The organism is Kurthia sp. FSL E2-0154 (genome assembly GCF_038003625.1).
GTDB classification, from domain to species: Bacteria; Bacillota; Bacilli; order Bacillales_A; family Planococcaceae; genus Kurthia; species Kurthia gibsonii.
Map to the genome: position 1 here is coordinate 519,042 of NZ_JBBOPO010000001.1, position 57,671 is coordinate 576,712.

The window sequence follows — 57,671 nt, forward strand, 5'->3', positions numbered from 1 at the left end:
ATACGGTAATACATATACCTCTCCCTTTTTCTTCACAAGTTCAATTAATGCATTCACTTCTTCTTCTGAAATAGATGTGCCATCATGATGTGTTATGATTTTTTGTAGTTCACCCTCATCTCGTTCATCGAGTGCCTGTTCAAAGTGTTCAACCATTTTATTCTTTGAATGATTCGCACGATTCGCAGAAACGATTAAAAAAGTACTCGATAGTGCAAGACATAGACCTGTAAAAATCATTGTAAAAAGTAAAATTCTTTTAGTATAAGGAGAATATACTTTTTCACCACATACGTTACATCGCAATGTATTATTTGGTAGTTCATGTAGACATTTAGGACAATGTGTAGGCTTATTCTTTAACAATTTCAGCTACCTCCCAGCTATAGTCTCTTTTTTTAAGGTTAACTTTTAATTGTAAATTATATGAAGATAGGCGCAAGATGACGTGATTTTCATTTTTTACGTCAATGGATTTAATTTTTTGTTGTGGATAGTTGAACAAATAAGCATATTCGGATGAAATTTCGGTAAATAACGCGTTTTGTAGATGCATGTTAAAAAGTGCTTTTAAATCTTCTTGCGATAAGTAAAGTGGGTTTAAAGTTAAATAACGCATCCACTTATTTGCTTTTTCATCACTTTCAAATACAGCGTGATTGTTTTGATAATAGGATAAATTGTGTAATTCAAAATGATGTTTAGATGACTTAAATAAGAAATGTGCTGTTAGATGCGTTTTTTTTGCATCATTTACATAATACTGTGCAATTACACCATTCAGTTCATTTTTCTTATTCAGAGCAGGTATGACGGAAATAAGAGAAAATTTTTCGTTTATAATTGGAATCCTATTCACCTTCTTTTTGAAAGGCATGGTCGTAAATGCCTGTTCATCTTTTAACAAAGCTTTTTTTAGCGTTGCCTCTAGTTGTTTTTGTTGTTTCACGGTTAAAAATCTAAGGTTTATAAAATCAGTAAATTGCTCTATACTCGTCTCCTTTTGACGTAAATCTCCCCAAGGTGCATGAAAAGTATATTCCACTTGGAACGGTTCTTGTGCATAAACTGAAATGGGGCTATTCACCATTAAATGAGAAAGTGATGTTTGTACGTTTTGCTTTTTGACAGTTATAAACGGTAAAATCGATTCAAAAACAGAATTAAATTTGAATGAAACAGTTGTTTCTGTGATTTCAGGTATCATATCTGGACTTGATAGAGGTGCATTGACAACAGTGCTTGAAGGAAAAGAATCAGGTAGCATTGTTACTAGAACCGGATAGACTCCTGGGATTAAAGGTTCTTTTACTTGATGAAAAGCATAGCTCATGTTATGCCTCTTTTTGATTAATGAAACAGAAGGAGCCGTTACGCGATAGGGTTTTATATATGAATTTGTTTTAATAGGGCGAAATAAAGCGACTGTTTGTACTTCACCAAGCGTTGAAATTAATTGGATGAGTGCTTTTGCTTCATGTGCTTGAACTTTTGTTTGATCTTCATGAATTAATACTTTTTGTAAAGCACGTTCATCTCGTTCGCTAATCGCTTTTTCAAACTGCGACATGACATTTTCTTTTGAATAATTCGCTCGTTGTAATGAGAAAAATAAAAAAGAAGTAGAGCATAGTAAACATAAACAAATCAAAGCGGTTGTAATACGAATGATTTTCTTTTTATTTATGGGTTGTTTCGTATGACAAATCGGGCATGTTTTTTTATTTTTTTGAAGTATATGTAAACATTTCACACAAACTTTTTCCATAATCATCCACTCCCTCTAATTAGAAGTATAGCGAATTCAAATTTCCTTTACAATCAATGTTTTACAAAAATCGGTTACGAGAAAAGTGAAAAGACATAAATGAAATAGTAGGAGGAGATAACTTTTAAACAATTAATAAAATTATATGTAATTGAAGTAATTGGAAGTACAAAGCGTGTCATTGTAGATGATGCCTCAGTTAATTATCATCAAACAGGAATGTACACAATTCGTTTTTTAATTGAAGAAATTCATCGATCAGGGGAGCATAAAATCCAACTAATCGGACGTGACAGAAGTGGAAATGAAACCTTTATCCCTGTTCAAGTCGATGTATTAGAACATGCATGGATTATTTCGGGACAACGTGGAGATTCGAAAAATACATACAAATTATTTAAAACAAAAATGATTACAGCTGAAGTGAATCATCATACAACAACGGTGAAAACGACTGATACGCCTATTCTGCCCATTAAAAAGTGGCTACCCATTGGAGTTTTTCTTCTATTAATTGGTATGCTCGTATTTCTTCGTATGCAGCGAGTATTTCGAAAAAATACGTTCTTTCATCGTCGCACTTTAAAATGAGAAACCTGCTTTTTTCAAGTTTCCACATATGATACTATATGAAAGGAAATAAAGAACGGAGATGAAGCAAATATGGCGTTTATGTCAACATTACACACCGATACAATGGAGTTTGCTAAAAAAGTAGAAGCGAAAATCAAACCACAATTTGAACGAGTAGAAGAATTATCTTTTTATAATCAACAAAAAGTACTACATGCATTTGCTAAAAATCACGTGAGTGAAAACCACTTTGCAGGAACAACAGGTTATGGTTACGATGACGAAGGGCGCGATAATTTAGAACGTGTTTATGCAGATGTTTTTGGTGCAGAAGCAGCGCTCGTACGCCAACAAATTATTTCAGGTACACATGCCATTACATTAAGTTTATTTGGCGTATTACGTCCAGGAGATGAATTAATGTATGTTACAGGGCAACCGTATGATACATTACAATCCATTGTAGATGGCGGTGAACAAGATACAGGGTCATTAAAAGACTTTGGAATTGATTATCAACATATTGATTTAACAGCAGATAACAAAGTAGACTGGACAGCTGTAGAACAAGCTGTATCAAGTAAAACACGCGTTATGGCGATTCAGCGCTCAAAAGGTTATGCAGAACGTCCTTCATTTACAATTGATGAGGTAGGAGAAATCATTCGAAAAATGCGTGCGATTAAAGAAGATGTCATTATTTTCGTCGATAATTGCTACGGTGAATTTGTAGAAGCGATAGAACCAACAGAGTTAGGTGCCGATTTAATGGCGGGTTCATTAATTAAAAATCCTGGCGGTGGCTTAGCAAAAGTGGGTGGCTATATTGCAGGGAAAGCGAAATACGTCGAGCAATGTGCCTATCGTATGACAACACCAGGGATTGGTGCAGAAGCAGGTCCATCATTGAATACATTGACAGATATGTATCAAGGCTTCTTCTTAGCTCCACATGTCGTATCGCAAGCAGTAAAGGGTGCTATTTTTGCAGCAGCTGCATTAGAAGAGATTGGGATGGTAGCGGAACCGAAGTTTGATGCAAAACGTACAGATTTAATTCAATCTGTGCAATTCCAAACACCAGAGCAAATGATTCAGTTCTGTCAAACAGTTCAAAAGAACTCACCTGTCAATGCACAGTTCGCACCAGAGCCAGCATTATTACCAGGTTATACGGATGATGTGATTATGGCGGCAGGAACATTTGTACAAGGTGCCAGTATTGAGTTTTCAGCAGATGGACCGATTCGTGCACCTTATACGGTGTATATGCAAGGTGGATTAACATATGAACATGTAAAATTTGCAATTTTAAGTGCGGTACAGGAATTACAAGCATAAAATAGTGCGTTGAGAGGCTGGGACAGAACAAATCTTGCATGATTTTTTCGATCATACGGGATTTGCTATGTTGAAAATACTTTTGTCTCAGGCTCTGCATATTCACTATTTTGAAAGCAAACAAGAAAGATACGCTATATCTATAAAATATAAAGTATAAAGTATGCACATTAACAACTGATAACCAAAAAATGGAGCGATTATATAGGTTTAAAGCCGTCATCTAAATATTGAAAAATTATTATTCAAGTACCTCAAATGAATATTCAAGAAATAAGTTTATCTTCAAATGGTGGTGATCTTTTATTTGAAAAACTTAATCTAGAAAATAAAAATGGTACTGTAAAAAGAAGGATTATTGGTAATGAATCTGATTTTTCTATTCATTCCAAAGTTAAGAAGGGTAAGAGTAATATAAAAAGTAATAATGAAGATAAAGAAAAGCAGCTTCATTTAATAGGAAATAATAGTGAAGTAAATGTTGAATTTACTAAAGAATAAAATAGCTATTTGATAATTCAAATTTAAAAAAGACTAAGGTGCAAATAAATATAGCCTTAGCCTTTTTTTATAAGAACTTATATTCGAGTTAATTTCATAATTCCAATCCCTTTGTTATCAAGGGGTAAAATTAAATAAAAATGAGGCACCTCCCCAAATTCGGTATAATGGTAGCGACTAAACAACCCACCCGAAAGGAATGATGCCTCATGACTATTGTAAAACAAATTAGCCTGTTTGACATCCAAGAATTATTCGAAATGGAAAGTTCGCACCGATTTGATGCCATTTTCTCCACTTTCGATGTACAACCTATCTTTCATCTCTTTTCTAAAAAGACAATGCGTGGTGCTCCACGCGAATGTAATTACGGGGCCATGATTCAATCATTAATAGTACGTATCGTCGAACGTATTCCAACAATAAAGGACTTAGTCAAACGTTTAGTCAACGACCCTTTATTCCGTTTGGATTGCGGATTTCTTGTTTCGGATTCAGTTCCGTCAGAAGCGTCATATTCTCGTATGATTGATGTCATTAGTCAATCTGATGTACTAGATTTCATGCAGGATCAACTTATCCTAGCCGCTTTGACGGAAGGATTTCTCGAAGACGAGTGTCTCGGTTTTGATGCAACACACTTCGAATCACGTGATGCCTCAAAGCCTTCAGAGAAAAAAGAAGCAGCTCCACCAAAAAAACGTGGTCGAAAAACGTCTGAAGAACAAGCGATTTGGTTAGCTGAACAATCTGAGATTGAGGTCAATCAAACAACCTATGAAAAGAAGCTAGAAGCTCAGTTGACGATTCCGACGAACACACTTTGGCAAGATATCCCCATTGAACCGAAGTGGGGAATTAAGAAAAATAGTAATGGCAAAAATACGTTCTGGTATGGCTTTAAGGGACATTTAGCTGTTTCAACTAAAAGTCAATACATTGTCGCTCGCATCATGTCCTCAGGGAATTTAAGCGATAGTAAAGCAGCTATACCCTTGTTGAAAAAAATCGCAGACTTCTTGCCAAATCATTTCGCTACCGCAATTTTTGATGCAGGATATGATTACGAGCCAATTTACCGTCAAATATTAAATCAAACAATGCGTGCTGTTATTCCGTATAATGTCCGACGAGAGAGCGAAGTAATTGGATTTGACCAACATTTCCGCCCAACCTGTGTGCGCGAACATAGTTATCGTTATGACAGCTTTGATGAAAAATATCAGACACTCAAATTCACAAGACCAAAGGAATGTGAAACTTGTCCATTACGCGATGATTCCCTATGTCAAAAGGTTTTCAAAATAAAATGCGAAACAGATATTCGTAAGTATACGTCTCCAGCACGTGGCTCAGATTTATGGAAGAAACTCTATAAAGAACGTACGGCAGTAGAACGTGTAAATGCTTATTTAAAGCAATATTTCCAGTTAAATAACATCCGTCACAGAACAGGTCGCAAAGCAAAATTGCATTTCAATCTAGTGACGTTTATTTATAATGCCTGTAAGTTAGCAGTTGACCGCATCAATTCGCAATTAAGTCATGCAAAAGTACCTGCATAAATTTTAAAAACGATAGTTTTTACATCGGAGCAATCTAAGCTCTTGAAAAAATCGAATTATGAAATTGATTCATTCATCTATATAAAAGAATAAATTGTTCGAAAAAAGTTATGTTAGTTTTTCTAACATGTAATTGACAACGAAGCTAACATCTAATAAAATAAAAGACATGGAAGGCGTGGTGAAGTACATGAATCGCGAAATCAGACGAACAATGCCGCTGTTGCCAATTAGTATTGTCATGCAATTAACTGATTTAACAGCACGTCAAATTCGTTACTATGAAGAGCATGAATTGGTTCAGCCTGCCCGCACTGAAGGTAATCGCCGTATGTTCTCATTGAATGACGTCGATATACTTTTAGAGATTAAAGATTTATTAGATCAAGGTATTAACATGGCAGGTATTAAAAAAGTATTTGCAATGAAGAATCAGCCTTTAGAACAACAGAAAAAAGATATTACGGATGCCGATTTAAGAAGAATCTTACGAGAAGAAATGCAACAAGCACAGCGTATGCAACGAACATCCATTAGACAAGGTGATTTATCTCGATTCTTCCAATAAGTAAGTCGAGTTTGTCAATAAAAATGAAAACAATTAGGAGTGTGGAGAAACATGGGGAAATATACGAAAGATGATATTCGTCGATTAGTACAAGAAAAAGAAGTGAAATTTATTCGTTTACAATTCACAGACATTTTAGGAACAATCAAAAACGTTGAAATTCCTGTATCGCAATTAGAAAAAGCATTAGACAATAAAATGATGTTTGATGGTTCTTCAATTGAAGGGTTTGTACGTATTGAAGAATCAGATATGTATCTATTCCCAGATTTAGATACATTCATGATTTTCCCTTGGACAGTGGACAAAGGTGCTGTATGTCGTTTTATCTGTGATGTTTATAATCCAGATGGTACACCGTTTGCAGGAGACCCACGTAATAACTTACGCCGCATTATTAAACGCATGAAAGACATGGGCTTCACCGATTTCAACTTAGGACCAGAACCAGAATTCTTCCTATTTAAATTAGATGAAAAAGGCGAACCAACTCTAGAGTTAAATGACCACGGCGGTTATTTCGACTTAGCACCAACAGATCTTGGTGAAAACTGTCGTCGTGATATCGTATTAGAATTAGAAGAGATGGGCTTTGAAATTGAAGCTTCTCACCATGAAGTGGCACCAGGGCAACATGAGATTGACTTCAAATATGCGGATGTATTAACAGCTTGTGATAACATTCAAACATTCAAATTAGTGGTAAAAACAATTGCACGTAAACATGGCTTACACGCAACATTCATGCCAAAACCAATCTTTGGTTTAAGTGGTTCAGGTATGCACTGTAACGTTTCACTATTTACAGATGGTAAAAACATGTTCGTAGACGAAGAAGCACCAATGCAATTATCAGAAACAGCAATGCAATTCATGGCTGGCGTATTAAAACACGTTGAAGGTTTTACAGCGGTGACAAACCCAACAGTAAACTCTTACAAACGTCTTGTACCAGGTTATGAAGCACCTTGCTATATCGCATGGTCAGGTCGAAACCGTTCACCATTAGTTCGTATTCCAGCTTCACGCGGTTTATCTACACGTATCGAAGTGCGTTCAGTAGACCCTGCAGCAAACCCATATTTAGCACTTGCTGTTATTTTAGAATCAGGTCTAAACGGAATCGAAAACAAATTAACACCACCACCAGCAGTAGACCGTAACATCTATGTGATGAGTGCAGAAGAGCGCGAAGAAGCAGGTATTGGTAACTTACCAGTTAACTTAGATGATGCATTGCAAGCACTTGCTAAAGACCCAGTTGTACAAGGGGCTCTAGGTTCTCACATTTATGAAAACTTTAGAGAAGCAAAAGAAATCGAGTTCGATATGTTCCGTACACAAGTTCACCAATGGGAACGCGATCAATATTTAAAAACATATTAATCAGGTAGAATCCAACTCTATTTAACTATAATAAAAACCGGAATTACGCTGTGACGTGATTCCGGCTTTTTGCTTTGACCTAAAAGAATCCAATTTTTTACCTAAATCATTTACTACTCGCTGTAGAGGTAGGTGCTGGAATATCAAAATGAATTTCTGTTTGGGCTGCTGTAAAATTTGGTTTATATACGAGTTCATATGAATCGGCTGGCTTCACATCAAAATATAGTTTTCCATCTGCTTGTTCCCCACGATTGACTTCTTCTGATAAGGGCAATTCTTCATAACCATGATAACCAATTGCTTTTTCACCTTTTGAAACGAGGGCGAAATCATGTCGATCGATAAAAATAGAATCCTTACTATTATTTCGTACGTCGACATCAATCGTCACGATTTTTCCATTTTTCGATTTTGTAAATTGTATGGGGTCTGTCTGTTTTGCTTTTGTAATGTTGACAATGACATCATCAATTTTTAATGTATCACCTAATTGATAGGTCTCATCTGTTTTTGTTGAACTGCTTCGCTCCTCACCGCCCACTTTTTCAACAGAAGTCTGGCTGCAAGCTGGTAATAGTAAAAGAACTGTAATCGGTAATGTATAAAATGCTTTTTTCATGCCAAGTCCCCTTTCGCTCAATTATCGTCATTAACCATACCCGAATGCGTTTTAATCTATGCACAAGACGGGTATGGAGATTTGAAAAAGGACTGTGGAAATGTCGATGAAAAAAGTTTTATTCTATTATTTGTATGTATTTTAGGATTTACGTCATTTCAAATAGAAGGAAGCGCTACGAAAACTAAAAATAGTCCACGAAAAAACTAGGTGGTATTCATCAATCAACCAACTCCTTACTATGAAAAATGAATCAATACGAAATAGGCAAAAGTCCATTTTTAAAAAACATTAAATGGAAAAAAGAGTACAGCCTATATTCCAACTAAGTATATACGTGCAAATACATTTTCATTAGAGTATGGAATTATTAAAAATTCTAGAACGGCATTGAAAGCAAGTATTCTAAAAAAATCAAAAACCATTCATATCATTCCATACGGAACACGGTTATCCATTATACAAGTATGCACATTAAAAATGCGATCTAACATATTATAAAAATGGAAAATCATACAGAGGGTATATAACGGAAAAATCCATCCAATTATAAGGAGGGGGAAGGAGATATTGAATGTATCTGTTCAATACTCCTTTTATTTTTTAAAAATAGCAATTGACAATCAACTAAGATAATCTATAATAAAACAGTAATGATTATCATTCTCATTTGAAAGGAGGCGCACATATGCGATTACAAGTAAATCAAATTCGTGTGGGGTATGACGAAAAAACAATCGTTCATGATTTAACGATTACGATTCCAGATGGAAAAGTAACCACAATTATTGGTGCCAATGGTTGCGGAAAGTCAACTCTTTTAAAAGCGATTACACGTATCATCCCCTATCAATCTGGTGCAGTGATTTTAGACGGTGAAAATATTCAAAAGACGAATACAAAAAAGCTAGCACAAGAGCTAGCGATTTTACCGCAAAGTCCTGAAAGTGCTAGTGGATTATTAGTTGAAGAGCTCGTATCCTATGGACGTTATCCATATCAAAAAGGATTTGGAAATCTAACAGAAAAAGATCGTAGCGTGATTGAATGGGCACTTCAAGCAACTAATACAGCGATGTTTCGAAAACAGACTGTGGACGCACTCTCTGGTGGGCAAAGACAACGTGTATGGATTGCGATGGCACTCGCACAAGAAACCGACATCATCTTTTTAGATGAGCCAACTACCTACTTAGATATGGCATATCAGTTAGAAGTACTTGAATTGCTTCAGGAATTAAATGAAAAAGAAGGACGTACAATCGTCATGGTATTACATGATCTCAATCAAGCTGCACGCTTTTCAGATTATATGATTGCCTTGAATCAAGGACACTTAATCAAAGAAGGAACGCCTGAAGAAGTCATGACGCACGATACATTAGAGCGTGTATTCCAAATTGATGCTGTTATTGGTGAAGATCCACGTACGAAAAAGCCAATGTGTGTCACTTATAATCTAATTGAAACGACAGTGGACGAAAAAATCCCATCTATTCAACGATAAAAAAGGAGCTTATTTATGAAAAAATTAATAATTGCATTCATCGCATTAATGGTTTTAGCATTAGCTGCATGTGGTGGAAAAGAAGAAACAAAAGATAAAAAAGAAGATTCAGGTACATTCACGTATAAAGCTGTAAATGGGGATATTAAAGTACCAAAAAATCCGAAGCGTGTAGTAGTTCTAGCAGGCTTTACAGGTGATTTAATTAAATTAGGTATTCCAGTTGTAGGAGCAGATCAATGGTCAATGGATAACCCACAATTTAAAGATGCTTTAAAAGATGCAAAATTAATTTCTGATGAGGACGTTGAAAAAATTGCAGAATTAAAACCAGACTTAATCATCGGGTATGATACAGTTAAAAATAAAGAGAAAATCGAAAAAATCGCGCCAACTGTATTATTCACATATAATGCACACGATTATTTACAACAAGCTGTGGAAATTGGTAAAGTAGTCAACAAAGAAAAAGAAGCACAAGCATGGGTGGATGACTTTAAAACACGCGCAGCAGATACTGGAAAAGAAATTAAAGCAAAAATTGGTGAAGATGCTACAGTATCGGTCATCGAATCATTCGGTAAAGAAATCTACGTTTACGGTAATAACTGGGGACGTGGTACAGAAATTTTATACCAAGCAATGAAATTAAACATGCCAGAAGCTGTTAAAAAAGATGCGTTAAAACAAGGGTATTATGCTGTATCAAGTGAAGTATTAAAAAAATATGCAGGCGATTACATGATTTTATCTGTATTCGGTGATCAAGATCCAGCATTCACAAAAACAAAATACTATAAAGAAATTCCAGCCGTTAAAAATAATCGCGTATTTCGTGTCAATGCAAATGAATTTTATTTCAATGACATGATGACACTTGATTTCCAATTAGATTTCTTTAAAAAGTCATTTTTAGGAAAGTAAAATGATGATAATAAAAAGAGGTTATCCATAGCTGGGTAACCTTTTTTACATAGAAAGGACGGAGGAAAATATGCTGAAATTATTTCGATCATGGTCACTTTGGCTCCAATTGCTTATCGCCTTCGTACTCTTACTTATTACTATATTTTTTGCGATTTCACTCGGAGCGGCCGTCATACCACTTCAAGATGTATGGCATGCAATTTGGTCGAGTGAGGGTGGCGAGAAAATTGATATTTTACGAGAAATACGATTCCCTCGTGTGGTTGCAGCAGTCTTTGTAGGGGCGGCTTTAGCAGTAGCAGGTGCAATTATGCAAGGTGTAACACGTAATCCATTAGCAGACCCAGGTTTACTGGGGCTTACTTCAGGAGCAAATGCCGCATTAGCCATTGGTCTCGTTCTTGTTCCAAAACTCGATTATATGGGTTCTGTTATTGCCTGTTTAATCGGCGCTGCTGTTGGTATGGGGATTGTGTACGGTATTAGTGCCACAAGTAGAAAAGGAATGTCTCCTTTAAAATTAGTATTAGCAGGGGCTGCTGTTTCGATGTTTTTACAAGCAGTAGCAGATGGTACAGGTCTATTATTCAAAATTTCAAAGAATGTTTCGATGTGGACATCAGGTGGTTTACAAGGTATTACATGGAGTGCTTATATCGTTATGCCACTTATCATCATTGCATTAATCGGTAGTATTCTTATTAGTCGACAACTAACGATTCTAAGTTTAAATGAAGAACTAGCTGTAGGACTTGGACAAAAAACGATGCAAATTAAGACGATTATGTTCATCATTGTCGTGTTACTAGCTGGGAGTGCGGTTGCGTTAATCGGTAACTTAGCCTTCGTTGGTTTAATGATTCCGCATATTGTTCGTACATTCGTTGGTGGTGATTACCGAGCGGTTATTCCAATGTCGATGATTGCAGGCGGTATATTTATGGTCATCGTTGATTTGATTGGACGCACGATGAACGCACCATATGAAACACCTGTTGTGGCACTCGTTGCTGTGATTGGTCTACCATTCTTCTTAATTTTAGTGAAGAGGGGAGGGCGTTTCTTTGCTTAAAAAGAGTACGTATACATTTTATTTAGCAATGGGTGTCTTTTTAGTTATTTGTTGTGCTTTTTTAGGGTTATCTGTTGGTTATTCTTCAATGGGTTTTCGAAGTGTGATTGCTACATTTTTCGGTTACGGTGAAGTGTCAGATGAATTTATTTTATTCTCTATTCGTTTACCACGTATTTTAATTTTAATTTTAGCAGGTATTGCGCTAGCTGTAGCAGGTGCAGTACTTCAAACACTGACAAAGAATGACCTAGCAGACCCTGGGATTATCGGGATTAATGCAGGTGCAGGTGTTGGAATTACGGTACTTTACTTATTTGCAAAAGGAGAACTAACGAATTTTTCATATGCATTACCGATTGTTGGGTTCATCAGTGCGATTATAACAGCTCTCCTCATCTATAGTTTTTCTTACGAACGAAATCGCGGGATTCAACCATTCCGATTAATTCTTGTCGGTGTTGGATTTGCAGCCGCTTTATCGGGCATCATGGTCATGCTGATTTCTTCAGCAAATCGCTCAGATGTCGACTTTATTGCAGGGTGGTTAGCAGGGAATGTTTGGGGAGCCGATTGGCCGTTTGTATGGGCTCTACTTCCATGGGTACTCATTCTCGTCCCATTTATTATAATGCGTTCGAACCATTTGAACATTTTAGGACTAAGTGAGCCGATGGCAGTAGGGTTAGGTGCTTCATTGAACAAACAGCGTATGTACTTCTTATTATTAGCAGTTGGTCTAGCAGCAGCTGCAGTATCTGTGACAGGCGGAATTGGCTTTATCGGTTTAATGGCCCCTCATATTGCCCGTTCACTTGTTGGACCACGCCATCAACGTTTTTTACCGATGGCGATTGTCATTGGCCCGATTCTCTTATTAGTGGCAGATGCGATTGGTCGCTCGATTTTAACAGAATCGAGTATTCCAGTTGGGATTGTTGTCGCTATTATTGGTGCACCATACTTCTTATATTTATTAAAAAAACAAGTATAATAGATAGTAGAAGTAAGGAAACATCAGGAGGATTTTTATGAAAAAGTGGCTATTTGGTTTATCTCTTTGTATGCTTATAAGCTTAACAGGGTGTAGTGAACAAAATGTAGCACAGGCGCATGATAAAAAATATGGCATTAATTTAGACGTAGCACGTCGACCTTATACAGTTGATGTTTTAAAAAAATATATAGATGATGTGAAAAAATCAGGCGGGAACTATGTACATCTTCATTTAACCGATGATGAAAACTATGCATTAGAGAGTCGACTTTTAGGACAGCAAGCAAAAAAATCATGGCAGCAAAAAGACGGACTTTATCGCAATCCATTAACGAAGCAAACCTTTTTATCGATGAAGCAGATGCGCTCTTTAGAAGCGTATGCGGCGAAGAAGAAGATTGAATTAATCCCCGAGATTGATACACCTAGTCATATGGGAGCTGTTTTAAAACTGTATGAAAAAGCGAATCCGAAGGCAGCGAAAAAGTTGGTGCGTGATGAGTGGAATCAAATTGCACCGAATCAGTCGAGTATAAGATTCGTACAAGCATTATGTCGTGAAGTTTTACAAGCTTTACCGAAAACAAAAACGATGCATATTGGGGGAGACGAGATTGCCTATGATGAAGAAGATCATGTGAAATACATCCATTACTTCAATCAAATGAATCGTTATTTGCAAAAGAAGCATGTGCGTACATGGATTTGGAATGATTCTTTATTGAAGGCAGATTTAAAAAAGTTAGATCAAACGATAGCAATTACGTTTTGGAGTTGGACAGGTGAACCCGAAAGTGCAACTGAAAAGAAGTACCGTGAAAAAGTTCGTCCTAGTGCGCCACAGTTAATAAAAGCAGGACACATAGTTTATAATTATAATGATTACTACTTATATGTAGATTTTACATCAAAAGGTTCAATTCGTTCGGATCTGCAGTATATGAAAAGAGATATTAAAAAGAACTGGACGCTGGGGAGGTGGAATTCATCTCATCAGCAAACTACGTCAAAAATTTCTGGTGCAGCCATCTCTATATGGGGAGAAGGTTCAAAGAAATATACAGCTGACCAAGTTTACAACTATACAAAAGAATTGTTTCCGACAATGATGAAAAAGGTAAAGTAGTAGAAATACATTATTTTTGAGGGGTGTTTCGATGTCTATTTATGATTTAGACGTTACATTAGAAGATGGAAAAACGTATTCAATGAAAGAGTACGAAGGAAAAGTATTATTGATTGTGAATACAGCATCAAAATGTGGTTTTACACCGCAATTCAAAGAACTCGAAGAATTGTATCAAAAGTATAAAGATAAAGGATTAGTCGTACTTGGCTTTCCATCGAATCAGTTCAAGCAAGAATTAGATTCAGGTGAAGCAGCAGCAGAACAGTGTCGTTTACAATATGGTGTTACGTTCCCGATGCATGAATTAGTTCATGTAAATGGTAAAGATGAGCATCCATTATTCACGTATTTAAAAGAACATTCAAAAGGGTTTTTAGGTAGTAGCATTAAGTGGAATTTCACAAAGTTCCTTGTAGATCGAGACGGTCATGTCGTGGCGCGCTATGCATCGAAAGATAAGCCAAGTCAGTTTGAGGAAGATATTGTCAAATACTTAGAAATTTGATTGACAATTTAGACATTTTAAGATAATATATAAATTGTAAATCAATAGTGCTTGAATTGGTGTGAGGGAATCCTTGAATTCGCCTCGCTTAAAAGGGAAGCTGGTGTGATTCCAGCGCTGTCCCGCAACTGTAAATGTGAGTGTAGTAAGCATACCCACTGTCTCTAAATAGATGGGAAGGGGCTGTTACACAGTGACCATGAGCCAGGAGACCTGCCAATTCTACTGTGCATCTTTATTTACCTACGAGGATAGGTTGATGTTAGCTACTTATGTTTTTAGTAGATGACAGCTTTCCCGTGGGGAAGCTGTTTTTTTGTGCTCTCGTTACGATTCCCATTCAATGATTCAATACAACTATTTAGAACTCCCCAACTTCCGAATAGTATAATACAAAGCTTGTTTCGTTACGGGACCTAACAGAACTAAACTCTAGAGTAGAAGGAATTGCGTGTTTATACGTGATTCCTTCTTTTTAATACGATAAAGTGTTTCGTTTACTTTAAAAATGTATAAATTATTTGTAAAGATATAGAAAAGCAATGTATTTAGTGCTACTATATGGACTATATATTTTGAGATGGAGAGTGAGGTTTCGGTAAATGACCGAACAGGAGAAAAAAACAAAAATAAAGCAGGCGCGTTATCAAATTATTGCGGCTGACCTTGCCTCTAAAATTGTAGATCGAGAATATGAGGTAGGGCAAAAGCTATATGCACGTTCTTCATTAGCGAGTAAATATGGTGTTTCATCTGAAACAGCGCGCCGTGCCATTGCAGTACTACAAGATTTAGGAATCGTTCAAGCTACAAAGGGGAGTGGCGTCTTCATCAAGTCTTATGAAGAAGCTGCGAAATTTGTACATCAATTAAAAGATGTACAATCAGTCAATGAGATTCAGCATGATGTCTTTCAATCCATTGCCAAACAAAAAGAAGAATTAGAGCGCTTAGAACAACTCTCACAAGAGTTAGTGTCGCGAACAAATCGTTTCCATTCACTTAATCCATTTGCGCCATTCAATGTGACCGTAACATCTGAATGTCTATATTTAGATATGACTATTCAAGAATTGAACTTTTGGCAAAATACGACAGCTACAATTGTTGGAATTCGTCGTGGTGAAACGATTTTATTATCACCAGGGCCATATGCATCGATTAAAGAAAATGATGTCTTATACTTTATCGGAAATGAAGCTTCATTCGATATTGTGAAAAATTTTTTATACAAAGGATAAGTCAATTTTTAAAAGGCGCATAAACCTTATTGTAACAAGGGTTCATAAACATAAAATAATGATGGAAAATGCCATGTTTCTCCCAGGGGAAACATGGCATTTTTAGTACTTTCATTTGACATAAGTAACAACTTTTTGTTAGGGTTAAGTTGTTACTTATTTTGTAACAAACTGATATTGCAATGAATTGAGGTGTAGCTCTTGGCTAAAATAAGAGTAGAAAACGTAAGTAAAATTTTCGGAAAAAAAGTTACGCAAGCAGAAGAGCTTGTGAAGAAGGGAAAGAGTAAATCAACTATTTTAAAAGAAACAGGCGCAACGGTGGGTGTTTATGATGCGAGTTTTGAAGTAGAAGAAGGCGAAATTTTCGTGATTATGGGGTTATCAGGTAGTGGTAAGTCAACACTTGTCCGATTACTTAATCGCTTAATTGAACCAACAACCGGTCAGATTTATATTAACGATGCAGATGTATCAAAAATGAATAAAACACAATTACGACAAGTGCGAAGAAATTCAATTAATATGGTCTTTCAGAATTTTGGGTTATTCCCACATCAAACGATTTTAAAAAACACCGAATATGGATTAAAGGTTCGAGGGGTTCCAAAGGAAGAGCGTAAAATCAAAGCTGAAAAAGCACTTGAGAACGCGGGACTCATTGATTTCAAAGATCAATATCCAAAGCAATTATCCGGTGGTATGCAGCAACGTGTAGGTCTTGCACGAGCACTCGCAAACGATGCCGAAATTGTTTTAATGGATGAAGCCTTTTCAGCCCTCGACCCTTTAATACGGAAAGAGATGCAAGACGAGTTGTTAGAACTTCAACAAAACATGAAGAAGACAATTATCTTTATTACACATGATTTGAATGAAGCGCTGCGTATTGGCGACCGGATCGCGATTATGAAAGATGGACAAATTATTCAAATCGGTACAGGTGAAGAGATTTTAACCAATCCAGCTGATGAATATGTAAGTAGCTTCATTGAAGACATCGACCGTTCTAAAGTATTAACAGCTGAAAACATCATGGTGAAGCCAGTGACGATTAATCCGGCACATGATGGACCCAAAATGGCATTAAAACGTATGAAGGATGAACAAGTGAGTATGGTATTAGCAGTAACACCGCCAAAACAACTAGTTGGCTACATAACTGCAGACGATGCGCTGCGCTGTGCAAAAGAAGGTCAAACGAATTTAATGAATTGTGTGCAACAAGATATTTTAACAGTGCCACATGATTTATTATTAGAAGAAGTGTTGCCAATTATTTCAGATTCAAAAACACCAGTAGCTGTCATGAAAAATAATCAGCTTGTTGGCGTTCTTATACGAGGCGTGGTCATCGAAGCTCTCGCGAAAGAAACATCTGCGGAGGTGACGGCACATGAATAATTTACTCGATCAAATTCCGATGATGCCACTTGCAAAATGGACGAATAATGCAATGGATTATATTACGGAACATGGACAAGGTTTCTTTGATGCAATTCAAGAGAATACAGAAAGCATGATGCTTGCCGTTACAGATTTCTTACTTATGGTTCCAGCAATTGTATTTATTTTATTAGTTGCAGTATTAGCATTTTTTGCAACGAAGAAAAAGCTCGGTTTAACAATTTTTGCAGTACTTGGATTACTATTCATTTATAACCAAGGACTATGGAATGACTTAATGAATACCGTCACACTTGTACTATTTGCGAGTTTAATTTCGATTATTATCGGGATTCCTGTTGGTATTTGTATGTCAAAAAGTAGAGTATTTGAAAGTATTATGAAGCCGGTTTTAGACTTCATGCAAACAATGCCAGGTTTCGTGTACTTAATTCCAGCTGTTGCATTCTTCGGAATCGGTTTAGTACCTGGGGTATTTGCTTCGATTATTTTCTCAATCCCACCAACGATTCGTTTTACGAATTTAGGGATTCAACAAGTACCAAAAGAATTAATTGAGGCATCAGAGTCTTTCGGTAGTACAGGACCACAGAAATTATTCAACGTAGAACTACCATTAGCAAAATCAACAATTATGGCTGGTGTAAACCAAACGGTTATGCTATCGCTATCAATGGTTGTTATTGCATCGATGATTGGTGCAGAAGGTTTAGGGCAAAAAGTATTAACAGCTGTACAAAGAGCAGACGTTGGACCAGGTTTTGTAGCTGGTTTAGCACTTGTTATTTTTGCAATCTTAATTGATCGTTTAACACAAAGTTTCAATACTAAAAAAGGGTAGGGTGAATTAGATGAAATTTTCAAAAACAATGAAAGCAGCAGGACTAGCTTTAGGACTTGGTCTATCAGCAGTCCTTGCTGGATGCGGTAATTCTTCAAGTTCAGATAAGTCAGATCCAACTGTTGAACTTGCATATGTAGAATGGGATACAGAAGTAGCTTCAACAAATGTTATTGCTGAAGTTTTAAAAGAAGAAGGCATTAAAGTCAAAACAACTTCACTTGATAATGCAGTGATGTGGGAAGCTGTCGCAAATAACAAAGCAGATGCAATGGTAGCTGGATGGCTACCACATACACATGGTGCGCAATATGATAAGTATAAAGACCAAGTAGAGGATTTAGGTGTTAACTTAAAAGGTGCTAAAATTGGTTTAGTTGTACCAGATTATATGAAGGTTGATTCAATTGAAGATTTAAAAGACCAAGCGAAAAAAGAAATCACAGGTATTGAGCCAGGAGCAGGCATCATGGGTGCTACAGAAAAGGCTTTAAAAGATTATAAAAACTTAAGTGATTGGAAACTAAAACAATCTTCTTCAGGTGCGATGACTGTAGCACTTGGTCAAGCTATCAAGAAGAAAGAAGATATCGTTATTACAGGATGGGCACCACACTGGATGTTCCAAAAATATGATTTAAAATTCTTAAAAGATCCGAAAAAAGTATATGGTGGCGAAGAACAAATTCATACATTCGCTTCTAAAAAGCTAAAAGAGAAATCACCAGATGCTTATAAAATTTTGAAAAACTTTAACTGGACAACAGATGATATTGAATCAGTTATGTTAGATATTCATGATGGTACACCACCAGAACAAGCTGCAAAAACTTGGATTAAAGAAAACCAAACAAAAGTAGCAGAGTGGACAAAATAATCGTGTAATAAATAAATCCTATGTAGTGAACATATGAAAGTTCACGCATAGGATTTTTTACATTAAAAAACGAGGTCTACGCACGGTAAGGCCTCGTTTTTAATTAATTAACCACGTCCACCCATTGGTTCTGAAGCACGTTGATTAAATATGGAAATATGATCTAATTTTTTTGTTTTTGTTGGACCAACAAATTTCAGCGTATTTTTTCCGACTTTATAATTTAAAATTGTATCTTTACCATTATAGGTTGTTGAAGATGGCTTACCACCAATAGCTATAATATCTGAAAATGTAATATCTGATAGTTTAAATGAACTGTCAGGTGCTACGAAAGTGCGCACATCATAAACACGATCTCCGCGCCCAATGGCAAAAGCATAGGTTACTTTTCCTTTCTTTTTATATTCAATATAATTCGTATTATTAGAGAATGTTGTAGCGGGTTTTCCCCATTTGTTTGTAATGTCTTCATAAACCGATTTTCCACTTTCAAATGGAACACCTTCTGTCATACCATTTTTCGCTGTTTTGAATTGGTTTTGTAAAAAATCACGTAAGATAGGTTTTACCGTGTCTTTTGATTTTGTTTCGATTTTTTTAGAAGAAGTAGATGTTACAGTAGTGTCTTCTTTTTTACTAGCCTCTGTTTGTACACCTTCTGTTTGTACACCCTCTGTTTGTACATCTTCTGTTTTCGCTGTCGTGTTTTCAGCTGCCTGTGTTTTAGGCACTTCCTTTTCAGGAGTTGCTTCTGGCTCTCCGCAAGCAACAAGTAGCAGTGAAGAAGCTGCAAGTAAACTAGCTAGTTTTGTATAAGTTTTCATCGAATCTCCTCCTTTTAATCGTTTATATTCTCTATTAAATTATACCAAATAAAAAGAATACAACTACTACAAATAGCAGCAAAAATTGTTAAGAAGTTTCAATATTTTTTATCTTTTTGTTATATTCATAAAATAAAGAGATGGAATGGTCAAAGTATAAAACCCGAAATTGCACTATATGGTGCAATTTCGGGTTTTAAAATTTATTGTACTTCTTTTAAACGAGGTTCTACAACAGAAGAAGCATCTACTGTTTTTAAGTTTGTAATATATTGAATGAATGCATCTGTATCTAAACCAAGATCATCGATTACTTTTGCTTCTTTAAACGTAGGGAATTGGTCACCGCCACCTACTAAGAAGTCGTTGATTACTGCTTTATATGTTTTCGCTTCATCAATCTTTTCGCCATTTACGAATACATCAACTACTGCTTTATCTTTATATGTGTATGTTAAACCAGAAACTTCTAAACCATATCCACCTGTAAATTGATTATTAATTGCAGATTTAACTTGAGCACCTGTTAATTCAACGATTTTTAAAATGTTACCGAAAGGTTGAACGCCTTGTGCAGCGCCACGTGAAATCACAAATGAATCGCCAGAAGCAGTTGCATCTAAGTCAGAGCGAACGCCACCAGAGTTTGTGAAAGCAAAGTCAACTGAAGCATCTTTTGCTTTTGCAAATGCTAACTGACCATCTGTTACAAGGTTCCCTACAGGTGAGCCACCTAGTGGATAGGCTACACGTTCACGTGAGATTTTTGCTGTATTCATATTTGCGATTGGTTGGTCCATTACTTTCCCAACAATATTTTTTGCTTCTTGAATAATACCATTTACTTTTTTAGATACTTTATTTTTCATAATCGTTGTTTCTGTTTGTGTATAGTTATATTTAATTTTAGCTGCTGGTGTCTTCATAAAGTCTTTTGTTTTTGAACTTAGTGTACCTGTTACAACTGAATAAGCAGATGCATAGTTATATGCTTCAACTACGCGAACACCTTTGTACGTGCCGTTAGCATAGCCATGATTATGACCAGCAAAAACGACGTCAATTGAGTTCGACGGATCGAGTTTATTTGCTGTTTTCAACATATCAATTACATCGCCTGTTAAATGTGAATTTTCTTGTGTTTCAATAGAAGAATTGGCATCTTTATCGACTTCGACAGATGAGTGAGCGACAACGGCGATTGCTTTTACGCCTTGTTTACGTAATTCTTTTGTATATTTTGCAACAGCTTGTCCAGGGTCCACTACATCGATATCTTTTGTATGTTGTGCTAAAACGACTTCTTTAATACGTGGTGTTACAATGCCGATGAAGCCGACTTTTACACCGCCGATTGTTTTAACTGTATAAGGTTTGAAGCCTTTAACTAATTTTTTTGTCTTTTTATCAACTACATTTGCTGAAAGAATCTCCATTTTAGAAGTTGTTTGTTTATAATCTTCTACGAATTCATAGTTTTGTGTTACACCTTTGATGGGTTTTTTACCTTTCCAAATACGTTGGAATTCGTCTAAACCTTCATCGAATTCATGGTTTCCAAGTGCACCAATCGAGAAATTCATTGCATTTAAAATATTCATTGTTGGTTCATCTTGTAAAAGACTTGAGATAGCAGGAGAGCCACCTACTGTATCACCAGCATGAATTGAAAGTGAATTAGAAGTTGTTGATTTCAACTTATTTGCTTTTGCAAAAGCAGCTTTTTCTTGTTCGAAGTTATACGCTAAAGAAGCCATCCCACCGACTGGCGTACCTACATTATCTTTTTTGTTATTCCCATCAATATAACCGTGTAAGTCGTTCATACTTAAAAGTTGTACAGGGATTTTTTTCTCTACTACTTTTTTACTTGTTGTTTTAGCTGTTGCATTGATTCCTGCACCGAAAGAAAATGGTACGGCAGTTAGTAATGCAGCAACGCTTAATGAAGTAATAATCTTCGATTTAAACATCATTTCGCCACCCCTTAAAATAAAATTGTTTCCTCCTAAATATAAGAATTACATCCTGAAATAGCAATATATTATTGAATTATTCGATTTAACAGAAAATATAGTTTTTTTAGATATTGTTATAAAAATACAATTTGTATAAATATAAAATAAGCTAAAAGTAATAAGTCAGACATTAGACGTTAGTCATTTGAACATATGCTAGCAAGTAAGTGATTAAGATGTCTATAGTAAAAAAATAAATCTAAACAAAATAAAAACTAGTAATGAATGTAAAAAAAAACATTCTTTACTAGTTGAAATTTATTTAAAATGAATGAATATTTCTGTATAGACCAACTACTTTACCTAAAATCGATACGTTTTGAACAATAATTGGTTCCATTGAAGAATTCTCAGGTTGCAAACGGTAATAACCGTCTTCTTTATAGAAACGTTTTACCGTTGCTTCGTCGTCTTCAGTCATTGCCACAACGATCTCACCGTTATTTGCAGAAGACTGTTGTTTCACAATGACATAGTCACCATCTAGAATACCTGCTTCAATCATCGACTCACCCATAATTTCTAGCATAAAAATATGGTCATCAGATGTACCATATGTATGTGGAATTGGGAAGTACTCTTCAATATTTTCAATTGCTGTGATGGGCATACCTGCTGTTACTTTACCAAGAAGTGGAACATGCATCACACCTTGTTTTGTAGCCGTAGTCGATTCAAAAGGATTTAAAATTTCAATTGCACGAGGTTTCGTTTTATCGCGACGGATATAACCCTTACTTTCTAAACGTTCTAAATGTCCGTGTACAGTTGAACTAGAAGCTAATCCAACAGCCAACCCAATCTCGCGTACAGAAGGCGGATAACCCTTACTTTGTACTTCCTCTTTAATAAAATTTAAAATCGCTTCTTGACGCTTTGAAAGTTTTGTTTTTTTCAATGCAGTGTTCACAACCTTCACCTCAACTTCCTACTATATTTTGTATTTTGAGTATAACATCGTAGAAAATCAAATGCAAACAATTGTTCTGAAAAAACCGTTGACAAAAACAAGTGTTCGAGTTTATGATGGGAACAAACATTCTAGTAAAAAGTTGGAAGGGGAAATTCAGATGAAGTGGATCAAAAATAATGTGATGGTGATTTGTTTTTCGGTAGTTGTATTATTGTTTGTTGGTAATGTTGTACGTGATACAATAGCGAAGACGCATGTAACTGAAATTCGAATTACAGAAGGTGATACATTATGGTCTTTAGCTCAAAAATATAGCGGAGATATGAAACCACAAAAATGGATGAACCAAGTTATTAATCAAAACAATTTAGTTGATGGGCAAATTATGGCGGGAGAGAAATTAACCGTACCGATTACGAATCATGAATTACAACAAATAGAATTAGCGAGTGATCAATAATGAAATTTAAAAAAGCTGTAGCTTACTGTCGCGTAAGTACAGAAAAAGAAACGCAGAACCAGTCTTTAGAAAGACAAAAAATTGAATTAACTGCCTATGCTAAAGAAAAAGGGTACACATTAGATTGTATTTTTGAAGACCGCCATAGTGGTTATGATATTGAGCGTGAAGGATTATTAGAATTGTTAGATTTCTTAAAACAATATCCGCAATCTGCTCTATTTATTCAAGATGAGACACGTATTGGACGCGGGAATGGTCGAATGGCTGTTTTACATCTTTTACAAAAATACGATACAACGATTTACTCTATGTCATCAGATGGTGAAATGAAACTAAACGATATGGATTCGATGTTACTGGAGATTTTAGCGATTGTAGAGGAGTACCAACGCAAAATACATAATGCAAAAATCAAACGAGGAATGCGTCGTGCTGTTGAAAATGGCTATCGTCCAGAATTAAATATTAGTAATCGTGGTAATCCAGAAGGACGCGAAAGAATTGATGTGCCGCTTGATCAAATTGTTGCATTAAGAAAAAAGGGGCTTACTTATGAAGAAATAGCTGCCACGTTAAAAATTGCTGGTTTTCATGTGAGTAAAGCAACTGTACATCGTCGTTATACAGAGTATGTACAAGAACAACAAAATCAATAGAATTTTTTCTCTAAAATGTCTTTTTAAGTTTTTAAATCGTTATTTTTAAGCTTTTTTCAGGATTTTTGAGCTGAATACTTGCTAAATTGCTGTATTTTTCATACCTTTAATGTAGTGACTAGGTCGAAAGGATGAAAATTATGCTATCAAAAGAAAAACTAGCGCGTATTAGTGAATTATCAAAAAAGAAAAAAGCAGGTACATTGACTGTTGAAGAAGCAAAAGAACAGACGACACTGCGCCAAGAATATTTAGATACATTCCGTAAAACAATGCGTAATACAATCGAAAACGTTCGTATTTTCGATCCAAATGGTGAAGAAGTAACGCCAGAGAAAATTCGTGAAAAGCAAAAAACAAACGGACGTCTAAACTAATAAACTAACAAGTAAAAACGCACACAATTATGACGAAAATCCACAATTGTGTGCGTTTTTTCATGGATAATCGTCTAACGTCAATTATAACCATTGTTTTATAGTCGATTCTTGACTAAACTAGAGATAGTAATACATTTTGTATAGAAGAAAGGATGTCAACTTTAATGACGCAACAAGCAGATCAGTTAGCAATTAATGCGATTCGTACTTTATCAATTGATGCAATTGAAAAAGCAAATTCAGGACACCCAGGTTTACCAATGGGCGCAGCACCAATGGCGTACACGCTATGGACAAAACAACTACAACATAATCCTCAAAATCCATCATGGTTCAACCGTGATCGTTTTATCCTTTCAGCGGGTCATGGCTCAATGCTTTTATATAGTCTACTTCACTTAGGTGGTTACGACTTACCAATGGAAGAAATTAAAAACTTCCGTCAATGGGGTTCTTTAACACCAGGTCACCCTGAATTTGGACATACAGTCGGTGTAGAAGCTACTACAGGTCCATTAGGTCAAGGCATTTCAATGGCAGTAGGCATGGCAATGGCTGAATCTCATTTAGCAGCAGTATACAACAAACCAGAACACAATATTATCGATCACTATACATACGTGTTATGTGGTGATGGTGATTTAATGGAAGGTGTTTCTGCCGAAGCCGCGTCATTAGCAGGTCATCTACAATTAGAAAAATTAATCGTATTATACGATAGTAACGATATTTCATTAGATGGTGATTTAAACAAATCATTCTCAGATGATACAGCTGCACGTTATAAATCATATGGCTGGAATTACTTATTAGTAGAAGACGGTACAGATGTGACAGCAATCAATCAAGCAATCGAAAATGCAAAAACATCAAATAAACCAACATTAATTGAGATTAAAACAATTATTGGTCATGGTTCACCGAATAAATCGGGTAAATCAGATTCTCATGGTGCGCCATTAGGTACAGAAGAAGTTGCTTTAACAAAAGCGAATTACGACTGGACATATGAGCCATTCGAAATTCCAGAAGAAGTATATGAAACATTCAAAGAAGCAGCTGAAACACATGGTGTACAAGCAGAAGCAGCTTGGAATGATGCATTTGCAGCATATAAAGCAGAATTCCCAGAATTAGCAGCTCAATTAGAACAAGCAATCAAAGGTGAATTCCCAGAAAACTTTGATGCAGAATTCCCAGTATATGAAGCAGGTAAATCAGTTGCGACACGTTCATCTTCTGGTGATATGATTAATGCAATTGCTAAAACTGTTCCTTCATTCTTCGGTGGTAGTGCCGATTTAGCTGGATCAAACAAAACAACAATCAAAGGTGCTGGTGATTTCTCAGCACATGACCGCGCTGGTCGTAACATTTGGTTTGGTGTACGTGAATTTGCAATGGGCGCAGCATTAAACGGTATGGCACTTCATGGTGGATTGAATGTCTTCGGTGGTACGTTCTTCGTATTCTCTGATTATGTACGTCCAGCAGTTCGTCTATCTGCATTAATGGGATTACCTGTAACATATGTATTCACACATGACTCAGTAGCTGTTGGTGAAGATGGTCCAACACACGAACCAATCGAGCATTTAGCCGCTTTACGTGCAATGCCGAATTTATCAGTAATTCGTCCAGCAGATGCAAATGAATCGGTAGCAGCTTGGAAGTTAGCGTTAACTTCTAAAAACCGTCCAACTGCACTTGTTTTATCACGTCAAAACCTACCTGTTCTTGATGTAGATCAAACTGTATTACATGCAGGTGTTGAAAAAGGTGCCTACGTTGTAGCAAAAGCTTCAAAAGAAGTAGCAGATGCATTATTAATCGCAACAGGTTCAGAAGTGCAACTAGCAGTAGCTGCAAAAGAAGTATTAGCAAAAGAAGGTATTGAAGTATCTGTTATCTCAATGCCTGATACAGCACGTTTTGATGAGCAAGATGCTGCATACAAAGAATCTGTATTACCAAAAGCAGTAACAAAACGACTTGCAATCGAAATGGCTTCATCATTCGGTTGGCATAAATATACTGGTTTCGAAGGTGATGTTCTTGCAATCGATACATTTGGTGCAAGTGCACCTGGAGATACAGTGATTGAAAAATACGGTTTCACAGTTGAAAATGTTGTTGCGAAAGTGAAAGCATTATTTAATTAATCCGTACACAATAAAATCCCGAAATGTTTGACGTTTCGGGATTTTTTTATTCAACAAACGATTTCTCATATGTAGCATAATTAATTAATTTTTCATGAAATCTACGACAAATGTAGATAGGCTATGTTTTTTATTGTATAATCCTTCATGGAGAGTATTATCTCGTATGTGAAAATAGAGGAGGAACACAAGTGAGTACAGGTCTTGCCATTACATTCATCATCCTTGCGTTAATCGTTGGTCTTGTGGGTGGATTTTTCATCGCACGCCAATACATGATGAAGTATTTAAAAGAAAACCCACCAATCAACGAAGATATGCTTCGTATGATGATGACTCAAATGGGACGCAAACCATCTGAGAAACAGGTTCGCCAAGTGATGAGCCAAATGAGTAAAGCAACAGATAAAATGGATAAAAAGAAGAAATAATTTATTCGTTAAGATAAACCAAAAAAGTGAGGCCTCATTAGTAGGTCTCACTTTTTATATGTTATGCAGGTTGAATAATGTGTGTGCGATGTTTTTTCTGTGGGAATTGATAATCTTGTGGTAAATAACTAATATGAAAGTCTACTAAAAATTTAATAATTTCTTTTTCATAATCAAAAGGTTGTTCATTAAATGATTGCGCATGCTCACCTTTTTCGAATAACACAAGTCGTGTATTTTCAGGTTTTGCCGCATGTAGCGCTTCTGACATCGTATGTGGAATATACGTATCTTCTAAACTATGAATATATAAAATAGGTTTTGAAATCTTTTGAACAGCTTCAATCGGTGCGACTTCACGCAGTGTATAACCATCACGTTTTTGAATAAAGAAGTCAGCTAATTTTACCGCGTAAGCAGTTTTAATCGGTGTATCGCGCATGAGTACATGGTGGAGTTGTTTTTCAAATGTTGAAAATGCACAATCTGCAATAATAAAATCAAATAATGTATCATCTAATCCACCATATTGAAGAGTTGTAGCAGCGCCCATTGATTCACCTTGAATTCCTAACAGTGCACCATGTGTCATCTGTGAACGAACAGCTTCTACAACAGCTTGTAAATCATACTTTTCATAAAAGCCATAGCTTGTCGTTTTGCCACCTGTTTTTCCGTGGCGACGTTGATCGTAAACAATAATATTATAACCGAGACGAGCAAATACTTGTGCGTATTTTAAGGAATTGATATGTGTTTCAGTTACTCCGTGTAAAATAATGATCGTATTAGGACTTGTCGTACTCTGAATCTTGTGGCATGTAATGGGGTAACCATTTAGTGATTGTACAATAAAACTTTCTTTAGCTACATGTGTAAACCAATCTTCATTCAAACGTTTGGATTGTACTTCGCGGTCCCAGATGAATTGTTCATCTTTTTGTTTCATATACATAACACGATTGGAAATGGTATAGCCAAGTGCAGCTATGGAAGCACTTGTAGCTACAGAAGCAAGTAAAGGCCATTTCTTTTTCAAATTCATCACCTCATGTTCATCATAATTAAATATGTTAAAAAAATCCATAGACATTTCAAAACCTTACAAATGATTTACTTTCTGCTAAAATAAATGTAAATCAAATACGAGGTGACAGAAATGGCGAAAAAGAAAAAACAAATGACTCAACCGAAGTCGACTTCAGATGACGGATTGACATTAAAAGATCAATTAAATGCAGATGTCTTAAGTCAATTAAAGTTAGCGAAACAAAGTTTAGTTGCACAAGAAAAAGAACAAGAAGAAGAGCGTCGTGCAAAAGCGTTATTTGAGAAAAAACAACGCGAGAAAAATATGAGTTTTGAAGAATTGTTAGAACAATACGGCGATCAAGGTTCAAAATTTTAATCGTACATTTTTAAAACAGACACTATCAGTGCAGTTCCCATAAATAAGAGAATCTAAACAAAAAACTGAAGCCGCGACACAGCGCGGTTTCAGTTTTTTTAATCTTTATATATTTTTTAGCCATACATTTATTTCATACGATGTTCTTCGTATCGATTTGCTTTTGTCATGTTCATCCATTGTTCTAAAACATCTTGTGAAGCAGGGTGATAATAGGCATCGATAATTTCATATAGTTGTGGCAAGCTACTGACACCTAAAACCGTACTCGCAATGACATCTTGTTTTAAATTATAGCCAATTGCACCGTTTAACATATAATCCGTAGATTGTTCAAGTTGTTTCAGTGTGTGAGCTAATTCTTCTTGTGAGTAGTCTAGAAAACCATTGTCTGTCATTCGTTGTTCCCATTCATTTGTTAAAAGACCTTTCGCAATTGTACCACGTGAAATAACTGATATACGTCGTTCTTTCATCCACTCAAACCATTCCTCAGGACGACGATCTAACGCGCTATATTGCATCATGATAGCGCTTGGACGACCTATTGTTGCCATTTGTTCAATAACATTTGGACGAATGGAAGAAATACCGTATTGGCGAATGACTCCTTCGCGTTTTAAGTCTTCAAAGGCTTCAGCAATTTCTTCAAAGTTGTCTTCTAATGTTCCCCCATGTAGCTGATATAAATCGATATAGTCGGTCCCTAAACGGACGAGGCTTTTCTTAACGGCCTCCATGATATATTTTTTCGATGCATCCCAATGCCAGCTGTCGCCAGAAGCGTCCCATACATTTCCGACCTTTGTTGAAATGATAACATCTTGGCGTTTTTTACGTAAAATATCTCCTACAATAATTTCGTTACGTCCATGATTATATAAGTCTGCTGTATCAAAAAAGTTAATGCCAGCATCTACTGCTGCATCAATAATGTTGCGTGCCTCTTGTAATTCCATCGGTAGTGACATACAACCTAAACTTAATTCTGACACGCGTAAATCACTTGGACCTAAGTTTCTATACTCCATATATAACGCCTCCTCATACTTAATGGTACAATGTAAGTGGAAAAATAATCAATCTTAAAAGCATGGAGTGAATAAGATGAACAAAAAATTTGAAGAAGTAACGATTTCATCTGAAACAATTTATGAAGGACGCATTATTGATGTAAAAAAAGATCAAGTACGTCTGCCAAATGGAAAAACAGGAACAAGAGAATTAGTGAAACATCCTGGAGCAGTAGGTATTATTCCAATTACAGCAGATGGTCGTCTAATTGTTGTTGAACAATATCGCAAGCCTTTAGAGCGTAGTATTGTTGAAATTCCAGCGGGTAAATTAGAGCCAGGTGAAAAACCCGCAGTAACAGCAGTTCGAGAATTAGAAGAAGAAACAGGGTATGGCGCGCATGACTTTGCGTATCTACAAACAATTGCAACATCACCAGGCTTTGCAGATGAAATCATTCACCTCTATATTGCAAAAGACTTATATAAAATCGAGCAACCGGCAAGTCCAGATGAAGATGAATTTGTCGAATTAATGGAGATCTCTTTAGAAGAAGCAGAAGAAATGATGCAAGATGGTCGAATTTATGATGCGAAAACAGTCATTGCTGTGATGTGGATGCGTCAAAATATGTCGGTAAACAAATAAATTTGTATAGATGAAGTAAAAAAGGTTTTCTTTTTGAGAAAATATGTTTATCATAGTTGCTGTGAACAATATTCTCAATTGACTTGTTATTTAATAATAATTATTATAAAAAGATAGTCATTCCATTTAAATTCCACTATTTGTTGTCAATCAAACATAGGTTTTGGTATAATGTGAATAGTTTAGGAGGGCGTCACTATGGAAAGCCGTATAGATCGAATAAAGAAGCAATTGCATGGTGCGAGCTATAAACTGACGCCACAACGTGAGGCGACAGTGCGCGTACTACTAGAGAACGAAGAAGATCATCTGAGTGCTGAAGATGTGTATTTATTAGTAAAAGAAAAAGCGCCAGAGATTGGTTTAGCAACAGTGTATCGTACACTTGAGTTGTTAACAGAATTAAAAATTGTCGATAAAATTAATTTTGGTGATGGTGTATCACGCTACGATTTACGCCAAGAAGGTGCTGCACATTTCCACCACCATCTTGTATGTATCGAATGTGGTGCAGTTGATGAAATCCAAGAAGATTTATTAGAAGATGTGGAAGCAATTGTTGAAAAGCGTTGGAATTTCCAAGTGAAAGACCACCGTTTAACATTCCACGGGATTTGCTGGCGTTGTTCAAGTAAAAAAGATCAATCACCAAATGACCAGAACTAGAAGGGTTGTCCTAAAGTTTAAAAAGCAGCTTAAATCAATTACTTGATTCTAAACTGTGCGCTTAAACTGATGTGGACAGCCTTTTTTCTATCTTGAATAGAGAAGGAGAGAAAACGATGAATTCAGAAGTACGAGATGCAGTAGAAGAATACATACATTTTTTACGTGTAGAGAGACAGCTTGCGCAGAATACATTAACATCGTATGACAAAGATATTCGCGCATATATCTATTCGATTTTTGAACAGCAACAATTAGCAACTTTTGATGAAATCGAGCGTTATCATATTTTACAACATTTAAAAGCACTGCAAGAAGACGGGAAAACAGCACGTACGATTTCACGACATATTTCATCTATTCGTTCATTCCATCAGTTTTTATTGCGTGAAAAACGTTGTCAACAAGATCCGACGGTTCATTTGGAGATGCCGAAACTAGAACAGAAGTTGCCGCAGATTCTATCAATTGAAGAAGTCGACAGGTTGATGGAAGCGCCGAATACACAAAAGCCAGCGGGTAAAAGAGACCGAGCAATGTTAGAACTTTTATATGCTACAGGTATGCGCATAAGTGAATGTATTGAGTTGAATGTAGAAGATGTCCATCTTTCTATGGGGTTTATTCGTGTATTTGGTAAGGGAGGGAAGGAGCGTATTATTCCGCTTGGACGAGCAGCGATTGAAACATGTACGGTTTACATCAATCAAGCTAGACGTGAATTAGAAAGTACAAAAGGACGAAGTGAAGCGTTATTTTTGAATCAGAGAGGGAACAGATTAACAAGGCAGGGCGTATGGAAATTGTTAAAGGGCTATGCACAAAAAGCACATATTCAGCATGAATTAACACCGCATATTTTACGACATTCATTTGCGACTCATCTAATTGAGAATGGAGCAGATTTGCGTGCTGTACAGGAATTATTAGGCCATGCAGATATTTCAACAACACAAATTTATACGCATGTCAGTAAAACACGTCTATCTGATGTCTATAAACAATACCATCCGCGTGCATAAATTTTAAAATGTCAGATGTCTGACGTTTATTTTTCTAAAAAATTTGTTAAAATAAAGAAGAACAATCAACGACTGACTTTTTTCGGGAATCAGTAATGAAATCGATTGTAGGAGGAACTAAAAATGAAACCATTTAAACGTATACATTTAATTGTGATGGACTCAGTAGGTATTGGTGAGGCACCAGATGCAGCTGCTTTTAACGATGTAGGTGCAGATACACTTGGACATATTGCAGAGGAAATGAACGGGCTGAATATGCCACATATGGAGAGCTTAGGCTATTCAAATATTCGTCGCATGATAGAATTAGAGCCACTTAAAGGCATTCAAGAAGTTGAAAAACCAAAGGCCTACTATGGTCTTATGCAAGAAGCCTCTGTCGGGAAAGATACAATGACAGGGCACTGGGAGATTATGGGTTTGAATATTGACAAACCTTTTAAAGTTTATCCAGAAGGCTTCCCACAAGAATTATTAGATGAGTTAGAAGAAAAAACAGGTCGCAAAGTATTGTGTAACCAACCATATAGTGGTACAGCAGTTATTGAGGATTTTGGAAAAGAACATATGGAGACGGGCGCTCTGATTGTATATACATCAGCAGATCCAGTATTACAAATTGCAGCACATGAAGATATTGTGCCACTAGAAGAACTATATAAAATTTGTGAAATTGCACGTGAGATTACAAAACGCCCTGAGTACTTAGTCGGTCGTGTCATTGCGCGTCCATTCGTAGGCGAGCCAGGAAACTTTACACGTACTGCGAATCGTCACGACTATGCCCTAACACCATTCGGTCGTACAGTAATGAATGAGATGAAAGATGCAGGACTTGATGTCATCGCTATCGGTAAAATCTCAGATATTTATAACGGTGAAGGTGTAACGGAAGCAATTCGTACGAAAAGTAATATGGACGGAATGGATCAATTAGTCAATGTCATGAAACGTGATTTCCACGGACTATCATTCGTCAACTTAGTAGATTTTGATGCAAACTTTGGTCACCGTCGTGATCCACAAGGTTATGGTGAAGCACTAGAAGCGTTTGATGCGCGTTTACCAGAAGTATTTGAAAATATGCATGAAGATGATTTACTACTAATTACAGCAGATCACGGGAATGATCCAACATTTGAAGGAACAGATCATACGCGTGAATATGTGCCTTTAATTGCGTACTCGCCACGTTTTAAAGAAGGGAAAGCACTTGACCACATGCGAACTTTTGCAAGTCTTGGCGCGACAGTTGCAGATAATTTTGATGTGAAGTTACCCGAGTACGGTGAAAGTTTCTTATCCCAATTGAAATAAGGAAGGACAGACGTATATGCATATTTTGGATGTCATTGAAAAAAAGAAAAATAATCAACCTTTAACAAAAGAAGATATTCAATTTTTTATTGATGGTTATGTCAATGATACAATTGAAGATTATCAAGCATCTGCTTTACTAATGGCAATTCGTATCAATGGATTAGATTTTGAGGAAACATTAGCATTAACGAATGCGATGCTACATTCAGGTGACATTATTGATTTATCTGCTATTAATGGTTATAAAGTCGATAAACATTCAACAGGTGGCGTTGGCGATAAGGTGACACTAATTGTTGCGCCGATTGTTGCCGCATTAGGTGTAAAAGTAGCGAAGTTATCAGGTCGTGGTCTTGGTATTACGGGTGGCACACTTGATAAATTAGAAGCGATTGATGGTGTAAGTATTGATTTAACAGAAGAACAATTCTTAAATCAAGTGAATGAGATTGGTTTTGCGTTAGCAGGACAAACACAAAACTTAGTACCAGCAGACAAAAAGCTCTATGCATTACGTGATGTGACAGGTACAGTCGATTCACTGCCACTGATTGCAAGTTCTATTATGAGTAAAAAGTTAGCAAGTGGTGCTGATGGTATGGTACTTGATGTGAAGTATGGTTCAGGTGCATTTTGTAAAACGAAAGAAGTCGCAACTGAGTTAGCTAAAATGATGATTCAAATTGCAGAAGGCTCGAATAAATCGATCGTGACGGTATTATCTTCAATGGATAATCCATTAGGTCGTACAATTGGGAATAAAAACGAAGTAAAAGAAGCATATGGTTTATTAAAAAATCCAGATGAAGCAGATCCAAATCTTTTAAATACAAGTATTGAAGTATCTGCTTACATGTATGAAATCGCAACGAAGAAAACGCACGAAGAAGCGAAGCAAGCTGTACTTGATGTGTTAAATTCAGGTGAACCAGTGAAGAAGTTTGAAGAGATGGTGAGAGCGCAACGCTTGAACGATTCAAATGAAGAAATTGATTTGAACTTTGAACCAGCATATCGTGTAGCTGTAAAAGCGCCGAAAGAAGCGCATGGTTATATTGAAAAAATTGATGCACAAACAATTGGACAAATTTCATTAGATTTAGGTGCAGGTCGTCATACAAAAGCAGATGAGCTCGATTACTTTGCAGGTGTAGAATTACACAAAGTAAAAGGTGATGCTGTAAAGCCGGATGATGTCGTGATGGAACTGTATGCAAGTAAGCCAATTGATGAAGCATTTGCAGTGCGTGCGCAACAGTCGATTACGTATAGTGAACAGCCAGTCGATGCAATTGATGCAAAAAGTGTTTTAAAAAGTAAAGATTTAAGTCAATGATTGAAAACATCTTGAGGTTTTAAAAATCTCAAGATGTTTTTTTGTCTTTTAAGAAGAATTTTAAAAATAAAAACGTTTTCATAGAAAAACAATGATTGGCACAATTCCCCATCCTATGATAAAGTTTTTTAATAAAGAAAATTCCGACCATTCACACAATGGCGGATTCAGGGGGATTTGACATGCATTTATATGGCACACAAGCAGTAAATGAAAAAGGGCATTTAACAATTGGGGGAGTCGATACAACAGAACTAGCCGCTACATACGGAACACCACAATTTGTATATGATCTAGCGCTATTTAGAGAACGTGCGCGTGGTTTTGTGGATACATTTGAAAAAGCAGGTGTGAAAGCACAGGTAGCCTATGCTTCAAAAGCTTTCTCATCAGTAGCGATTTATCAAGTGGCTGCACAGGAAGGGTTATCGGTGGATGTCGTGTCAGGTGGAGAACTATATACAGCTTTAAAAGCTGGATTCCCAAGTGCTAAAATCCATTTCCATGGCAATAACAAATCACTAGAGGAATTACATCAAGCATTCGATTCAAAAATCGGTTGTATCGTCATTGATAACTTCTATGAAATTGAAAAATTAAAAGAATTAGCAACAGTAAAGCAACAGAAGATGGATGTATTAATTCGTGTAACACCAGGTGTTGAAGCACATACACATGATTTTATTACAACAGGTCAAGCTGATTCGAAATTCGGGTTTGACTTAAGCAATGGTCAAGCAGATGAAGCTTTTCAACAGCTTTATCAACATGACTTCCTTCAATTAAAAGGCATGCACTGTCATATTGGCTCGCAAATCTTTGAAACAGAAGCATTTAGCTTAGCTGCACAAAAAGTAGTAGCGAAAATGGCTGAGTGGGAAAAAACAACAGGATTCAAAGCGACAGTATTAAATCTTGGTGGTGGATTCGGTATTCGTTACACAGAAGAAGATGCACCTCTTGAGCCAGCTGTTTATGTAGATGATATGATACAAGCTGTGAAAAAAGAAGCAGCGGCACACGAAGTCGCTTTACCTGAAATTTGGATCGAACCAGGTCGTTCATTAGTAGGGGATGCTGGAACGACACTTTACACAATTGGTTCAAGTAAAGTAGTACCAGATGTACGCAACTATATCGCAATCGATGGTGGCATGAGTGATAACATTCGTCCAGCATTATATGATGCAAAATATGAAGGTGTACTTGCAAATAAGATGAATGAAAAAGCAGATACGGTTTATACAATTGCAGGAAAGTTATGTGAATCAGGCGATAAAATTATCGAAGATTTAACATTACCAAAAGCAGAAGCACATGATTTACTTGCGACATTCTGTACAGGTGCTTATGGTTATGCGATGGCAAGTAATTATAATCGTATGCCGCGTCCAGCAGTTGTTTTCGTTGAAGATGGCCAACATCAATTAGTTGTAAAAAGAGAAACAATGGAAGATTTAGTGAAATTAGATTTACCATTCACGCTAGGTGAATAATTCTGTTTTATCCTAAAAAATGGCAAAAAAGTTGCGGGATAGTAAAATTTCGTGTAGTATAGCCAAGTATATAGTTTAGGTTTAAAAAAAGAGGGATTATAATCTATGTTAAATCGATATAAAAAAACATACGAAAAAATCGCAATGGGGCTACTTTCTTTTATGCCAGATGAAAAAGATTTAAAAGTATTGCAACAAACGATTCAAAAGTATGATACCGAACAAGATTGGGAATTATATTTGTATAAGCTAGATGCCGACTACATTGGTTTAATCGGTGTGGAACGATTCGATACAGAATTGATTGTCCGTCATATCTCAGTTGACCCTTCTCATAGAGGAGAAGGAATTGGGACAACGATGGTACAAGAGTTAGCAGAGCAAAATCCTACTTGTCGTGTAAGTGCTTGTCAATTGACTAAGCCATTTATCGAAAAATGTCTTCATACAAAAGAAGAAGCAGACATTCACGTATAATGTCTGCTTCTTTTCATGTTTAGCGTTGTTTTGTAGCGAGTGCCAACTCACGCGCTTCAATGACTTCTGTCCGGTCACGTAAGCGGTGTTTATTCAATAAATAGTCTGGATCAATTACAGGAAGCTGTTCTATCTCATTTTGAACCACTTCTTTTAATAGATGATCTGTTATATCAATTGAAAAAGTTTTAAAACGAGCGCCTTCAGTAATAGCGAGTCTTGTCTGTTCAATTTGATGTAGCAAGTCATCATAGTCGATTTTTTCAGCGAAAGGCGTAGTTCGTGCTGCATGCAATAACGCGTGACTTCGTACCAATAACGTTTTTGCACCGCGGCTATTTCCTCGGCGCCAATGATATAAACCCGTCGCAAGTTGAATATAACCTACAAGTGGATGTTTACGCTCTCTTTCTGCAATCTCCTTCCAATAATCTTCTAATACTTCATGGCATTCAAAAAAATCTTGATTCCCGTTGAAATATGTGAGAAATTGGACGAATGCAGGATGGTTCATCGGGTGCATTTTATTCACCTTTCCTCTATACTAAATTTGATATGAATGTTAGGTGGTTATCATATGTCTTATGAAGTGAAAGTAGAGGCCTTTGAAGGACCTCTCGATTTATTATTACACTTAATTCATCGTTTGGAAATTGATATATATGATATTCCAATGCGTGAGATTACAGCTCAGTATATGGAACATATTCGTGCAATGCAAGTACTTGAATTAAATGAAGCAAGTGAATATTTAGTAATGGCAGCGACATTACTTGAAATTAAAAGTAAAATGCTCTTACCTGTTCATGAAGGTGAGTTCGATGAAATTGATATTGACGATGATTTTACCGATCCTCGTGACGAATTAGTGGCAAAACTGATTGAGTATCGCAAATACAAAGAAGCTGCTTTAAAATTAAAAGAAAAAGAAGAAGAACGTGTTCAAACTTATACACGTCCGCCAAGTGACTTATCCGACTATATGCAAGATGAACAGATGCAATTATTTGATACAAGTGTGAACGTTTATGATTTAGTCGCGGCTTTTCAAAAAATGTTACGTCGAAAACGTTTAAAAGCACCACTAAGTACACGAGTAGCTAAACAAGGCGTATCGATTCGACAACAAATGCAGTCGATTGTGGAACGACTAAAACAAGCAAAACAACCGCTTGATTTTTATGATTTATTTGAATCAGATGATAAACCGACGCTTGTTTTAACGTTTTTATCACTACTTGAATTAATGAAGCGTCAAATGGTCATGGTGGAACAACAACAAAATTTTGAACAACTATTTGTTATTTTAAAAGAAGGAGATGTCGATGATGCAACATTCGAATCCATTGATGAGTAAAATTGAAAGTCTTCTCTTTGTCATTGGTGAAGATGGCTTAACTATTTCACAACTAAGCCAATTAACAGAGTCGACAGAACAAGAATTAACAGAAGCACTTCACTCTATGATGAATCAATATGAATTAGATGCTTCAAGAGGGATTACATTAAAAGAGATTGCAGGTACATATCAACTCGTATCAAAGCTTGAAAATGTTGAAGTGATTGAAAAGTTGGTTGAAAATCCACCAGCACAATCACTATCGCAAGCAGCGCTCGAAGTGTTAGCGATTGTCGCTTATAAGCAGCCCATCCCTCGTGTTGAAGTAGAAGAGTTGCGTGGTGTAAAGTGTGAACGCGCACTGCACACGCTTAATCAAAAAGGACTTATTCAAGAGGTAGGACGTGTTGAGGGAACGGGTCGCGCTATTTTATATGGTACGACAAAAGAATTCCTAAATTACTTTGGTCTAAAAAATATAGAGGAACTACCTCCTTTAGAAGAACAAGATCAATTACCGGAAGACGGACAAGATTTATTCATGTCAAAATTCCAAGAAGCTTTTTTAGAAGAAGCAAATCAATCATAATAACAAAACAAAATCAGGATGAATTCCTATGAGGTGAATAGAATGGAAAGACTACAAAAAGTAATTGCACACGCAGGTGTTGCATCAAGAAGAAAAGCAGAACAACTAATTTTAGAAGGTAAAGTAAAAGTGAACGGCGTCGTTGTACGTGAACTAGGTACAAAAGTGACAAGCTCAGATCAAGTAGAAGTTGAAAACGTAAAAATCGAATCAGAGAAAAAAGTATACTATTTACTATATAAACCACGTGGTGTCATCTCAGCTGTATCAGATGACCGTGGACGTAAAACAGTTGTCGATTTATTCCCAGAAGTAGAAGAACGTATTTTCCCAGTTGGTCGTCTAGACTATGATACATCAGGTGTTCTGTTATTAACGAATGATGGAGATTTTGCGAATAAATTAACGCACCCTCGTTATAACATTGATAAAACGTATGTAGCGAAAATTAAAGGTGTTTTACGTCGTGAAGAAATTCGTCAACTTGAAAAAGGTGTCATGTTAGAAGATGGCAAAACAGCGCCAGCTCGTGTGCGTATTATTTCTTCTGATGTAAAATTAGACAAATCAATTGTCGCAATTACAATTCACGAAGGACGTAATCGTCAAGTTCGTCGTATGTTTGAAGCAGTAGGGCACCCTGTAAGTAAATTAAAGCGTGAAGAATTTGCTTTCTTAACACCAATTGGTCTAAATGCAGGGGAATCACGTGAATTAACAGCACATGAAGTAAAGCAACTTCGCGTGTTAGCTGAAACAGGTAAAATCGGGTAATCGTCAATTCGTCTATAAGGAGGTAATGGAATAAATGCAACGAAAGAGAAAAAGATTATTCATTCGTTCCATTATTTTAGCCGTCCTCGTAGCAGCAATTAGTTATACAGTGTATGTCACCGCTACGGGTGGTTCAAAAAAAGTCGTCAAAGAAGGCGACCAAGCACCAAACTTTGTATTAACAGATTTAAACGGGAAAAAACATCAACTGTCTGATTATAAAGGTCGTGGCGTTCTTCTGAATTTTTGGGGAACGTGGTGTCCGCCTTGTAAAAAAGAAATGCCTGCTTTAAATGAAGCATATAAAGCATTTGAAGATAAGGGTGTACAAGTAATTAGTATTAATATTGCGCAATCTGATTTTGAAGTACGTGATTTTGTGTCTTCTTATGGACTGGATTTTCCAATGACGATTGATCAGACAAAATCCGTTATGCGTGCGTACAATGTAGACCAATTACCTGCTACATTTTTAATTGATTCTAAGGGGAAAATTAAGCGCATTCTAACATATGGAATTACAGAAAAAGAATTTAAACAGTATATGGAGAGCATTCAACCTTAAATAAGGGAGTTTTCTAAATATGAAAAAAATTGTATGTGCGTGTAGTTACGAAAATCCAGAAGGGACACACCTCTGTGCGCAGTGTGGCAGACCGCTAACAAAAGAAGATGAAGAAAAAAAGGTCGTTGATATGCGTTATGATGGAACAGCCATTCGTTCTAAAACGTATAAAAAATCTTTTATAGACCGAATATGGAATTTCTTTTCAAGCGTCAAAGTAGGCGTATCGCTCATCGTTATTACGCTCGTCCTCGCTGCTATTGGTACATTTTTACCACAGATTATGTTTGTATCCGTCCCACCAGGTATGGAAACAATCGATGTTTATGAAGAAAAGTATGGCTTTTTCGGTAAAATCTATTATGTATTAGGATTTTCAAATATTTATGCTTCTTGGTGGTTCCAAACAATTGTCGGGATGTTAGCTGTCTCGATTATTATCGCTAGTCTTGATCGTGGTATTCCACTTTATAAAGCTCTAAAACACCAACGTGTGCGTCGCCATGCGTCGTTTATGAAGCGTCAGCGTCTTGTATCTGAAACAGTAGAAGATGAAAAACAGGCTGCTGAAACATTTGAATTAGCAGAGCAAACGCTAAAATCAATGCGCTATCATGTCAAAAGAGAACAAGGTGCATTACTGGCTGAAAAAGGACGTTTTTCTCGTTTTGGACCGTATATCAATCATGTTGGGTTAATTATTTTCATATCAGGTGTCATGTTGCGCTTAATGCCTGGTTTTTATGTAGATGAAAGCCTCTGGGTGCGCGAAGGAGAAACAACTGCCATTCCAGGTGTAGAAGGTTATTACATAAAAAATAATCAATTTATTTTAGAAACATATGATGAAAAAGATTTAAAAGGACAAGATTCTGAGCGAGTAGAACAAGCGATTAATACACGCGCTAAAAACTATCAGACAGATGTGACCTTGTATAAAGAAGATGGCACACCTTTAGCAGGTGATACAGCTGATTTACAAAAAATCGGTCAATATAGTATTCAAGTGAATAAACCATTAAAATACGATGGTTTTGCTTTATATCAAACAGATTTCAAGCAAGATGAATTGAAGACGATGACGTTTGATTTAGTTAATAAAACAAGCAAAAAATCTTTAGGGCAAATTACGATTGACTTACGTAACCCGAAAAAAGAATATGTAATTAACAAACAAACAAAAGTAGCACTACAAAAATACTATCCAGATTTTACTGAATTTAAAGATGGTGAACCTCAAACAGCTTCATCTATTCCAAACAATCCAGCTTTTATTTTTAAGATGATAACACCTGAACAGCCAAAGGGTGAAACAAGTTTTGTAGCAATTCGCCAAACATTAGAGCCATTTGGAGAAACAACATATAAAATGAAGTTCCAATCTGTTGAAACGCGAGACGCTTCGAATCTAACTGTTCGAAAAGATAAAACATTACCGATTTTGTTAGTCGGAGGTATTATTTTTATGATTGGTGTAACAATGGGTTCTTATTGGAGTCATCGTCGTATCTGGTTGCAACGAACAGAAGATGGTCGTGTGTTACTTGCAGCGCATACGAATAAAAATTGGTTTAGCATGAAAAAAGACGTAAGTGAAGTATGCACATCTGCGCATTTAACAGACTATCATGATCAGCTAGAGGAGAGAGAGAAACAATGAATCTATTAGATCTTAGTGGGACATTACTATTAATCGCTTTCATCGCTTATTTACTTGCTATTTTGTTATTTGGTGGTGCGATTCGCCATAAACAACGCGATGTTTCTACCTCAAATAAACATTGGGGTAATGCTGCGATGGTTGTGACGATCATTGGGTTTATAAGCAATGTCTTGTATTTTATTACACGTTGGATTTATGCAGAACATGCGCCTGTTAGTAATATGTTCGAATTTGCCACAGCCTTTGGTATGTTTATTGTTGGTGCGTTTTTAATTATGTATTGGATGTACCGTTTAGCAACACTTGGTATCGTAGCTCTTTCAATTGCAGTGCTACTCATCGCATTTGCAAGTATGTTCCCAAGTGACGTGACACCATTGATTCCAGCACTAAAATCATATTGGTTAACTATCCATGTTATTACGACGGTAATTGGCGAAGCCATCTTAGCGATGAGTGCTGTAGCAGGTCTCGTTTACTTACTTAAAACAGTATCATTTAAAAAGCCGAGTAAGGAGCGCTTCTGGTTAGAAGTTGTGATGTATAGTCTAGTAGTCGTGATTGGTTTTGTTGTTGTAACTGCAATTTTTAGTAGTATGCACTATGATGCGGAATTTAGTTATATTGATACAGAACAACAACAAGTGGAAATTACGTATAACACGCCACCGCTATTCGGTATGCATGAAAGTAGGGCATTAACGCCTGAGCGCATGCAACCACTTATGGATATGCCAGCTAGCATTAATGCGAAAAAGTTAACAACCGTCGTTTGGTCATTTATCGTCGGTACGATTTTATATGGATTATTGCGTTTATTCTGCCGAAAACCTTTGGCGCAAGTCGTACAACCACTTGTAAAACAGACGAACATTACATTGATGGATGAAATCGGATACCGAGCTGTATTAATCGGATTCCCTGTTTTCACGCTAGGTGCACTTGTCTTTGCGATGATTTGGGCGCAAGAAGCATGGACGCGTTTCTGGGCGTGGGATCCAAAAGAAGTTTGGGCGCTCATTACATGGTTGTTCTATGCAGCTTTCTTACACCTTCGTCTATCAAAAGGATGGGAAGGGAAAAAATCGGCTTGGTTAGCTGTGATTGGTTTTGCAATTATTATGTTTAACTTTGTCGCAGTGAATTTAATTATCGCAGGCTTGCATTCATACGCAGAATAGTAAAAATAAAAGAGAGTAGTATTCGCTTCGAGAGGAGAGAAACTACTCTTTTTTACTCGAAAAGTAACTATGGCATAATCAGAAAGAGTCATTTAAAATAGAATATGTATGGTAAAAAAAGGATGGTTTATTCCGTTTTCCTGTTTAATTTGAACAAACGGTGGATAAAAGCGTCAAAATCGTGTCAATCCTGTGTACACTAGATGTGGTTTCCTTTTCATTTATATGGCGGGGTTGTACAATAAGATTATAAGAGTCCGGGGAGGAATTATTTGTGAGTGAACAAATTTCAATTTTAGTTGTAGATGATGAAGATCGTATTCGTCGTCTCATTCGAATGTACTTAGAACGTGAAGGATACTTAGTAGAAGAAGCAGAGAATGGTGTAGAAGCCGTAGAGAAAGCTTTAGAAAATGACTACCACTGTATCATTTTAGATATTATGATGCCAGAGATGGACGGCTTACAAGCGGCAGAAAATATTCGTGAGAAAAAGACAACACCAATTGTTTTATTAACAGCAAAAGGCGAAGAAGCGAATCGTGTACAAGGGTTTGAAATGGGTGCAGATGACTATATTGTAAAACCATTTAGTCCACGTGAAGTTGTATTGCGTATTAAAGCGATTTTACGTCGCTCAGCTGCTTACTCACCTATTTCATCTACATCGGCTTCAAAAGATTTAGTGGTCTTCCCGCATCTAACAATTGACCATGATGCGCACCGCGTTTCCGCAGATGGGGAAGAAGTGAACTTAACGCCGAAAGAATACGAATTACTTTATTTCTTAGCGAAGTCACCAGATAAAGTATTTGACCGTGAGCAGCTATTAAAAGAAGTATGGCATTATGACTTCTTCGGTGATTTACGTACAGTAGATACGCATGTAAAGCGTTTACGTGAAAAGTTAAATCGCGTATCAGAAGATGCGGCGAAGATGATTGTAACGGTTTGGGGCGTAGGTTATAAATTCGAGGTCGTAAATGACTAGAATATGGAATAGTGTTGTCGGGAAGCTATGGGTAACCATATTGCTTCTCGTTTCATTTGTACTGTTTATTTTCACAGTACTCATGCTCGAATTTTTATCGAATTTTAATACACAACAAGCAGAAAAAACATTACGCCAAGAAGCTACAACCATTGCACGAATTGTGAATGAACATGATTCGCTCGCTGCTACAGAATCCATTATTAACGATATTTTAGGAGAAGAAACGAATGCTTTAATTTCTTCTAAGCAAGGGAAGATTCAATATTCACTTCAAGAAGGGTTAAATCAAAAAGAAATTCGTGAAAAAATCATTCAAAACCATGCTTTTGACAAGGTCTATGAATCAGATGAACCGATTGTAAAAGAGATGTTATTACCATCTACAACAGATAAAGAACATATGGAGAATTATATTGTGCTCGCGTCGCCGATTAATGTAGACCAAAAAGTGCATGGTGCAGTTTTCATCTATCAAAGCCCAGATGCTGTTCATCGTACGACAAAAGAGACAACAAAAATCGTCTTCTTATCTGCTGCAATTGCTTTAGTGTTAACGACATTCTTTGCGTTCTTCTTATCAAGTCGTATTACTTCACCGCTTCGTAAAATGCGTGAAGCTGCATTTGAAGTCGCAAAAGGCAAGTTCGATTCAAAAGTACCTGTATTGAGTCGTGATGAGATTGGACAGCTTGCAACGGCCTTCAATCAAATGGGTAGACAGTTAAAGCACCATGTGGAAGTCATTAATCAAGAGAAAGAACAGTTATCGAGTATTTTAACGTCTATGACAGATGCGGTAATTACGTTTAATCGTGATCGTACAATTTTGTTAAGTAATCCACCAGCCGAATTATTATTACAAAAATGGTTCTTATCGAAAGAAGATCAGTCAAAACCATTGCCAATAGCTATCTATCATATGCTAGAACATGTACTTGATTTAGAAGAAGAACTAGAGGAAGAATTAGAAATTGATGGTGTATATTATGTCATTTCAATTAGCCCTTTATATAGTGCTGAATCAGTACGTGGTGCAGTAGCTGTTTTGCGAGATAAGACAGAAGAACATCGCCTTGATAAATTGCGTTCAGATTTCATTGCAAATGTATCACATGAGTTACGTACACCTATTTCGATGCTTCAAGGATATAGTGAAGCCATCTTAGACGGAGTTGTGTCTTCGGAGGAAGAACGCAATGAAATGATGCGTATTATTTATGATGAATCACAGCGCATGAGCCGATTAGTAACCGACTTACTCGATTTAGCGCGTATGGAATCTGGGAAGATGCGTTTATATCTCGATGATTTAAGTATTAATCAAGTATTTGAACGTATGACACAGAAGTTCGTACAGCGTGGGAAAGAAAAAGGAATCGAAGTAAGTTATGAAACAGAGTTCTCAGATGATGCGCGCGTTCAGATTGATGAAGACCGCATCGAACAAGTTGTAACGAATTTAGTGGATAACGCAATTCGTCATACAGCAAGTGGTGGGCATGTAAAGGTGCTAGCAGACCAATATGCAGGACAAGTGCGCATTCGTATTCAAGACGATGGTGCTGGTATTCCGAAAGAAGACCTTGCATATGTCTTTGAACGCTTTTATAAAGCAGATAAAGCACGAACAAGAGGTAAGGGTGGCACAGGTTTAGGTCTAGCCATTGCAAGTAATATTATTAATGCACATCGAGGCCGTATTACGGTAGAAAGCGAAGTAGATGTAGGTACAACCTTTACATTCTTCCTACCACTACCAGATGAAATTTAATGAATAAAGAAAAAGTCTTGAATTCGAGAGAAAATTCTCTTTACAATTCAAGACTTTTTTTGTATGATGAATGTGTGGAAAAAATAAATACGGTTCATCTTCGGGGCAGGGTGTAATTCCCGACCGGCGGTAATGAAGTGTTTAACACTTCTCAGCCCGCGAACCTTAACAGGTTGATTTGGTGCAACTCCAAAGCCGACAGTATAGTCTGGATGGGAGAAGGTGAAGGTACAGCGTTGTGTTCATAAAAATGAGTGAACAACGTTTATTTAATGTTACCTAATTCTCCCGCGTAGAAGTACTTCTACGTGGGAGTTCTATTTTAAATAAGCACACGCGCAGCCTTACCTCTTTTTGAAGTGATCCGCAACAAAAGGAGAAAACAGAATATGAAGAACAAGAAGTTACGTCGCATGATTGCAATTGGGATGCTAAGTAGTATTGCATTTTTACTACATTTAATTAATTTTCCAATTCCGCCATTCCCGAATTTTTTAGAGGTAGATTTCGGTGATATCCCAGCGTTAGTCGCAATGATTATTATGGGACCACTTGCAGGGATTTTAGTCGAGCTACTAAAGAATGTCATTGACTGGGTATACACAGGTAGTCCAACGGGGGTACCAGTAGGGCATATGGCAAACTTTGTAACAGGCTTATTATTTATCCTTCCAACGTACTTTGTTTATAAAAAATTAAGTACAAAAAAAGGATTGGGAATTGGTCTTGTTGTAGGTACAATCTCTATGGCAGTAGGTATGAGTGTATTAAATTACTTCGTCTTTATGCCAATGTATAATTACTTCTTAAACATGCCTGTTGAAACAGGGGCTGCATTACGTGCTACAATCGTAGCGGGTGTGCTACCATTCAATATTATTAAAGGTATTCTTGTAACAATTGTCTTCCTACTATTATTTAATGTAATGGGTAAGTGGATGACGAAAGAACGCAGAAGTTTCCAAGCATAACTAAAAAAGCTTTGGCATTTAAGAAAATGCCAAAGCTTTTTGTATGAGTTTTAATGTTGTACACGTAGTAATTGTGCATGTAATAAGCGATTGCGTACGGCAACGCCTGCTAGCGCAGATAAAACAGCTTTAATTACACCAACAAGTAAGAATGGATAGACACCGCCCATAAATGCACCAGTCCAAGATAAATCAGCACTAAATTTTAGCCAGATTGTACCGAAAGCAAGTGTTACAATCATTCCGATAATATTGGCAATGATCGCTTGTACCTTTGTAAAACCGAATTTTTCAAGGTATAAACCGATTGCTACAGCTGCTGGTAGGAAGCCGATAATATAGCCACCAGTTGGTCCTGCAACAACGCCTAGACCACCTGACATACCACTGAAGACTGGGATCCCAATTGCGCCTAGTAATATGTAAATAAATACAGATAGCGAGCCATAACGAAGTCCTAGAATTGTAACAGCTAAACCAATTGCAAATGTTTGTCCTGTAATTGGAATGAGTGGTAGTGGAATCGTAACCTGTGCAAAAATCCCGATAATTGCTGCGAATAATGCGGAAAGAATCCACATCTTCAATTGTTCATTTCTCATAAAAATCCCCTTTGTGTAAACTTATTTTAAAAGTAGTTAACCAAAATATAATGAAAAAATGAAAAAAGGTCAATACTTTTTTTGTAACATCAACGTAAAGTATATGACGTATATAACAAAAAAATATCATTTTAAAGTAACAACTTACAATAAATGTCAGAGAATTTGCAAAAAGATTAGAAATATGTATAATAAGACAAAGACGATTGAACAAATTAAAAAATAAGAAATTTGCTTCAATATGAGAAAAAATGACTGATAAAATAGAGAGGGGAAGCTTTGTGACCGAAAGGAAACTACTCAGTGCTTTCATTACATCTCTTGCTGCGTTTTTTATATTACCGATGCTATATAGTAATCAGCAAGATGATTTTTTGACTTCGGCATTAAACATTAGTATGTATTCATTTCCTTTAATTTTTACATATGGATTAATCATATCCTATGTATCGGACTTTTTTGCTTCATCCAAACGAAATATTTCAGGTGTATCTTTTTTATTCCATTCTTTACTAGGTTCAACAGTAGCTGTACCGATTTTTATTTATAGTTGGATGAATGATGAAGTTGAAACGGCGATGCAACCAGAAATTTGGACAGCAGGCTTTACATTAGGCGCGGTATTTTTCACAGCCGATGTTTCGTTAAAGTATTTAGGGAAGTATTTAGTATTAAATAGAGGAGCTTAGTTCATTCGAATGAATTGGGCTTTACGTAATTTGAAACATACATAACTAAAAGTATAGAAGTATAACATATGAAAATAGGGTGGGATATACGTGTAAAAAAACATCATCCTACATAAGCATAAGAAAAACTGGAATCGCGCTGTAGTGCGGTTCCAGTTTTTTATTGCGAACGCTAAAAAAGGAAAGTGAAATATTTGCCCAGCCTCTTCTTACGATTATTGGGAAGGTGATTTAAAGTAGTCAAAGATAAACTGTTGGAATTTTTGAGCAGCAGGTGATAAATAACGCCCTTCAGACCAAGCCATACCAATAATACGTTCAGCATTGACATCTGTTAGTGGGATTTTGGTAATACGTTTTTGATTAATTTCATCACCTTCAGGCAGAATTGATACACCAAGACCAGCGGCTACAAAGCCAGCAACGGTTGCGACTTCGTCACCTTCAAACGTAATACGTGGCTCAATATTTTTCTCTTGAAATAGCTCATCCATTTGAATACGAAGTGCATAGCCCTTTTTTAATAAGATAAAAGATTCTTGTCCGAGCTCTGTTAAAGTAATCGAATCTTTATTTGCTAGTGCATGGTTGCTTGGTACAATAGCGACCAATTTCTCGCGCCATAACTCACGCCATTCAATCGGCTTTTCTACCTCCATTTCTGCAAGTAAACAAAGATCTAAATCACCAGACTTCAATTCGAGTAATTGTAAATGTGTATGATTTTGTTTTAAAGAAAAGTGAATTTGTTCATTTTTTTTACGGAAATGTCGGATTAAATCGGGCACAACATTCGTTCCGAGGGTATGTAAGAAACCTAGTGATACTTCACCATGATTTGGATCCACAATTTGTTGAATCTCTTGCAAACCATCCTGATATTCTCGCATAATATTATGTACACGTTTTACAAATAGTTCACCGTAGCGATTGAGGCGAATTGAGCGTCCTTGACGTTCGAATAACGGGACGCCAAGCTCGTCTTCTAATCTGGCAATAGAGCGACTAAGAGCAGGTTGCGAAATGGATAATTGTTCTGCTGCTTTTGTCATATGCTGGATTTTTGCGAGCATTTGAAAATACTCCAGTTGTTGCCATTCCATCTATTTTCCCCCCTAAACTTTCATAAATGTAATCGTTCTTTGATCCGCATCATATAAACACCATTCGCGATGAAAGATGACAGAACCGACATTGATGGCATAGCGCTTTTTTGTTAAATGAATAGGCTCATTCCATTTGAAAGGTTGTGTGATTCCCTTATGGAAAAGTGCAGAATGATGGCTATGCCCGAAAAAAGTAAGTGGTTCACTATTTTTTTTAATGACAGGTGTAACATCGTCTAACCATTCAAATTGATGTCCGTGAATTAATTGAGCGCCTTCAATCTCCATTGTTTCAGGTAAAGATCCAAAAAGTGTTTGCCCAGTTACTTGCATGATGCGCAATTCTTGGTTTCCGATAATAGAAGGGAAATCAAGTAGTTGAATGAAATCATATGGTAATTTAGCAGCCACATGTAAAGGAAGCGACTGTTTTTTATGTGCTTTCTTTTTGCTAATCGTACATTCAAATAAATCACCCAAACCGATACGAATAGCAGAAGAAGCTGTTGCATCAATATGTTCTAAAACGGATTGTGTATCCTCTTTATGGGAATGTAGATCCCCTAATAAAGCATATTTCATAAAATAACTCCTTTTAATCCTCAATTAATAATAGTTTACCAAATAATTAGGTCACTTTATATAAACATGTATTTTTAAAAAAGCATAATATGGGTAAATGAGTAAAAAATAGTATAAAGAACTTGTATCAATGATATGATAGAAGTCATTATATGGGGAAAAGGACGTGTGATTGTCTGAGTTACTATTTGCAGTAGTCATGTTGTTGAGTTGCTTTATTTATCACGTTTTATTGGTGGAATAAGCGCTGCTTTTGTCATGCTAGCCATTACAGCATATGTAGCCGATGTTACAGATATTAAACAGCGTCCAAGAGCGATGGGCTATGTATCAGCCGCAATTAATACAGGATTTATCTTAGGGCCAGGAATTGGCGGTTTTTAGCGGAAATTAATATTCGCGCACCATTCTTCACAGCAGCTCTTTTAGGTTTTATTGGTGCTGTTTTTTCGATTCTGTTTTTAAAAGAACCAGAACGAGAACAAGTGCAATCTGAAAAATCAATAAAAACAGAAGCAACAAGTTTGAAAAGTTTACTACAACCAATTTTCTTTATACCTTTTTTAATTATTTTTATTTCTTCTTTTGGACTTTCGGCATACGAAACTATCTATGGATTATTTTTAGACCGTCAATTCCAATTTACAGCAAAAGATATTGCAATCTTATTGATTTTGAGTGGCGTACTTGGTACGGTATTCCAAGTCTTTTTATTCGATGGTTTAACACGGAAATTAGGAGAAATTAATTTAATTCGTATCTGTATTTTTGTCGCTGCAATAATGATGGTTTTCATGATGAATGTATCATCATTTATATCAATCTTACTTGTGACATTAATGGTCTTTTGGACTTTCGATTTAATTCGTCCAGCTTTAACAACATATTTATCTAAAGTTGCTGGTCAACAACAGGGATACATTAGTGGGTTAAATTCGTCATTTACAAGTGTAGGGAATATTGTTGGACCGATTATCGCAGGAGCATTATTTGATTACCAAGCATATTCACCTTATGTTTTTTCGCTGGCTGTGCTGTTAATTAGTTTAGTAATCGCTATGTTTTGGAGACAACCAAAAAAGTTATTGTAGGAGGCGTGTAACATGCATTTACACAAAAAACTTTCAATGAACTACCCAATTATACAAGCACCAATGGCTGGTGTGACAACACCTGAAATGGTCATCGCAAGTCTAGAGGCAGGAATTTTAGGCTCGATTGGTGCAGGGTATATGTCTGCAGATTCAACACGGGATTTTATTCGCCAAGTAAAAAAATATTCATCTAAACCATTTTTAATCAATCTTTTTGCACATGAAGTACCGCCAGTTGTACAACACGAGATTACCATTGCAAAACAAGCATTGATTGATGCGAAAATTGACAATCAAATTAAAAGGGATGAGGTGAAATTGTCTAAATCTCAATATGATGAGCAATTAGCTGTTGTTTTGGAAGAAGGTGTTGCCGCTTGTTCGTTTACATTTGGCGTACCTACACCTTTACAAATTCGTCTTTTAAGAGAAAAAAGTATTCTCGTTTTCATTACAGCTACTTCACTTGAAGAAGTTCATGTAGCGAATCAATTGGATGTAGACGGTATATTCTTGCAAGGAATGGAAGCAGGAGGGCATCGTGGTTCGTTTATTGAGCCATTTCAGTATATACCGTTAAAAGATTTATTTACACAGGCAAAAGATATAACGAATATTCCGTTGATTGTTGCAGGAGGGATTGCAACTAAAAAACAAATGGATTGGTATCTAAACCAGGGAGCAGAAGCAATTACATTGGGAACTACTTTATTAGTAAGTGACGAAAGTGGTGCACCTTCTGCACATAAAGAACGTATTTTATGTGCGGAAACAGATGAAACCGTTCTCACAAAAATGTTTTCTGGAAAACCAGCTCGAGGTATTATGAATAGTTTTATTGAAAAGATGGAAATGATGCCTGTTGCTCCATTTCCATATCAAAATGATTTAACAAAAGGGGTTCGTGCAAGAGCAGCCTTTGCAAATAATTCCGAGAATATGTCTTTATGGGCAGGAACAAATTTACACCAGGCAACGAAAGGAACAATTCGAGAGATTATTGAACGATTTGTTCATGCAGATTTATAAAATAAAGCGAGAATCGTACGTGAATAGTACGACTCTCTTTTTTATGAAGCATAAAAAAGAAGCAGGAATAGGATCCCCACTTCTTCGCTTATTAAATACCTAGAATATTATAGCCAGAATCTACATAAATAACTTCGCCTGTTACACCGCTTGAAAGTTGACTTAACATAACAATTGTCATATTCGCTACTTCTTCTTGTGTAATGTTGCGACGCATTGGTGCAGCTTCTTCAATTTTATTTAAAATTTGATTAAATGATGGAACAGCTTTCGCTGAAATTGTTTTGATTGGTCCTGCTGAAATGGCATTTACACGAATGTTATCTTGACCGATATCTGCTGCTAGATAACGTACAGATGCTTCAAGAGCTGCTTTTGCGATACCCATTACATTGTAGCCTTCTAATACACGGTCAGCGCCTAAGTAACTCATAGTTACAATTGAACCATTCTCTGTCATATAAGGATGTGCAGCTTTTGCAACAGCGATTAATGAATAAGCACTTGTATCTTGTGCGAAAGCATAACCATCACGAGATGTTTCAAGGAAACGGTTTTTTAAATCCTCTGTTAAAGATGAAGCAACAGAGTGTACGATACCATGAATAACACCACGTTTTTTACCGATTTCATCAAATGCTTGTTGGATACTCTCATCACTGTTAACATCACATTGAATGACATCATAAGTAGACGCATCAACATCTGTTAATAGCTTTTGTAATTTTGCTAGTGAACGATCTTTACGGTATGTAAATGTAACGTGTGCACCAATTGAGAATAATGATTTTGCAATACCCCATGCAATACTACGGTCGTTGGCAACACCCATTACGACGATATTTTTATCTTTAAAGTTTAATAAATTTTCCATAATAGCCCCCTACATATAGTTACTATTAGTACCTGATACTAAAATTTTAACGTACTCATAGCGCGAATGCAACTATTATTTTGCAACAAAGCCAAATACATTTTTAATAAGATGAACAGAGGCAAGGCTTAAAATACTCGCTACTATGAGTAATAATACATGTCGAACATTCTCAGAGAAAAAATAAAGAGGCGTAAAGTGTGTCATGAATTGAGCGTATGCAGCACCTAAAATAATAAATAACACGAGTTGAATGGAATAGTTAATAAAATATTTCATTTTAAACCTCCTTATAATCATAGCATTATGTATATAACACGATACCCATTTAAAGTAAGTATAAACTAAATTGAGAGAAAATTGAAACATTTAATAACAAAAGAAAAGAGACTAAAGCAAAGGCTCAGTCTCTTATCGTATTATTCGTATTTTAATGCATCGCCGTCGAAAGTTTCATCGGCAACCTTAATTGAGTCAGTTGGACAACCTTCAAACGCGTCCTCCATGTCCTCCATTAAGTCTTCTGGTACTTCAGTTGTCCCTGTGTTATTATCTAAAATAACGAAGGCAATACCTTCATCATCATAGTCATAAATATCAGGTGCAGCAGCGCCACAAGCGCCACAAGCGATACAAGTATCTTGGTCTACAATTGTAAACTTAGCCATATATTTTACCTCTCCTTTTGTGTCGTTCCCAATAGCTTCATTCTTATTCTAAAGTGCTTTGCATTTCATTTCAACCATAATCAATGAAACGAGGAGGAATTTGGCTTGTTTTTTGAACAATTATTATTACATATACTTCAAAAGTATGATGGACAACGAACAGTGTTTTCTGCATATCATTTATTAAAAGGGAAAAAGTCAGGTCAAACTATTCAAGATGTAGGGTTATTTCAATTACAGCCATACTTTAATTTATTCCCTCGTTTAACAAAAGAGAAATTTTATACACAAATTCAACATCTAGAACAAAAAAATAAAATTACGATTTCAGAAGATGAACATGTACACGTTCTAGTTGCACCTCACCTCACATTTGATGGTTTAGATGGTTGGCATTTACGCGGTGGTGAACATGTTTTTTTTGACCGATTCCAATTAGTTGTGCAAACGATTTCTAATCTACGTATGCAAGAATCGCGCTTTTTACCGATTGTGCGAGATGAACGTGTGCAACAGTTTGTTCGTCAGTATTTGGCGTGGCTACATTATCAAGAAGAAAAGCAACAACATGCTTTTATTGAAGCTTTCCATCAATTGCTAGAAGAACTTCCTGTGACTGAACAAGAAAAAAATATCTTCATGTATCGCTTGAGCGGGTTTCAACAAATTGGTTGGACATGGCAACAATTAAAAGAACAAACAAATAGTTCGGAACTTGATTTACAATTACAATATGTACATACGCTACATCATATGATTCGTTTTATTGAAGAACATTCTGTCGCTTTATTTGAACCACTTTTATATCAAGTACGTGTACAAACAGTGTTAACAGCTTCTACACAACAAACAGCTAATTTATTGATGCAGGGAATGAACATGGAACAAATTGCACAGATTAGACGTTTGAAGATGAGTACAATTGAAGATCATATTGCAGAAATTGCAATGAATGTGCAAACTTTTCCGATTGAGCAATTCGTACCAAATGAGATACGTTTAGCAATTGAAGCAGTTGTATCTGAAGTAGGGAGTAAAAAACTTAGACCAATCAAAGAAAAGATACCAGAAGCGAGTTATTTTCAAATTCGCTTAGTTTTAGCATGGGCAGGGGGTGTTTAAATGTTAGAAGAAGCATTAAAAAAATACTTTCATTACGATACATTTCGTCCAGGTCAAAGAGAAGTGATTGAAGCTGTTTTACAAGAAAAGGATGTGATTGCACTTCTTCCAACAGGGAGTGGAAAATCACTATGTTATCAATTGAGTGGTTATCTTTTAAATGGAGCGGTAGTCATCGTTTCGCCATTACTATCACTCATGCAAGATCAAGTAGAGCAGATGAAGCGGTTTGGTGAAAAACGCGTAGTTGCCATCAATTCATTTTTACAAGGCGAACAACGTGAACGTGTGTTAGCGAATTTACAAGCGTATCGCTATATTTTTGTATCGCCTGAAATGTTAGGACAAAAAAGTTTTAAGCGAGCTCTTTCGCGTGTTCATATTGCATTAATTGCAGTAGACGAAGCACACTGTATTTCTCAGTGGGGGTTTGATTTTCGACCAGAATATTTAAATATTGGTGATACTATTCGTACATTTTCACGTGTACCAGTTTTAGCATTAACAGCTACTGCAACGAATCGTGTGAAAGAAGATATTCGAAAATATTTACATATGGAAAATCCTTATGAATGGATTTCAGCTGTGGATCGCCCGAATATTTGCTACCAAGTAGTACCTATTCAAAAACATTATGAGAAAATGAATTGGTTGGTCCAACATGTACAAAATACGATTTCACCTGGCATTATTTATACACAATCACGTAAGAAAACAGAAGAATATGCAGAAGCTTTACGTGAATCTGGCGTGCGTGTAGCAGCCTATCATGCAGGGATACAACAAGATGAACGGCAATTGATACAACATCAATTTATTGCAGGTGAGCTTGATTGGATTGTTGCGACGAATGCTTTTGGTATGGGTGTTCATAAAGAAAATATTCGTCAAATTATTCATGATCATCTACCAAGTTCGATGGGGAACTATTTACAAGAAGTAGGTAGAGCTGGACGAGACGGTGAACAGTCTTTTGCGACATTATTATTTACAGAAGAAGATGATCGTATTACAAAATCAGTGAGTGTAATGGATTACCCTCAAGAATTTCATATTGATGAATATGAGCGGTTAGCGAATCAAGGCGTTAATCCTTTTATTATGGTAGAAGAAAGTAGAATAACTGAAACAAGTTATCGTATTTTACATTATTGGATGCATAAATTACCAAAAACAGAGGTAATAGAACAAATAAATCGAATGAAATTTGAAAAAGTGAAAGAAGTCGACCAATTGCAACAAATTTTAACAGGGAAAGACTGTATAAGAGAAGAAATTAGCCGATATTTTGAACAGGAACTCCTAACGAAGCCTGTGTTATGTTGTTCCATATGTGGTCTACCAGAAGACGTAATACCGAAGAAACGATTAATAAAAGAAGCATCGGCGCAACTTTTTTCATGGCAAGAACGTTTTAAACAAATATTTCCAAATTAAATTGAGATTCATTTACTTTTATTAAAATTTTAGTCATAATAGTATTATGATTATATAGAAAAAGGGGGATACACATGTCTCAAAATGATTATAAAGAGCGCGTAGAGGCGCATCGCCAATCCATCCAAGTAGAAGGTAATGGGACAAGTGAGAAGCCTACACGTATGTCGCGTAAGCAGCAAAGAGAAGCAAAGGGTGGTGGAAAACCACCGAAAAAAAATAAGAATAATTCTCTTTTGACAGTGTTAGCAGTTGTCTTTGTTATGATTCCAGCCGCTATTTTAATTTATACATTCGTTATTAAATCGGATACACCTACTAAAGAAACTCCGAAAGCAGCAGGTACTGAACATGTAGAGATTGAAACAAATCAAAATGACGAAAAAGACACAAAAGAAAAACAGAAAAAAGAAACACAAACAAAAGATTCAACAGCTAAAGCTGATGATGTAACAAAAGAAGAAAAGCAAGCAGCAAAAGAAAAAGAACAACAAAAGCTAGCAGAGGAAAAGGCAGCAAAAGAAAAAGCAGCAAAAGAAAAAGCGGCGAAACAAAAGGCTGAACAAGAAAAAGCAGAGCAAGAAAAACGAGCTGCTGAGAAGAAAAAAGAAGAAGAGGAAAAGAAACAACCGGTTGAAACTGTAAAACCTTCTTCTGCTTATACGGCAGCAATTCAAGGCGGATATTTACACAATGCTGTAGAAGGCGACACGATTCAAAGTATTTCAATTAAATACTATGGTAGTGAAGCGTATGTAAATCAAATTAAACAACTAAATGGAATTACGGCGGATCGCGTGCCAGCAGGGACAAAAGTAGCTTTAATTAAAACACAATAAAAATAATCGTTCTTATATTTCAAAAGTCATAGGTATCACATAATATGGAGAGGAATCGTTTTGTAAAATGATTCTTCTTTTATTTTGGTGGAAAAGAGAAGCGTACACATAATTCAAATACTGTTTTTTAAAAAAGAGAAGCGTATAATAGGATAGAAGAGTTTTTTAGAAATAAAAGGAGTGACAGATATGCGTCGAGAAGAAGCTATTATTGTTGGGGGAGGTCCTTGTGGATTATCAGCAGCAATTGCTTTGCAAAATATTGGTTTGAAGCCGATTGTAATTGAAAAGGGTAATATTGTGAATTCAATTTATAATTATCCCACCCACCAAACATTTTTTAGTTCAAGTGAAAAGTTAGCCATTGGCGACGTTCCTTTTATCGTAGAAGCACAAAAACCTAAAAGAAATGAAGCACTTGTCTACTATCGTGAAGTGGTTAAAATGAAAAATTTAGATATTCATCGCTTTGAAGAAGTACGTCATGTAGAAAAAGACGGCGAGGAGTTTGTTGTCGAGACATCAAAAGAAGTGTACCGCACACCATATGTAGTCATCGCGACAGGGTACTATGACCATCCAAACTATATGAATATCCCTGGTGAAGAATTGCCGAAAGTGATGCATTACTTTAAAGAAGGGCATCCCTATTTTGATACCGATGTATTAATTATTGGCGGTAAAAACTCTGCGATTGATGCAGCGCTTGCACTTCATAAAGCAGGTGCGCGTGTAACAGTTGCTTATCGTGGCAGTGTTTATTCGCCAAGTATTAAACCGTGGGTGTTACCTGACTTTGATGCACTCGTACGTACAGGCGAAATTATTATGCATTTTAATACAGTTGTAACAGAAATTCGTCCGCATGAAGTCGTTCTTGTTGAAGAAGGTGTAGAAAAAACAATTGAAAATGATTTTGTTTTCGCTATGACTGGATATCATCCGGACCATCGTTTCATTAAAGAGATGGGTGTTGAACAAGATGTAGCGACAGGTCGACCTGTTTTTGATGCTGAAACGATGGAAACGAATATACCGGGACTTTTCATTGCAGGTGTTATTGCTGCTGGAAATAATGCGAATGAAATCTTTATTGAAAATGGACGATTCCATGGAGAGCAAATTGCCAAATGTATTGAACAAAAAAAGTAAAATCCTAAAAAAGAGGGAACGCTTAACTAGCTGTTCCTTCTTTTCATATTTTATTAGTTTCGATAGAAAAACTCAGCAATTGAAATTTTAGGGTTTTGTTCATTTAATGCGACCAATAATTTTAAACGCGCTTTTTGTCCGTTGATCCCATTTGTATAGATAGCGCCTAAATCCTCAAGCATCTTCCCACCGCCTACATAACCATAAACACCTTGGGCAATTCCATTAAAGCAACGTGACACAATGACAACAGGAATACCGTCATCTAATAGTTTTTGAACACTTGGTACAATTGAAGGCGGAACATTTCCTTGCCCAAAACCTTCGATAACTAAGCCATCGTATTTAGCTAATCGAATGGCTTCAACGATATCTGCTTCCATTCCTGCATAAGTTTTGAGTAATGCAACACGTTTTTTAAAATCATGTACTTCTGCAAATTCGCGAAGAACAGGTGAATGATGAAAATGAATGTTTTTATTTGTAATCAGACCAATTGGTCCATATTGAGGTGATTGGAAAGTAGCAACATTACTTGTCGATGTTTTTGTAACATTTGCTGC

The 57,671-nt window shown here is 36.3% G+C and carries 62 protein-coding genes and 2 riboswitches (2 of these 64 cut by a window edge); of the genes, 46 read left to right on the top strand and 16 right to left on the bottom strand.

All coding sequences use genetic code 11. The features are described from left to right. Both MHB75_RS02440 and MHB75_RS02445 read right to left on the bottom strand, forming a co-directional pair. Positions 1-366, bottom strand: partial view of a TcaA second domain-containing protein gene (locus tag MHB75_RS02440; protein WP_340995779.1) — the 5' portion only. The gene continues 204 nt to the left of window position 1, outside the view; the window shows 366 of its 570 coding nt (coding positions 1-366); the start codon lies at positions 364-366; its stop codon lies beyond the left edge, outside the window. Then, entirely contained in the window at positions 353-1,570 is a 1,218-nt protein-coding gene (locus MHB75_RS02445) for a hypothetical protein (protein WP_340995780.1), read from the bottom strand. The genes MHB75_RS02440 and MHB75_RS02445 overlap by 14 nt, the downstream gene beginning before the upstream one ends. Positions 1,571-1,987: 417 nt before the next feature. Between MHB75_RS02445 and MHB75_RS02450 the strand changes: the two genes are divergently transcribed. The 6 genes from MHB75_RS02450 (at position 1,988) to glnA (ending at position 7,702) form a co-directional block, all read left to right on the top strand. Next, a complete protein-coding gene (locus tag MHB75_RS02450) occupies positions 1,988-2,359 on the top strand; it encodes a hypothetical protein (RefSeq protein WP_340995781.1) in 372 nt (123 codons plus the stop codon). A 72-nt stretch (positions 2,360-2,431) separates the two neighbouring features. After that, positions 2,432-3,682, top strand: a complete 1,251-nt coding sequence (locus MHB75_RS02455) for a methionine gamma-lyase family protein (RefSeq protein ID WP_340995783.1) — start codon at positions 2,432-2,434, stop codon at positions 3,680-3,682. A 258-nt stretch (positions 3,683-3,940) separates the two neighbouring features. Next, the gene (locus MHB75_RS02460; RefSeq protein WP_340995784.1) at positions 3,941-4,183 is read left to right on the top strand and encodes a hypothetical protein; all 243 of its coding nucleotides are present in this window, start codon (positions 3,941-3,943) and stop codon (positions 4,181-4,183) included. A 209-nt stretch (positions 4,184-4,392) separates the two neighbouring features. Then, positions 4,393-5,748, top strand: coding sequence for a transposase (locus MHB75_RS02465; protein ID WP_109350943.1), 1,356 nt, complete (start codon positions 4,393-4,395; stop codon positions 5,746-5,748). Between the two features lie 190 nt (positions 5,749-5,938). Beyond that, on the top strand, positions 5,939-6,316 hold the full coding sequence (locus tag MHB75_RS02470; protein WP_068454597.1) for a MerR family transcriptional regulator: 378 nt from the start codon (positions 5,939-5,941) through the stop codon (positions 6,314-6,316). A 51-nt stretch (positions 6,317-6,367) separates the two neighbouring features. Beyond that, positions 6,368-7,702, top strand: coding sequence for a type I glutamate--ammonia ligase (gene glnA / locus MHB75_RS02475; RefSeq protein WP_340995785.1), 1,335 nt, complete (start codon positions 6,368-6,370; stop codon positions 7,700-7,702). Between the two features lie 106 nt (positions 7,703-7,808). Here glnA and MHB75_RS02480 read toward each other — a convergent pair whose 3' ends face one another. Then, positions 7,809-8,324: a DUF4352 domain-containing protein gene (locus MHB75_RS02480; RefSeq protein ID WP_340995786.1), complete on the bottom strand. Its 516-nt coding sequence runs from the start codon at positions 8,322-8,324 to the stop codon at positions 7,809-7,811. A 688-nt stretch (positions 8,325-9,012) separates the two neighbouring features. Between MHB75_RS02480 and MHB75_RS02485 the strand changes: the two genes are divergently transcribed. From MHB75_RS02485 to MHB75_RS02530, 10 genes are all read left to right on the top strand, one after another. Continuing rightward, positions 9,013-9,831, top strand: coding sequence for an ABC transporter ATP-binding protein (locus MHB75_RS02485; RefSeq protein ID WP_340995787.1), 819 nt, complete (start codon positions 9,013-9,015; stop codon positions 9,829-9,831). Positions 9,832-9,846: 15 nt separating this feature from the next. Beyond that, the gene (locus MHB75_RS02490; RefSeq protein WP_340995788.1) at positions 9,847-10,755 is read left to right on the top strand and encodes an iron-hydroxamate ABC transporter substrate-binding protein; all 909 of its coding nucleotides are present in this window, start codon (positions 9,847-9,849) and stop codon (positions 10,753-10,755) included. 70 nt (positions 10,756-10,825) lie between these two features. Then, positions 10,826-11,830 carry a FecCD family ABC transporter permease gene (locus MHB75_RS02495; protein ID WP_340995789.1) on the top strand — a complete coding sequence of 335 codons (1,005 nt, stop codon included), beginning with the start codon at positions 10,826-10,828 and terminating at the stop codon, positions 11,828-11,830. A 28-nt stretch (positions 11,831-11,858) separates the two neighbouring features. Then, complete coding sequence (locus tag MHB75_RS02500; RefSeq protein WP_340998530.1) at positions 11,859-12,824, top strand: FecCD family ABC transporter permease; 966 nt, start codon at positions 11,859-11,861, stop codon at positions 12,822-12,824. Positions 12,825-12,861: 37 nt separating this feature from the next. Then, complete coding sequence (locus MHB75_RS02505; protein ID WP_340995790.1) at positions 12,862-13,953, top strand: family 20 glycosylhydrolase; 1,092 nt, start codon at positions 12,862-12,864, stop codon at positions 13,951-13,953. A gap of 31 nt (positions 13,954-13,984) precedes the next feature. Further along, complete coding sequence (locus MHB75_RS02510) at positions 13,985-14,461, top strand: glutathione peroxidase (protein WP_068454575.1); 477 nt, start codon at positions 13,985-13,987, stop codon at positions 14,459-14,461. 40 nt (positions 14,462-14,501) lie between these two features. Next, positions 14,502-14,696, top strand: a riboswitch (cobalamin riboswitch). Positions 14,697-15,063: 367 nt separating this feature from the next. Next, positions 15,064-15,702: a GntR family transcriptional regulator gene (locus MHB75_RS02515; protein WP_141272489.1), complete on the top strand. Its 639-nt coding sequence runs from the start codon at positions 15,064-15,066 to the stop codon at positions 15,700-15,702. Between the two features lie 201 nt (positions 15,703-15,903). Then, positions 15,904-17,106, top strand: a complete 1,203-nt coding sequence (locus MHB75_RS02520; RefSeq protein ID WP_141272491.1) for a quaternary amine ABC transporter ATP-binding protein — start codon at positions 15,904-15,906, stop codon at positions 17,104-17,106. Next, entirely contained in the window at positions 17,099-17,950 is an 852-nt protein-coding gene (locus MHB75_RS02525; RefSeq protein ID WP_141272493.1) for an ABC transporter permease, read from the top strand. The genes MHB75_RS02520 and MHB75_RS02525 overlap by 8 nt, the downstream gene beginning before the upstream one ends. A 10-nt stretch (positions 17,951-17,960) precedes the next feature. Next, the gene (locus MHB75_RS02530) at positions 17,961-18,827 is read left to right on the top strand and encodes a glycine betaine ABC transporter substrate-binding protein (RefSeq protein ID WP_285216035.1); all 867 of its coding nucleotides are present in this window, start codon (positions 17,961-17,963) and stop codon (positions 18,825-18,827) included. A gap of 107 nt (positions 18,828-18,934) precedes the next feature. On the opposite strand, the gene MHB75_RS02535 is transcribed toward MHB75_RS02530, so the two are convergent. From MHB75_RS02535 to lexA, 3 genes are all read right to left on the bottom strand, one after another. Then, entirely contained in the window at positions 18,935-19,654 is a 720-nt protein-coding gene (locus tag MHB75_RS02535; protein WP_340995791.1) for a DUF4309 domain-containing protein, read from the bottom strand. Between the two features lie 203 nt (positions 19,655-19,857). Further along, positions 19,858-21,630: a bifunctional metallophosphatase/5'-nucleotidase gene (locus tag MHB75_RS02540; RefSeq protein WP_340995793.1), complete on the bottom strand. Its 1,773-nt coding sequence runs from the start codon at positions 21,628-21,630 to the stop codon at positions 19,858-19,860. A 304-nt stretch (positions 21,631-21,934) separates the two neighbouring features. Then, entirely contained in the window at positions 21,935-22,582 is a 648-nt protein-coding gene (gene lexA, locus MHB75_RS02545) for a transcriptional repressor LexA (protein WP_255314696.1), read from the bottom strand. A gap of 160 nt (positions 22,583-22,742) precedes the next feature. Between lexA and yneA the strand changes: the two genes are divergently transcribed. From yneA to MHB75_RS02570, 5 genes are all read left to right on the top strand, one after another. After that, positions 22,743-23,045 carry a cell division suppressor protein YneA gene (gene yneA, locus MHB75_RS02550; RefSeq protein WP_170214691.1) on the top strand — a complete coding sequence of 101 codons (303 nt, stop codon included), beginning with the start codon at positions 22,743-22,745 and terminating at the stop codon, positions 23,043-23,045. Then, entirely contained in the window at positions 23,045-23,704 is a 660-nt protein-coding gene (locus MHB75_RS02555) for a YneB family resolvase-like protein (RefSeq protein WP_141272501.1), read from the top strand. The genes yneA and MHB75_RS02555 overlap by 1 nt, the downstream gene beginning before the upstream one ends. Positions 23,705-23,844: 140 nt before the next feature. Beyond that, the gene (locus tag MHB75_RS02560) at positions 23,845-24,081 is read left to right on the top strand and encodes a DUF896 domain-containing protein (protein WP_141272503.1); all 237 of its coding nucleotides are present in this window, start codon (positions 23,845-23,847) and stop codon (positions 24,079-24,081) included. A 167-nt stretch (positions 24,082-24,248) separates the two neighbouring features. Next, positions 24,249-26,246 (top strand): transketolase, encoded by a 1,998-nt coding sequence (gene tkt, locus MHB75_RS02565; RefSeq protein WP_141272505.1) that lies wholly within the window; start codon positions 24,249-24,251, stop codon positions 26,244-26,246. A gap of 191 nt (positions 26,247-26,437) precedes the next feature. Then, positions 26,438-26,677 carry a YneF family protein gene (locus MHB75_RS02570; RefSeq protein WP_068454549.1) on the top strand — a complete coding sequence of 80 codons (240 nt, stop codon included), beginning with the start codon at positions 26,438-26,440 and terminating at the stop codon, positions 26,675-26,677. A gap of 61 nt (positions 26,678-26,738) precedes the next feature. On the opposite strand, the gene MHB75_RS02575 is transcribed toward MHB75_RS02570, so the two are convergent. After that, positions 26,739-27,764 (bottom strand): alpha/beta hydrolase, encoded by a 1,026-nt coding sequence (locus MHB75_RS02575; RefSeq protein WP_340995797.1) that lies wholly within the window; start codon positions 27,762-27,764, stop codon positions 26,739-26,741. A gap of 72 nt (positions 27,765-27,836) precedes the next feature. Between MHB75_RS02575 and MHB75_RS02580 the strand changes: the two genes are divergently transcribed. Then, the gene (locus MHB75_RS02580) at positions 27,837-28,085 is read left to right on the top strand and encodes a YqkE family protein (RefSeq protein WP_068454547.1); all 249 of its coding nucleotides are present in this window, start codon (positions 27,837-27,839) and stop codon (positions 28,083-28,085) included. A gap of 128 nt (positions 28,086-28,213) precedes the next feature. Here MHB75_RS02580 and MHB75_RS02585 read toward each other — a convergent pair whose 3' ends face one another. After that, positions 28,214-29,116, bottom strand: a complete 903-nt coding sequence (locus MHB75_RS02585) for an aldo/keto reductase (RefSeq protein ID WP_340995798.1) — start codon at positions 29,114-29,116, stop codon at positions 28,214-28,216. A gap of 76 nt (positions 29,117-29,192) precedes the next feature. Between MHB75_RS02585 and MHB75_RS02590 the strand changes: the two genes are divergently transcribed. The 7 genes from MHB75_RS02590 to MHB75_RS02620 all read left to right on the top strand — a co-directional run bounded on the left by MHB75_RS02590 (position 29,193) and on the right by MHB75_RS02620 (position 36,067). Next, complete coding sequence (locus tag MHB75_RS02590; protein WP_141272511.1) at positions 29,193-29,747, top strand: NUDIX domain-containing protein; 555 nt, start codon at positions 29,193-29,195, stop codon at positions 29,745-29,747. 198 nt (positions 29,748-29,945) lie between these two features. Beyond that, positions 29,946-30,413 (top strand): ferric iron uptake transcriptional regulator, encoded by a 468-nt coding sequence (gene fur / locus MHB75_RS02595; protein ID WP_068454541.1) that lies wholly within the window; start codon positions 29,946-29,948, stop codon positions 30,411-30,413. Between the two features lie 116 nt (positions 30,414-30,529). Continuing rightward, a complete protein-coding gene (gene xerD / locus MHB75_RS02600; RefSeq protein ID WP_340995800.1) occupies positions 30,530-31,435 on the top strand; it encodes a site-specific tyrosine recombinase XerD in 906 nt (301 codons plus the stop codon). 123 nt (positions 31,436-31,558) lie between these two features. Beyond that, positions 31,559-32,755 (top strand): phosphopentomutase, encoded by a 1,197-nt coding sequence (gene deoB, locus MHB75_RS02605; protein ID WP_340995801.1) that lies wholly within the window; start codon positions 31,559-31,561, stop codon positions 32,753-32,755. Between the two features lie 16 nt (positions 32,756-32,771). After that, complete coding sequence (locus MHB75_RS02610; protein ID WP_340995802.1) at positions 32,772-34,094, top strand: thymidine phosphorylase; 1,323 nt, start codon at positions 32,772-32,774, stop codon at positions 34,092-34,094. Between the two features lie 182 nt (positions 34,095-34,276). Next, entirely contained in the window at positions 34,277-35,590 is a 1,314-nt protein-coding gene (gene lysA / locus MHB75_RS02615) for a diaminopimelate decarboxylase (RefSeq protein ID WP_340995803.1), read from the top strand. A 105-nt stretch (positions 35,591-35,695) separates the two neighbouring features. Further along, the gene (locus tag MHB75_RS02620; protein WP_068454530.1) at positions 35,696-36,067 is read left to right on the top strand and encodes a GNAT family N-acetyltransferase; all 372 of its coding nucleotides are present in this window, start codon (positions 35,696-35,698) and stop codon (positions 36,065-36,067) included. Between the two features lie 19 nt (positions 36,068-36,086). On the opposite strand, the gene MHB75_RS02625 is transcribed toward MHB75_RS02620, so the two are convergent. Next, positions 36,087-36,590: a DUF309 domain-containing protein gene (locus MHB75_RS02625; RefSeq protein WP_340998532.1), complete on the bottom strand. Its 504-nt coding sequence runs from the start codon at positions 36,588-36,590 to the stop codon at positions 36,087-36,089. A 54-nt stretch (positions 36,591-36,644) separates the two neighbouring features. Between MHB75_RS02625 and MHB75_RS02630 the strand changes: the two genes are divergently transcribed. The 9 genes from MHB75_RS02630 (at position 36,645) to MHB75_RS02670 (ending at position 45,914) form a co-directional block, all read left to right on the top strand. Continuing rightward, a complete protein-coding gene (locus MHB75_RS02630) occupies positions 36,645-37,424 on the top strand; it encodes a segregation/condensation protein A (protein WP_141272523.1) in 780 nt (259 codons plus the stop codon). Next, positions 37,396-37,995 (top strand): SMC-Scp complex subunit ScpB, encoded by a 600-nt coding sequence (gene scpB, locus MHB75_RS02635; RefSeq protein WP_141272645.1) that lies wholly within the window; start codon positions 37,396-37,398, stop codon positions 37,993-37,995. The genes MHB75_RS02630 and scpB overlap by 29 nt, the downstream gene beginning before the upstream one ends. Before the next feature lie 42 nt (positions 37,996-38,037). Further along, the gene (locus MHB75_RS02640; protein ID WP_141272525.1) at positions 38,038-38,769 is read left to right on the top strand and encodes a pseudouridine synthase; all 732 of its coding nucleotides are present in this window, start codon (positions 38,038-38,040) and stop codon (positions 38,767-38,769) included. A gap of 34 nt (positions 38,770-38,803) precedes the next feature. Next, entirely contained in the window at positions 38,804-39,334 is a 531-nt protein-coding gene (gene resA, locus MHB75_RS02645) for a thiol-disulfide oxidoreductase ResA (protein ID WP_141272527.1), read from the top strand. Between the two features lie 19 nt (positions 39,335-39,353). Beyond that, positions 39,354-40,994 (top strand): cytochrome c biogenesis protein ResB, encoded by a 1,641-nt coding sequence (resB, locus tag MHB75_RS02650; protein WP_340995804.1) that lies wholly within the window; start codon positions 39,354-39,356, stop codon positions 40,992-40,994. Next, the gene (gene ccsB, locus MHB75_RS02655; RefSeq protein ID WP_340995805.1) at positions 40,991-42,178 is read left to right on the top strand and encodes a c-type cytochrome biogenesis protein CcsB; all 1,188 of its coding nucleotides are present in this window, start codon (positions 40,991-40,993) and stop codon (positions 42,176-42,178) included. Before resB ends, ccsB begins: the two co-directional genes overlap by 4 nt. A 274-nt stretch (positions 42,179-42,452) precedes the next feature. Next, positions 42,453-43,169 carry a response regulator transcription factor gene (locus MHB75_RS02660; protein WP_340995806.1) on the top strand — a complete coding sequence of 239 codons (717 nt, stop codon included), beginning with the start codon at positions 42,453-42,455 and terminating at the stop codon, positions 43,167-43,169. After that, positions 43,162-44,943, top strand: coding sequence for an ATP-binding protein (locus tag MHB75_RS02665; protein WP_340995807.1), 1,782 nt, complete (start codon positions 43,162-43,164; stop codon positions 44,941-44,943). The genes MHB75_RS02660 and MHB75_RS02665 overlap by 8 nt, the downstream gene beginning before the upstream one ends. 92 nt (positions 44,944-45,035) lie before the next feature. Further along, a riboswitch (FMN riboswitch) is annotated at positions 45,036-45,171 on the top strand. Positions 45,172-45,332: 161 nt separating this feature from the next. Beyond that, on the top strand, positions 45,333-45,914 hold the full coding sequence (locus MHB75_RS02670; protein WP_141272535.1) for an ECF transporter S component: 582 nt from the start codon (positions 45,333-45,335) through the stop codon (positions 45,912-45,914). Between the two features lie 50 nt (positions 45,915-45,964). On the opposite strand, the gene MHB75_RS02675 is transcribed toward MHB75_RS02670, so the two are convergent. Further along, entirely contained in the window at positions 45,965-46,516 is a 552-nt protein-coding gene (locus tag MHB75_RS02675; protein ID WP_340995808.1) for a biotin transporter BioY, read from the bottom strand. 281 nt (positions 46,517-46,797) lie between these two features. Here MHB75_RS02675 and MHB75_RS02680 point away from each other — a divergent pair, with 281 nt between their 5' ends. Then, positions 46,798-47,205 carry a hypothetical protein gene (locus MHB75_RS02680; RefSeq protein ID WP_068454491.1) on the top strand — a complete coding sequence of 136 codons (408 nt, stop codon included), beginning with the start codon at positions 46,798-46,800 and terminating at the stop codon, positions 47,203-47,205. A 215-nt stretch (positions 47,206-47,420) separates the two neighbouring features. Here the strand turns inward: MHB75_RS02680 and MHB75_RS02685 are convergent, their stop codons facing one another. Next, positions 47,421-48,308: a LysR family transcriptional regulator gene (locus MHB75_RS02685; RefSeq protein ID WP_340995809.1), complete on the bottom strand. Its 888-nt coding sequence runs from the start codon at positions 48,306-48,308 to the stop codon at positions 47,421-47,423. Positions 48,309-48,320: 12 nt separating this feature from the next. Continuing rightward, the gene (locus MHB75_RS02690) at positions 48,321-48,893 is read right to left on the bottom strand and encodes a metallophosphoesterase family protein (RefSeq protein ID WP_141272541.1); all 573 of its coding nucleotides are present in this window, start codon (positions 48,891-48,893) and stop codon (positions 48,321-48,323) included. A gap of 210 nt (positions 48,894-49,103) precedes the next feature. Here MHB75_RS02690 and MHB75_RS02695 point away from each other — a divergent pair, with 210 nt between their 5' ends. From MHB75_RS02695 to MHB75_RS02705, 3 genes are read left to right on the top strand one after another with little or no spacing between them, the layout of a single operon-like run. Then, a complete protein-coding gene (locus MHB75_RS02695; protein WP_340995811.1) occupies positions 49,104-49,277 on the top strand; it encodes an MFS transporter in 174 nt (57 codons plus the stop codon). A gap of 50 nt (positions 49,278-49,327) precedes the next feature. Then, positions 49,328-49,984: an MFS transporter gene (locus MHB75_RS02700; protein ID WP_340998536.1), complete on the top strand. Its 657-nt coding sequence runs from the start codon at positions 49,328-49,330 to the stop codon at positions 49,982-49,984. Positions 49,985-49,996: 12 nt separating this feature from the next. Then, the gene (locus tag MHB75_RS02705) at positions 49,997-51,016 is read left to right on the top strand and encodes an NAD(P)H-dependent flavin oxidoreductase (protein ID WP_340995812.1); all 1,020 of its coding nucleotides are present in this window, start codon (positions 49,997-49,999) and stop codon (positions 51,014-51,016) included. 91 nt (positions 51,017-51,107) lie between these two features. Here the strand turns inward: MHB75_RS02705 and MHB75_RS02710 are convergent, their stop codons facing one another. The 3 genes from MHB75_RS02710 to MHB75_RS02720 form a co-directional block, all read right to left on the bottom strand. Continuing rightward, a complete protein-coding gene (locus MHB75_RS02710) occupies positions 51,108-51,890 on the bottom strand; it encodes an enoyl-ACP reductase FabI (RefSeq protein ID WP_340995814.1) in 783 nt (260 codons plus the stop codon). A gap of 75 nt (positions 51,891-51,965) precedes the next feature. Further along, positions 51,966-52,169, bottom strand: coding sequence for a hypothetical protein (locus MHB75_RS02715; RefSeq protein ID WP_068454473.1), 204 nt, complete (start codon positions 52,167-52,169; stop codon positions 51,966-51,968). Between the two features lie 140 nt (positions 52,170-52,309). Further along, positions 52,310-52,558 carry a ferredoxin gene (locus MHB75_RS02720; RefSeq protein ID WP_068454470.1) on the bottom strand — a complete coding sequence of 83 codons (249 nt, stop codon included), beginning with the start codon at positions 52,556-52,558 and terminating at the stop codon, positions 52,310-52,312. A gap of 105 nt (positions 52,559-52,663) precedes the next feature. On the opposite strand from MHB75_RS02720, the gene MHB75_RS02725 reads away from it, so the two are divergent. From MHB75_RS02725 to MHB75_RS02740, 4 genes are all read left to right on the top strand, one after another. After that, positions 52,664-53,680 (top strand): helix-turn-helix domain-containing protein, encoded by a 1,017-nt coding sequence (locus MHB75_RS02725; RefSeq protein WP_340995815.1) that lies wholly within the window; start codon positions 52,664-52,666, stop codon positions 53,678-53,680. Further along, positions 53,681-55,117, top strand: coding sequence for a RecQ family ATP-dependent DNA helicase (locus tag MHB75_RS02730; protein ID WP_340995816.1), 1,437 nt, complete (start codon positions 53,681-53,683; stop codon positions 55,115-55,117). 74 nt (positions 55,118-55,191) lie between these two features. Beyond that, a complete protein-coding gene (locus MHB75_RS02735) occupies positions 55,192-55,956 on the top strand; it encodes a LysM peptidoglycan-binding domain-containing protein (RefSeq protein WP_340995817.1) in 765 nt (254 codons plus the stop codon). 189 nt (positions 55,957-56,145) lie between these two features. Then, the gene (locus MHB75_RS02740) at positions 56,146-57,108 is read left to right on the top strand and encodes a YpdA family putative bacillithiol disulfide reductase (RefSeq protein WP_340995818.1); all 963 of its coding nucleotides are present in this window, start codon (positions 56,146-56,148) and stop codon (positions 57,106-57,108) included. Positions 57,109-57,161: 53 nt separating this feature from the next. On the opposite strand, the gene MHB75_RS02745 is transcribed toward MHB75_RS02740, so the two are convergent. Continuing rightward, on the bottom strand, positions 57,162-57,671 hold the 3' portion of the coding sequence (locus tag MHB75_RS02745; RefSeq protein WP_141272559.1) for an asparaginase. It continues 465 nt past the right edge of the window; 510 of the gene's 975 nt are visible here — the last part of the coding sequence; its start codon lies off the right edge, out of view — the gene reads right to left on this strand; it ends in the stop codon at positions 57,162-57,164.

Excerpts from the sequence above, each read along its gene's own strand:
- MHB75_RS02445 (WP_340995780.1), bottom strand. The coding sequence starts at position 1,570 with ATGTCGCAGTTTGAAAAAGCGATTAGCGAACGAGATGAACGTGCTTTA.
- MHB75_RS02535 (WP_340995791.1), bottom strand. The coding sequence starts at position 19,654 with ATGAAAACTTATACAAAACTAGCTAGTTTACTTGCAGCTTCTTCACTG.
- glnA (WP_340995785.1), top strand. The coding sequence starts at position 6,368 with ATGGGGAAATATACGAAAGATGATATTCGTCGATTAGTACAAGAAAAA.
- MHB75_RS02675 (WP_340995808.1), bottom strand. The coding sequence starts at position 46,516 with ATGAGAAATGAACAATTGAAGATGTGGATTCTTTCCGCATTATTCGCA.
- MHB75_RS02450 (WP_340995781.1), top strand. The coding sequence starts at position 1,988 with ATGTACACAATTCGTTTTTTAATTGAAGAAATTCATCGATCAGGGGAG.
- scpB (WP_141272645.1), top strand. The coding sequence starts at position 37,396 with ATGCAACATTCGAATCCATTGATGAGTAAAATTGAAAGTCTTCTCTTT.
- MHB75_RS02705 (WP_340995812.1), top strand. The coding sequence starts at position 49,997 with ATGCATTTACACAAAAAACTTTCAATGAACTACCCAATTATACAAGCA.
- MHB75_RS02470 (WP_068454597.1), top strand. The coding sequence starts at position 5,939 with ATGAATCGCGAAATCAGACGAACAATGCCGCTGTTGCCAATTAGTATT.
- MHB75_RS02585 (WP_340995798.1), bottom strand. The coding sequence starts at position 29,116 with ATGGAGTATAGAAACTTAGGTCCAAGTGATTTACGCGTGTCAGAATTA.
- ccsB (WP_340995805.1), top strand. The coding sequence starts at position 40,991 with ATGAATCTATTAGATCTTAGTGGGACATTACTATTAATCGCTTTCATC.
- lysA (WP_340995803.1), top strand. The coding sequence starts at position 34,277 with ATGCATTTATATGGCACACAAGCAGTAAATGAAAAAGGGCATTTAACA.
- MHB75_RS02620 (WP_068454530.1), top strand. The coding sequence starts at position 35,696 with ATGTTAAATCGATATAAAAAAACATACGAAAAAATCGCAATGGGGCTA.
- MHB75_RS02500 (WP_340998530.1), top strand. The coding sequence starts at position 11,859 with ATGGGTGTCTTTTTAGTTATTTGTTGTGCTTTTTTAGGGTTATCTGTT.
- MHB75_RS02540 (WP_340995793.1), bottom strand. The coding sequence starts at position 21,630 with ATGATGTTTAAATCGAAGATTATTACTTCATTAAGCGTTGCTGCATTA.
- MHB75_RS02580 (WP_068454547.1), top strand. The coding sequence starts at position 27,837 with ATGGCGAAAAAGAAAAAACAAATGACTCAACCGAAGTCGACTTCAGAT.
- MHB75_RS02630 (WP_141272523.1), top strand. The coding sequence starts at position 36,645 with ATGTCTTATGAAGTGAAAGTAGAGGCCTTTGAAGGACCTCTCGATTTA.
- MHB75_RS02465 (WP_109350943.1), top strand. The coding sequence starts at position 4,393 with ATGACTATTGTAAAACAAATTAGCCTGTTTGACATCCAAGAATTATTC.
- MHB75_RS02710 (WP_340995814.1), bottom strand. The coding sequence starts at position 51,890 with ATGGAAAATTTATTAAACTTTAAAGATAAAAATATCGTCGTAATGGGT.
- MHB75_RS02735 (WP_340995817.1), top strand. The coding sequence starts at position 55,192 with ATGTCTCAAAATGATTATAAAGAGCGCGTAGAGGCGCATCGCCAATCC.
- MHB75_RS02720 (WP_068454470.1), bottom strand. The coding sequence starts at position 52,558 with ATGGCTAAGTTTACAATTGTAGACCAAGATACTTGTATCGCTTGTGGC.
- MHB75_RS02575 (WP_340995797.1), bottom strand. The coding sequence starts at position 27,764 with ATGGATTTTTTTAACATATTTAATTATGATGAACATGAGGTGATGAAT.
- MHB75_RS02730 (WP_340995816.1), top strand. The coding sequence starts at position 53,681 with ATGTTAGAAGAAGCATTAAAAAAATACTTTCATTACGATACATTTCGT.
- xerD (WP_340995800.1), top strand. The coding sequence starts at position 30,530 with ATGAATTCAGAAGTACGAGATGCAGTAGAAGAATACATACATTTTTTA.
- MHB75_RS02625 (WP_340998532.1), bottom strand. The coding sequence starts at position 36,590 with ATGCACCCGATGAACCATCCTGCATTCGTCCAATTTCTCACATATTTC.
- MHB75_RS02555 (WP_141272501.1), top strand. The coding sequence starts at position 23,045 with ATGAAATTTAAAAAAGCTGTAGCTTACTGTCGCGTAAGTACAGAAAAA.
- tkt (WP_141272505.1), top strand. The coding sequence starts at position 24,249 with ATGACGCAACAAGCAGATCAGTTAGCAATTAATGCGATTCGTACTTTA.
- fur (WP_068454541.1), top strand. The coding sequence starts at position 29,946 with ATGGAAAGCCGTATAGATCGAATAAAGAAGCAATTGCATGGTGCGAGC.
- MHB75_RS02485 (WP_340995787.1), top strand. The coding sequence starts at position 9,013 with ATGCGATTACAAGTAAATCAAATTCGTGTGGGGTATGACGAAAAAACA.
- MHB75_RS02515 (WP_141272489.1), top strand. The coding sequence starts at position 15,064 with ATGACCGAACAGGAGAAAAAAACAAAAATAAAGCAGGCGCGTTATCAA.
- MHB75_RS02495 (WP_340995789.1), top strand. The coding sequence starts at position 10,826 with ATGCTGAAATTATTTCGATCATGGTCACTTTGGCTCCAATTGCTTATC.
- MHB75_RS02740 (WP_340995818.1), top strand. The coding sequence starts at position 56,146 with ATGCGTCGAGAAGAAGCTATTATTGTTGGGGGAGGTCCTTGTGGATTA.
- MHB75_RS02715 (WP_068454473.1), bottom strand. The coding sequence starts at position 52,169 with ATGAAATATTTTATTAACTATTCCATTCAACTCGTGTTATTTATTATT.
- yneA (WP_170214691.1), top strand. The coding sequence starts at position 22,743 with ATGAAGTGGATCAAAAATAATGTGATGGTGATTTGTTTTTCGGTAGTT.
- MHB75_RS02460 (WP_340995784.1), top strand. The coding sequence starts at position 3,941 with ATGAATATTCAAGAAATAAGTTTATCTTCAAATGGTGGTGATCTTTTA.
- deoB (WP_340995801.1), top strand. The coding sequence starts at position 31,559 with ATGAAACCATTTAAACGTATACATTTAATTGTGATGGACTCAGTAGGT.
- MHB75_RS02480 (WP_340995786.1), bottom strand. The coding sequence starts at position 8,324 with ATGAAAAAAGCATTTTATACATTACCGATTACAGTTCTTTTACTATTA.
- MHB75_RS02590 (WP_141272511.1), top strand. The coding sequence starts at position 29,193 with ATGAACAAAAAATTTGAAGAAGTAACGATTTCATCTGAAACAATTTAT.
- MHB75_RS02670 (WP_141272535.1), top strand. The coding sequence starts at position 45,333 with ATGAAGAACAAGAAGTTACGTCGCATGATTGCAATTGGGATGCTAAGT.
- MHB75_RS02510 (WP_068454575.1), top strand. The coding sequence starts at position 13,985 with ATGTCTATTTATGATTTAGACGTTACATTAGAAGATGGAAAAACGTAT.
- MHB75_RS02610 (WP_340995802.1), top strand. The coding sequence starts at position 32,772 with ATGCATATTTTGGATGTCATTGAAAAAAAGAAAAATAATCAACCTTTA.
- resA (WP_141272527.1), top strand. The coding sequence starts at position 38,804 with ATGCAACGAAAGAGAAAAAGATTATTCATTCGTTCCATTATTTTAGCC.
- MHB75_RS02665 (WP_340995807.1), top strand. The coding sequence starts at position 43,162 with ATGACTAGAATATGGAATAGTGTTGTCGGGAAGCTATGGGTAACCATA.
- MHB75_RS02505 (WP_340995790.1), top strand. The coding sequence starts at position 12,862 with ATGAAAAAGTGGCTATTTGGTTTATCTCTTTGTATGCTTATAAGCTTA.
- MHB75_RS02525 (WP_141272493.1), top strand. The coding sequence starts at position 17,099 with ATGAATAATTTACTCGATCAAATTCCGATGATGCCACTTGCAAAATGG.
- MHB75_RS02560 (WP_141272503.1), top strand. The coding sequence starts at position 23,845 with ATGCTATCAAAAGAAAAACTAGCGCGTATTAGTGAATTATCAAAAAAG.
- MHB75_RS02685 (WP_340995809.1), bottom strand. The coding sequence starts at position 48,308 with ATGGAATGGCAACAACTGGAGTATTTTCAAATGCTCGCAAAAATCCAG.
- MHB75_RS02530 (WP_285216035.1), top strand. The coding sequence starts at position 17,961 with ATGAAATTTTCAAAAACAATGAAAGCAGCAGGACTAGCTTTAGGACTT.
- MHB75_RS02690 (WP_141272541.1), bottom strand. The coding sequence starts at position 48,893 with ATGAAATATGCTTTATTAGGGGATCTACATTCCCATAAAGAGGATACA.
- MHB75_RS02640 (WP_141272525.1), top strand. The coding sequence starts at position 38,038 with ATGGAAAGACTACAAAAAGTAATTGCACACGCAGGTGTTGCATCAAGA.
- resB (WP_340995804.1), top strand. The coding sequence starts at position 39,354 with ATGAAAAAAATTGTATGTGCGTGTAGTTACGAAAATCCAGAAGGGACA.
- MHB75_RS02490 (WP_340995788.1), top strand. The coding sequence starts at position 9,847 with ATGAAAAAATTAATAATTGCATTCATCGCATTAATGGTTTTAGCATTA.
- MHB75_RS02455 (WP_340995783.1), top strand. The coding sequence starts at position 2,432 with ATGGCGTTTATGTCAACATTACACACCGATACAATGGAGTTTGCTAAA.